This window comes from Roseospira visakhapatnamensis, from assembly GCF_014197915.1.
GTDB lineage: Bacteria > Pseudomonadota > Alphaproteobacteria > Rhodospirillales > Rhodospirillaceae > Rhodospira > Rhodospira visakhapatnamensis.
The window spans coordinates 112,777-153,740 of sequence record NZ_JACIGK010000010.1; the positions used below are offsets into that span (position 1 = coordinate 112,777).

Consider the following 40,964-nt stretch of genomic DNA (forward strand, 5'->3'; position numbering starts at 1 on the left):
TTACTCCGCCAAACGGGCGAAGCAAAGCCCCAGCGCGCCGTGACGCGAAGACGACCGTCGGTGACAGACGTCACATTCCTTTGATTGATCGTCGTGGTCGGGCATGCAATTCTCCGCCAGCGATCATATCCATACCGATATCGATACGATCTCGATCACACGGATCGGCGTGATCCAACGATACGGCTCGACCAAACGGAACAGAAAAGGACACCATCGAATGACTCAGGGCGTGCAGACCCCTCAGACCCCGCACCGGGACGGAACCGGTGACGGACTGGCCTTCGCCAGCGACGTCAACCGCGCCATGCGCGGCACCCTGGCGCTGGTGCTGGCCGGCGGACGCGGCTCGCGCCTCATGGACCTGACGGAGAAGGAAAGCAAACCGGCGGTGCCCTTCGGCGGCAAGTACCGCATCGTCGACTTTCCGCTGTCCAACTGCATCAACTCCGGCTTGCGCCGCATCTGCGTCCTGACCCAGTACAAGGCCCATACGCTGATCCATCACGTCCAGCGCGGCTGGGGCTTCCTGCGCGCCGAGATCGGCGAGTTCGTGGAGCTGTGGCCGGCCCAGCAGCAGACCGCCGCCGGCTCCTGGTACCAGGGCACGGCCGACGCGGTGTACCAGAACATCGAGCAGATCCAAACCCATGGCGCCGACTACATCCTGGTGCTGGCCGGCGACCACGTCTACCGCCAGGACTATTCGCGGATGATGGCCTCGCACCTGCGCGCGAAGGCGGACTGCACCATCGCCTGCATCGAGGTGCCGCGCGAGCAGGCCACGGCCTTCGGCGTGGTGCACGTGGACGAGGACGACAACATCATCAGCTTCCTGGAGAAGCCCGCCGACCCGCCCTGTATCCCCGGCAAGCCGGACCGCGCCTTCGTCAGCATGGGGAACTACCTGTTCAGCGCCGACTTCCTGCTGGGCGCGCTGGAAGACGACGCCCGCAACCCGCAGTCGGCCCGCGATTTCGGCAAGAACATCATTCCCGAGCAGATCGGCAAGGCCCGCATCGTCGCCCATCGCTTCGAGGAAAGCTGCGTGCATGCCTCGCACACGCCGGAAGCCTACTGGCGCGACGTCGGCACCCTGGACGCCTACTGGGCCGCCAACATGGATCTGGTGGGCGTGACGCCGGACCTGGACCTCTACGACCCGGCCTGGCCCATCTGGACCTACACGGTGCAGCGCCCCGGCGCCAAGTTCGTGTTCGACGAGGACGAGCGGCGCGGCATGGCCGTGGACTCCGTGCTGTCGGCCGGGTGCATCGTCTCCGGCGGCTCGGTGAGCCGCTCGCTGCTGTTCCACGACGTGCGGGTGAACTCGTTTTCCGAGGTGGAGGACAGCGTCCTGCTGCCGGGCGTGGACGTCGGCCGGCATGCCCGCATCCGCAAGGCGATCGTGGCCGCCGGCGCCCACATCCCGCCCAACATGGTTATCGGCGAGGACGCCGAGGCGGACGCCAAGCGGTTCCTGCGCACCGAGGGCGGCGTGACCCTGGTCACTCCGGAGATGCTGGACAAGCTGGACGCGTAACCGCCGCGTCGGAGCACGGGGCCCTCGGTCCCACCGCCCGCTCTTGCCCCCTCTCGTCCCCTCCCGACCCGGATCTAGAAACGGCGCCTGACCCGCACGGGACAGGCGCCGCCCTTTCCGTCGGACCGGACGGCGCCGCCGTCCCTACAGCGCCCCGACCATCACCGCGCTCATGCGCCGGGCGAAAGCGACCGGATCGGCCGGCGGCTCGCCTTCCATGATGCGCGCCTGGTCCAGCAGCAACTGGCCCATGTCGGCCACCGCCTCGGCGCCGCCCTCGCCCGCCGCCGCCTTGCCGGCCATGCCCTTGATGAGCGGATGGCCCGGGTTGATCTCCATGACACGGCCGGCGCCCGGCCCGGCGCCCTGCCCCGCCTGCTTGAGCATGCGCTCCAGGTGCAGGCTCATGTCGCCTTCCTCGGCCACCAGGCAGACCGGGCTTTCCGTCAGGCGGGTGGAGGCGCGCACCGCCTTGACCGCGTCGCCCAGGGTGTCCTTGAGGGCCTTCGCCAGGGCCTCGATCTGATCCTCCGGCGCCTTGTCCGCGTCGGCCTCGTCCCTGGTCTCCGGATCGGCCACCTGATCCAGGCCGGCGGCGCTGCTGGCGGCCGACTTCAGGGGCTTGTCCTGGTAGGTGGGCACGGAGTTGATCCAGAATTCGTCCACCGGATCGGTCAGCAACAGCACCTCCACGCCCTTGGCGCGGAAGCCTTCCAGTTGCGGCGAGCGCTTCAGGTACTCGGGATCGTCGCCGGTGATGTAGTAGATGGCCTCCTGACCGGTCTTCATGCGCGCGACCACGTCGGCGAGCGACACCCAGCCGTCGGTGGTCGAGGAGCGGAACCGGGCCAGCTCCAGCACGTCGGTCCGGCGCTCGAAATCCTCGTAGATGCCTTCCTTGAGGACGGACCCGAACACCTCCCAGAACGCCGCGTACTCGTCGGCCGCCTCGGCGCGCTTCTTCAGGTCGCCCAGCAGGCGCTTGACCAGGCCGCCCTGGATTTTCTTCAATACCGGGTTGTGCTGCAGCATCTCGCGACTGACGTTCAGCGGCAGGTCGGCGGAATCGACGATGCCACGCACGAAACGCAGGTAGGCCGGCAGCAGGTCCGGCGCATCATCGGTGATGAACACCCGGTTCACGTACAGCTTGACGTGGGTCTTGCGGTCCGGCTGGAACAGGTCGAACGGCTTGGTGGAGGGAATGAACAGCAGGCCGGTGTACTCGATCGCGCCCTCGGCCTTGAAGTGCAGGGTATGCCAGGGCTCGTCGAAGGCATGGCCGACGTGGTGGTAGAACTCGGTGTACTGCTCCTCGGTGATCTCCGACCGGGGCCGGGTCCACAGCGCCGACGCCTCGTTGATGGTCTCTTCCTGCGGGTTGCCGTCCTTGTCCGTGTCCAGCAGGACGACGGGAATGGCGATGTGGTCGGAGTAGGTCTTGACGATGGACCGCAGGCGATAGGTCTCCAGGAACTCCTTGGCGTCCTCGCGCAGGTGCAGGACGATGCGGGTGCCGGTGCTCGGCACCTCGGCCTCGGCCACGGTGAAGTCCCCGCCGCCGTCACTCTGCCAGTGCCAGCCCTGGGCGTCGCCGGCGCGGCGGCTGAACACATCGACACGCTCCGACACCATGAAGGACGAGTAGAAACCGACGCCGAACTGACCGATCAGGGTGGCGTCGCCCTTCTTGTCACTGGCCGCCAGGGCGCGCACGAATTCCTGGGTTCCGGAGTGGGCGATGGTGCCCAGGTTGTGGACCAGGTCATCCCGGGTCATGCCGATGCCGTTGTCCGCCACCTCCAGGGTACGGGCCTCGGCATCGATACGCAGCGTGATGCGGAACTCCCCCAGGCCGTCGCGCAGGGCCGGCTGGGTCAGCGCCTCGTAGCGCAGCTTGTCGCAGGCATCGGACGCGTTGGAGATCAACTCGCGCAGGAAGATCTGCCGGTCCGAGTACAAGGAGTGGACCACGATATCCAGCAGCTTGGTGACCTCGGCCTGAAACGACAGCCGTTCTTCCGTCTTCTGTTCCGTCATGAGGCAGCGACCCTGTGTCTTGGTGTCCGGTCCGGCGCGCGCTTGGGCCATGGCGGGGGGCGGGAGCACGCGCGTGGCCGGGCCCGGGTGTTGGGTGAGGGGTGGATGCACCCGGCGTCACGCGCGTCCCCCACGCGAACCGCGGGGCATCCTTCGGCGCGTTCATATGTGCCACCCGGCGTCCGGACGCAACCCCGCCATCGGCCCACACGCGCCGCTACCGGACCCGTCAAAAATCGGTCATGATGAGAGTGGACTCCGTGGTGCCGCCCCCGGAGGGTGATCGGTTCGACGGCGTCCCCCTGGTGGGGCGGTCCCGTTGCTCGGACCATCCCGCGCGACCCGTTCATTACCCTGAGTGGGAGACACAGATGCAAATTCCGCTGCAGATCGCGTTCCATGGACTGGACCACTCCGAGGCCGTGGAGCAACGGATCCGGGAGAAGGTCGACAAGCTGGAGCAGTTCTGCGATCGCATCACCAGTTGCCGCGTGGTGGTGGAGGTGCACCACCGCAACGTCTCCTCCCTGCATCGAAAGGGTGAACCGTACCACATCTCGATCACCTGCAAAGTCCCGGGCGACGACCTGGTGGTCAAGCGCGATCCCAAGGACCCCAAGGCCCACGAGGACATCAACGTCGCCCTGCGGGACGCGTTCGCCGCCATGGAACGGCAGGTCAAGGACTACGCGACACGCGCCAAGGTCTGACCGTTCGTCACGACATGCGATGGCAGGGATCGGCGGGGCACGTCCGCCCGCATGCCCGAAACCGGGCACGGGACGTGGTCCGCCATCCCTTGGCCGCGCCCCCGGGTCAAGGTCCTGCCGCCGCCGGGGCGCCACACTCAGGCGATTTCCCGTTGACGTCCATCACCGAATGGTGTGCACTTCTCGTATTCCGAGGGGGGCCCCGATAGGGGGCTGAGAGTCCATCGGCGGATCCGCCGCCCCGGCCGCATCCCGGCTGGCGCATCGCGCGGTCCGCAACATGGTGACCCTTTGAACCTGAACCGGATCATGCCGGCGGAGGGAACGGAAGCCATGAGAACAGCGCCGCCATCTCCAGCCCAGCCGCCCCTGACGGACCGTCGTTTTCGCCGGAGCCGTGATCCGATGTGCCATCTCGTCGGAGGGGTCCCGCGTGAACAAGATCGACCACCCGCCCGTCACCGTCACCACCGGTCCGCTGCCGGCCTCCCAGAAGGTCCATGTCACCGGAAGCCGTGACGACATCCGCGTGCCCATGCGCGCCATTACCCTGCATGCCTCGGCGAACGAGCCGCCGCTCAGGGTCTATGACACGACCGGCCCCTACACCGATCCCGAGGCGACCCCGAACATCCGCGTCGGCCTGCCCCGCCATCGCACCGCCTGGATCGTCGGCCGGGGCGACGTGGCGCCGGTCGACGGCGGCGCGGAGCGCCCCCAGGGCACGGCGCCGGACGACCACGAGAACCCGGAGCCGGCCTTTCCCCGGCGACACCGACCGCTCCGCGCCTGGGGCGACGGGTCCGTCACCCAACGCGCCTATGCGCGGCGCGGCATCGTCACCCCGGAGATGGAATTCGCCGCCATTCGCGAGACCATGGGCCGCGCCGCGGCCAAGGACGCCGACCACGAGAACGGCGGTGGGACGCGCGACGGCCAGACGTTCGGCGCCGCCATCCCGGACGTGATCACGCCCGCGTTCGTCCGCGACGAGATCGCCGCCGGCCGCGCCATCCTTCCGGCCAACATCAACCACCCGGAACTGGAGCCGATGGTCATCGGCCGGAATTTCCTGGTGAAGATCAACGCCAACATCGGCACGGCGATGACCCAGTCGTCGATCGCCGAGGAGGTGGACAAGATGGTCTGGGCGATCCGCTGGGGCGCGGACACGGTCATGGACCTGTCCACCGGGCGCGACATCCACGCCACCCGCGAGTGGATCTTGCGCAACAGCCCGGTCCCCGTCGGCACGGTGCCGTTGTACCAGGCCCTGGAGACGGTGGGCGGGGTGGCCGAGGACCTGTCCTGGGAGGTCTACCGCGACACCCTGATCGAACAGGCCGAGCAGGGCGTCGACTACGTCACCATCCACGCCGGCCTGCGGCTGCCCTTCCTGCCGCTGACGACCGAGCGGGTCACCGGTATCGTCAGCCGGGGCGGCTCGATCATGGCCAAGTGGTGCCTGGCCCATCATCGCGAGAGTTTCCTATATGAGCACTTCGCCGACATCTGCGACATCCTGCGCGCCTACGACATCGGCGTGTCGCTGGGCGACGGCCTGCGCCCCGGCTCCATCGCCGACGCCAACGACCGCGCCCAGTTCGCGGAGCTGGAAACCCTGGGCGCGCTGACCCGGATCGCCTGGGAGCGCGACGTGCAGGTGATGATCGAGGGGCCCGGCCACGTGCCCCTGCACAAGATCAAGATCAACATGGACAAGCAGCTTCAGACGTGTGGCGAGGCCCCCTTCTACACCCTCGGCCCGCTGACCACCGACATCGCCCCCGGCTACGATCACATCACCAGCGCCATCGGCGCCGCCCTGATCGGCTGGTTCGGCTGCGCCATGCTCTGCTACGTGACGCCCAAGGAGCACCTGGGGCTGCCCGACCGCGACGACGTCAAGACCGGCGTGATCGCCTACAAGATCGCCGCCCATGCCGCCGACCTAGCCAAGGGCCATCCGGCCGCGCGGGCCCGGGACGACGCGATCAGCCGGGCGCGCTTCGAGTTCCGCTGGCGGGACCAGTTCGCCCTGGCCCTGGACCCGGAGACGGCGGCCCGGTTCCACGACCAGACCCTGCCCGAGGAGGGCCGCAAGTCGGCCCACTTCTGCTCCATGTGCGGCCCGAAGTACTGCGCCATGCGCATCAGCGGCGAGGCGCACAAGGCCGCCGCCGAGGGCCTGGCGCGGATGGCGGCCACCTTCCAGGACGCGGGCGGACAGCTCTACCCACCCCGGGAGACGGCCGCGGATCTGGCTCGCGCCAACGCCGCGCTGGAGCCCAAGGGGTCCTCGTAACGACCCGCGCGCCGGTGGCGCGGACGGGGCGGGTGGTTCTATTCCGCCGCGCGGCCGGCGCGGCGCCGCGCGCGGTCGGCCTCGCGCACCACCGGGGCCCGGCGCCGGCTTTCCAGCGCCTGGCGGGTGATGGCCTTCATCAGGTCCATCTTGATCTGCCGCAGCTTGGTGGGGTGGGTGACCTGCAACCCGAACACGTCCTTGACGTAGAAGACGTCAACGACACGTTCGCCATACGTGTTCACCCGCGCGCTGGCGATCTGCAGGTTCAGGTCCGTCAGCGCGTCGGTGACCGAGTACAGGAAACCGGACCGGTCCCGGCCGTTCACCTCGATCACGGTATGGGTCGTCGAGGCGTCCAGGTGGAACAGCACCCGGGGCGGCACCTGGAACCCCTCGGTCCGGGCCGGCAGGCGCGGCGCCTTGCGGGCCAGTTCGGCCCGCAGGTCCACCGACCCGAGCATCACCCGCTCGACGGTGGCCTTCAGCCGCGCCAGCCGCGCCGGCTGGTCGAGCACCTTGCCCTCGGCCGACTGCACGGTGAAGGTATCGAGGGCCATGCCGTTGTTCAGGGTATAGATCTTGGCGTCCACGATGGACGCCCCGGCCAGCGCCATGGCCCCCGCGATATCGCGAAACAGGCCGGCGTGATCGGTGGCGTACACCAGCACCTCGGTCACGCCGCGCGCCGTGTCCACGCGGGTTTCCAGGGCCAGCGCCTCCGCCCCGGGACGCGCGGCGTCCTCGGCGGCGACCACCACGCGGGCGTGCCGGGCGTGGGTCTCGGTATCGAAGGTCAGCCAGTACCCCGGGTACCCCAGCCCCAGGAACGCCTCCACGCGCGCCGCCGGCAGGTCGGTCAGGACCTCGCGCAGCGCGTCCTTGCGCCGCGCCACGCGCAGGTCCTGGGCCTCGGCGGCATGGCCGCCGGTCAGGTGTTCGTCGGTCCGGTAGTACAGCTCGCGCAGCAGCGCCGCCTTCCAGTTGTTCCAGATGCCGGGCCCCACGGCCATGATGTCGGCGCAGGTCAGCACCAGCAGCAGCTTCAGGCGCTCGGGCGACTGCACCAGGTCGGCGAAGTTGGCGATGGTGCGCGGATCGTCCACGTCGCGGCGGAAGGCCACCCGGCTCATGTCCAGGTGATGGCGCACCAGCCAGGAGACGGTCTCCGTCTCCTCCTCGTCCAGGCCCAGGCGCGGACAGAGCGTCACGGCGATCTCGGCGCCCAGCACGGAATGGTCCCCGTCGCGCCCCTTGGCGATGTCGTGCAGCAGTACGGCGACATACAACGCCCGGCGCGACTGCACCGTCTGCACGGCGTCCGAGGCCACCGGCAGGCGATCGCGCAGGGCGCCGGACTCGATGCGGCTCAGCAGGCCGATGGCCCGCACGGTATGCTCGTCCGTGGTGTAGACATGGTACATGTCGTACTGCATCTGCGCCGTCACCCGCCCGAAGTCGGGGATGAAGCGGCCGAACACGCCCGCCTCGCTGAGGCCCCGCAGCAGCACGTCCGGGTCCTTGCGGTGGGTCAGCATGTCCAGGAACATCGCGTTGGCGGCGGGATCGTCGCGCAGGGTCTTCACCCGCGCCAGGGCCTCGGTCACCTGGCGCAAGGTGTCCGGATGAATCGACAGGCCCTGGTCATGCGCCACCAGGAACAGCCGCAACATGGCGCGCGGATCGGTGGCGAAGGTCTCCGCCCCGGGCACCGCGAGGCGACCGTTGTCCAGCACGAAGCCCTTCAGGTGGCGCCGGCGCGCGCCGAGCCCCGCCAGGGTCATCAACGGCCGGCGTTTCTGCTGCTCCTCCAGCACCGCCAGGAAGATGCGCGTCAGCGTGCCGACGTCGCGGGCCACCAGGAAGTAGTGCTTCATGAACCGCTCGACGCCGCGCGCGCCGGGCCGGTCGCGATAGCCCATGCGCTCGGCGATCGGGGTCTGAACGTCGAAGGTGATGCGCTCCTCCGCCCGGTCGCCGAGGTAGTGCAGGTGACAGCGCACGGTCCACAGGAAGGCGCGGGCCCGGGTGAAGGTGCGCGCCGCCGTCTCGGTCAGCACCCCCAGCCCCACCAGGTCGTCCACGTCGGACACCTGGTACAGGTAGCGGGCGATCCAGAACAGGGTGTGCAGGTCGCGCAGGCCGCCCTTGCCTTCCTTGACGTTGGGTTCCAGCACGTAGCGCGAATCCCCCAGCCGCTCGTGCCGCTGGTTGCGCTCGGCCAGCTTGGCCTCCAGGAACTCGGTGCCCGTGCCGGCGATCACCTTGGTGTACAGGCGGCCCTTGAGGGCCTCGAACAGGTCCGGCTCGCCCCAGATGTAGCGCGCCTCCAGCAGCGAGGTGCGAATGGTCATGTCCGCGCGGGCCTGGCGCAGGCATTCGTCCACCGAGCGGGTCGCGTGCCCGACCTTGAGCCCCAGGTCCCACAGCACGTACAGCATCGACTCGACCACCTGCTCGCTGTAGGGCGTGGCCCGATAGGGCAACACGAACAACAGGTCGATGTCGGAATACGGCATCATCTCGCCGCGCCCGTAGCCGCCCAGCGCCAGCACGGCGACCTTCTCGCCGGTGGTGCGGGTCTGCTTCGGAACCTGGTGGGTGACGACGACGTCGTGCAGCGTCCGCAAAAGCTGATCGAACAGGTAGGTGTTGCCGGCGCACACGGCCGCCCCGGAGCCCTCCTGGTCCAGGAAGCGGCGGCGCACCTCGGCCCGTCCCTCGGCCAGGGCCTCCTTGAGCACCTCCAGCACCGGGGCGCGCACCGGACGCCCGGCCTCGCGCGCCGCGATCGCCACCTGGTTCAGACGCGTGGTCAGCGCCTTGCGATGAATGATGGCCCGAGGAGAGGCCGGACGAGGCAGCGACATGACCCAGGTCCCGATGGGGGAAACGATGGCGCGAGGCACCGGACGTCAGCTTGGGAACCCGAACGGCCCGCGTCAACCGCGCACTGAACGGGCAGCCCCGAAAAGCCCTGCATAATTCGCGGGCACCGGACATACGCCCCTGACTCATGCCCCGGACTCACGCCCCGTCGTTGCGGCCGGACCCGGGTCGTGCGAGTCTGCCGGGATCGGGCCGGGACGCCGGGACGTCGACCGGACTCCCGGACAGCGCCATGGCGGGGTCGAGACGAGGAACGGGCCATGACCCAGTTGATCCAGACCCTGATCGCGGAGATCGACCGCCTGCCCGGCGAACGCCTGTTCGGCCGCGTTGTCGGCGTGCGCGGCCTGGTGGTGGAGATCGGCGGCGTCCAAGGCAACCTGTCCGTGGGGGACCGGGTGCGGATCCTGACCCGCGACCACCGGGCGATTCCCTGCGAGGTGGTGGGGTTCCGCGCCGGTCAGGCCCTGCTGCTGCCCTTCCGGGGCGTGGACGGCGTCGGCCTGGGGTGCCGGGCCGAACTGACCGAAAGCGCCCCCATGCTGCATCCGGCCGACGGCTGGCTGGGCCGGGTCATCAACGCCTTCGGCGAGGCGGTGGACGGCAAGGAACCGATGCCGCTGGGCGAGCGCGCCTACCCGGTGCGCGCCCAGCCGCCCCCGGCTCACCGGCGCCAGCGGGTGGGCGGCAAGCTGGACCTGGGGGTGCGGGCGCTCAACACCTTCCTGACCTGTTGCCGGGGTCAGCGCATGGGCATCTTCGCCGGCTCGGGCGTCGGCAAGTCCACCATCCTGTCCATGCTGATCCGCCATTCGGCGGCCGAGGTGGTGGTCATCGGCCTGGTGGGCGAGCGCGGCCGCGAGGCGCGCGAGTTCATCGAGGACGACCTGGGCGAGGCCGGCCTGGCGCGCAGCGTGGTGGTGCTGGCCACCTCGGACGAGAGCCCGCTGATGCGCCGCCAGGCGGCGCATGCCACGCTGACCGTGGCCGAGTACTTCCGCGACCAGGGCAAGCATGTGCTCTGCCTGATGGATTCGGTGACCCGCTTCGCCATGGCCCAGCGCGAGATCAGCCTGTCCGCCGGGGAGCCGCCGGCGAGCAAGGGCTATACCCCCTCGGTGTTCGCCGAACTGCCGCGCCTCCTGGAGCGGGCCGGACCGGGGGTGCCGGGCACCGGCTCCATCACCGGGCTGTTCACCGTGCTGGTGGAGGGCGACGACCACAACGAGCCGGTCTCCGACGCCGTGCGCGGCATCCTGGACGGCCATATCGTGCTGGACCGGGCCATCGCCGAGCGCGGCCGCTATCCGGCCATCAACATCCTGCGCTCCGTCTCGCGCACCATGCCGGCCTGCAACACGCCGGACCAGAACCAGTTGGTCAACGCCGCGCGGCGCATCATCACCACCTACGAGGACATGGCCGAGTTGATCCGCCTGGGGGCGTACCGCGCCGGCTCCAATGCCGAGGTGGATGCCGCCATCCATTATTATCCGATGATCGATACCTTCCTTGCCCAGACACGGGAAGAGGCCACCGATCTGGCCACCGGCTACGACCGGCTGCGCGCGATCCTGGAGTCGCGGCCGGAGGCCGGCCCCGCCGACCCGGGCGCGGCGCCCACCCCGGGGGCGGGCTGATACCGGCGGGATGGCGCGCCCCTGATCGCTCCCTCCCCCCGCGCGCGAGGACTGTCCCATCATGGCCAAGGGCGACCTGCACGCCGTCATCCGCCTGACCAAGCGAGAGGTCGACGACCTGCGCCGTCACCTGGGAGAGCGCCTGCGCGAGGAGCAGGCGCTGATGGAGCAGGACCAGCGACTGGACGAGGCCCTGGCGCGTGAGGCCGGCGTCGCCGACGCGGAGCCGGCGGCGGCCTATACCTTCGCCAACTACCTGGAGGTGCATCGGCGCCACAAGCAGGCGGTCGCCGAGGGCCTGGCGGCCGTGCGCGCCCGCATCGACGCCGTGCGCGAGGCCCTGGCCGAGGTGTATCGGCGCCTCAAGACCTACGAACTGGCCCAGGAAGCCCGCGACGCCCGCGCCGCCGAGGAGCAGGCGCGCAAGGATCAGGCGGTTCTGGACGAGGTGGCCCTCACCATGCACCGCCAGCGTCAGGACGAAGAGGACGAGGAGGACGGCACGCGGACAGGATGACCGAAGGACCGTTTTATATACTAAAAAGTGTACGACCCCATCTCGCACAGGTTCAGGCCGTAGTCCTCGTACACATCGCCGTCGGCGAACTCGGTGCGGATGTCATAGTCACAGGTGGTCAGGCCATCGGTGATGATCACGCCGACCTCGTGCCCGTCGGGCAGGATCGCGCCGTCGAGAAGGTCGTCCTCCCAGGACTCGGAGCCGGCGTCGGAAACATGAAAGGCGGTGATGTCCACACCGCTGGTGTTGATCAGCATGAACTCCAGGTCTTCCGCCATGGCCGGCGCCACCGCGGCCAGGGACAGCGACAGGGTGGTCGCCAGTGCAAGGACCGTCGTCTTCATAAGGCTCTCCTGCGCACAAAGGGGGCTCCCCAAGAACCGGTCGCGCCGGTGCCCGTTCACAGTTCCCCGAAAGACACGGGGTGGGCAACCCAATCGTCCCGGGGACATGACCGGTATTGGTGATCATCGCCGCGCCACATGACGCGGGGATACGCCGGCCGGCGGCGACCGGGATCAGATCCGGGCGCCGTCGTCCTCGCCGCGCAGCCAGTCCAGCCGCCAGTAGCCACCCCGCGCCCGGGCCAGCCGCCGCGCGAGCCAGGGCAGGACATCGCCCAAGGTCGCGTCCAGCCGCCAGGGCGGATTGACCAGGATCAGCCCGGCGCCCGCCAGGCCGGTCACGGTGGTCACCGGCTTGACGGTCATCTCGACGCACACCATGCGGGGAATGCCGGTGTCCACCAGGGTCTGGTGAAAGGACTCGACCAGCCCCGGATCCTTGATGGGATACCACAGCATGTATTGGCCGGTGGGAAAGCGGCGATGGGCGCCGCGCAGGGCCTCGGCCATGTCGGAGAATTCGGTGCGCGCCTCGAACGGTGGATCGATCAGCACCAGCCCACGCCGCTCCGGTGGCGGCAGCAGCCCGGCCAGCACCCGGTAGCCGTCACCGCACCGGCAGACCACGCCCCTGGCCCGTCCCAGGACCCGCGCCAGGGTCGCCTGGGTCTCCGCATGGGCCTCGATGGCGACCAGCCGGTCGCCGGCGCGCAGGGCCGCGCGCGCCAGCAGGGGCGAGCCGGGGTACCACAGGCCATCCACCCCGCCGCCGTCGGGGCGCCAGGCCCGAACCCTGTCCAGATACGGACGCAGGGCCGCCGGCGGATCGGGATCGTCCAGCAGGCGGCCGATGCCGTCGCGCCACTCTCCGGTGCGGCCGGCCTCGGCGCCGTCCAGGCGGTAGGCGCCCGCGCCGGCGTGCGTGTCCACCACCACGAACGGCTTGGCCTTAGCCCGCAGATGCTCCAGGACCAGCATCATCACCGCGTGCTTGAGCACATCCCCGGCGTTCCCGGCGTGGTACCCATGGCGGTAGTTCATGGTCGGGCGACCGCGCGAGGCGACCGGCCGGCGCGGCCCGGCGACCGGATCACGACGAGGACCCGCCGGACCGAGGTCCCGGCGCGCGGACGGTCATCGGAGTCCCTTGACGGCTCCGGGGAACCAAAGTAGAACAATTTCGTGTGTACCGCGTTTGTTCGCGCTTGACGGCGGGCATGTCGCCGGTCCACGGACCGGCCCGGCGGCGCCCGACTCCAGAGGCTCGGCCCATGTCCCGGGGTCAGCGCATGGTCCGCGTCGGCCTCTAGCACGCCTCGGGTGCGGTGGAAAGGGGCAGACGCAACGGGCCGAGAGATGGCAGGGCCGGGGAAAAAAAGAACCAGACTCAGGCAGGGCCGGGCAACAAAGGGCGCCGGCAAGGCCGCGCGGAGGACGACGCCCAGGACATGACGCCCGAGGAGCAGGCCCGGAAACGATGGTCGGGCGGTCCCATGGGGACCTCCGCCCCAGGATCGATCCCCGAACCGCATCCGGGGCAGACAAAGTCCGGGACAGACAAGTTCCGGGACAGATAACGACAACCGCGACAGCGGCCCAAGGGCGCCGCCACGGCGGCAGGCGGGGACGACATCGACATGCTCACGCGTAAGCAACACGAACTGCTGTTCTTCATCGATCGACATCTCCGCGAGACCGGGGTTTCGCCCAGTTTCGACGAGATGAAGGATGCCCTCGGGCTCAAGTCCAAGTCCGGGATCCATCGCCTGATCTCCGGCCTGGAGGAACGGGGCTTCATCCGCCGCCTGGCCCATCGCGCCCGCGCCCTGGAGGTGCTGCGCCTGCCCGGCGACCAGACGCCCCAGGGCGCGCTGGCCGGTCCCGAGGCGGCCGCCGGCCGCGCCGAACCCGCCGGGTTCGATCCCAAGGTGATTCGGGGCGATTTCGGGGGCGACGCCCGGGGCGAGACGCGGGGGGGCCTGTCCGGCGCCACCGTGGCCGGCGCCGTGGGCGCGGTCGAACTGCCGCTGCTGGGCAAGATCGCCGCCGGCACGCCGATCGCCGCGTTGTCCGACACCTCCAGCAGCGTCGAGGTCCCGGCCGGGCTGCTGGGCATGGGCGATCATTATGCGCTCACCGTCGAGGGCGACTCGATGATCGACGCCGGCATCCTGGACGGCGATACGGTGCTCATCCGCCGCTGTGACGGGGCCGACTCGGGAACCATCGTCGTTGCCCTGGTGGACGACGAGGAAGCCACCCTCAAGCGCCTGCGTCGCAAGGGCAACTCCATCGCCCTGGAGCCCGCCAACACCACCTATCAGACCCAGGTGCTGCCCCCCGACCGGGTCAAGGTCCAGGGCCGGCTGGTGGGGCTGCTGCGACGCTACTGACCCCCCGATACAGCCCCCGATACAACCCCCGACACGCCCCCCTCCCGCACGGGCCCCCCGAGATCACATCATGGACCGTCGGGCGTCCGGGGCGACCAGAGCCGGTCACCCAGGGCGTCGGAGGCCGTGCGCACGCTCGGGCGCCCCCGGGTCCCGCCGCCGGATCCGTCGTCCAGCCACAGCGCGTGCGACCCGTCGCGGGCCAGCGCCCGCCGGTCGATCACCGTGGACGGCCCGACGCAGGCCCCGCCCGTCGGCAAGGGCGTCACCACCACGTCGGCGCGCGGGCAGTCCTCGGCCAGGGCGGCGCGGGTCCAGGCCAGGGCCAGCACCCGCCCATCCCGGCGCAGCACGCAGCCCAGCGGATCGCAGCGCAGGGCACCGTCGGCGGCCGCCTGCCCGGGCCCGGGCCAGGGCTCCGGGCTCGCCCCGCCCCACCGGTCTCGCCACAGCCGCCGGGCGAAGCCATCGGCGCGCCCCGGCGACAGGATCAGGCCACCGCCGCCGCCCGCGCGCACGGCCATCGTCCGGCCCGTGTCGGTGACCAGCAGGTCCGGCGGCGGCCGGCTCCAGGGGCTCAGCAGGCCCAGCACCAGACCGGCGATCCCCAGCAACCGCCAGGACCGCCGCCACAGGCACAGCCACAGGCCGCCCAGGGCCACCGCCGCCAGGCCCCAGGTGGGCGCGGCCGGCACCGAGGCGCTGGCCCCGGGCCAGCCGGCCACCGTCTCGGCCACCCAGCGGATCGCGCCCAGGCCCCAGCCCAGCGGCACCAGCGCCGGCCCCTCCAGGCCCAGGGGCAGCAGGGCGAGGACGGCCAGCAACCAGGGCATCACCCACAGCCCCATGATCGGCACCGCCAGCATGTTGGCGGCCAGGCCCCAGACCGGCACGCGGTTGAAATGGAAGGCGGCGAACGGCAGGGTGGCCAGCCCGGCGACCACGCTGGTGAGCAGGATTCCGCCCAGATACAGCGCCACCCCCCGGGCCAGCCAGCGGTCGGCGCCGCCCGGTCCGGCGCGGCGCCAGGCGGCCAGGCGCGGCGCGGCCAGATCCCAGGCGGCCACCAGCGCCAGCACGGCGGCGAAGGACATCTGGAAACTGGGCCCCGCCAGCGCCTGCGGCTGGATCAGCAGCACCGCCGCCGCCGCCCAGGCCACGACGCGCGGCGAGATCGCCGTGCGCTCCAGCAGCACCGCCGCCAGCACCAGGCCGGTCATCAGGAAGGCCCGCTGCGCCGGCACGTTGGCGCCCGACAGCATCAGGTAGGCCGCCGTGCCCGCCAGGGCCACCAGGGCGGCGGGCTTCTTCAGGTCGAGCCGCAACGCCGCCGCCGGCCAGAGCGCCAGCAGGCTCCGGGCGCCGACGAACAGCAGGCCGGCGATCATCGACATGTGCAGCCCGGAAATGGCCAGCAGGTGCGCCAGCCCGGCGTCGCGAAACGCCTGCACGACGGGCACCGGCACGGCGCCCCGGTCGCCGGTGCTGAGGGCCGTGGCCAGGGCGCCCTCGGCCCCCGACAGGCCCTCGCCCAGGCGCCCCGCGACGGTCACGCGGGCGGTCTCGCGCACCGCCACCAGCCGCGCCCAGACGGTCGGCGCCGGCGCCGGGTCGGGCCGTGTCCACGGACCGACCGCGAACCCCACCGCCCCCAGCCGCTCGAACCAGGCGCGGCGCGGGAACGGGAAGGCGTCGGGGGCGGCCGGACGGGGCGGCGGCGACAGGATGGCGCGGGTGGTGATCCACGTCCCCGGCGGCGGCGGCGCGCCCCGGGTCAGGGTCACACGCACCCGCGCCGGGGTGTCCGCCGGTGCCAGGCGAGCCATGGCCACGTCGGCCAGGGTCACGCGGACGCGGCCGGGGCGCGGCTCCACCAGCACCACGCGGCCGGACACGGAGACGGGACCGAGTCGCTCGGCCAGCACCGGCGCGGCGACGGCACGCGCGCGCTCCTGCACCACCACGAAGCCGACGGCGGCGGCGGTCAGGGCGACCAGGAGGGCGGTGATCCAGGCGGCGCGCCGCGCCAGCAGGAGCAGCACCGCCAGCCCGGCCATCAACGCCGCGCCGGTCCAGCGGGGCGGCTCCACCGGCAGCGCCAGATAGCCGGCGATGCCCAGACCCAGCGCCACCGGCAGCCACAGCGGCCAGCGCGCCCGCTCCGCCGCCAGGGTGGCCGCCAGGGCCCGCCCCAGCACGCGCGGTCCCATGGCGACGGCACCGACCACCGCCCCGGCGGGGGCGCGGTATCGCGGGACGGCGCGCGCCGCCGGGTCCGTGCCTGATCGCCCCGCCATGGTGCTCGGCATCCCTCCCCCGTCGGTGGGCCTCCCGGCCGCCGCGCGCCGGTCGTCCGGGGGCTGCACAGGGGGCACGGGGTATGGTACAGAGGCGCGCGGGCCGGCCGCAACGCGCGCGCCCGTTCGTGGCGCCCATCCCCCGGACGCCGCCCGCCCCCCGGCCGCCACCCGCGCCATGCCGGGCTTCATCGATCCCGACTTCAGAGGACCCATGACCGTCGTCACCCGGTTCGCGCCGTCTCCCACGGGCTACCTGCACATCGGCGGCGCCCGCACGGCGCTGTTCAACTGGCTGTTCGCCCGCCATCACGGAGGGCGCTTCCTGCTGCGCATCGAGGATACCGACCGCCAGCGTTCCACCCCCGACGCCGTGCGCGCGATCTTCGCCGGCCTGGAGTGGCTGGGCCTGGACTGGGACGACGCGCCGGTGATGCAGTTTTCCCGCGCCGAGCGGCACGTTCAGGTGGCCCACGACCTGCTGGCGGCGGGCAAGGCGTACCGCTGCTATGCCTCTCCAGAGGAACTGACGGCCATGCGCGAGGCCCAGAAGGCCGCCGGCCGCCCGATGCGCTACGACGGCCGCTGGCGCGACCGCGACCCGGCGGAGGCGCCCGAGGGCGTCCGGCCCGTGGTGCGCCTGAAGGCCCCGCGCGACGGCGAGACGGTCATCGAGGACGGGGTTCAGGGCCGCGTCACGGTCGCCAACGATCAGCTTGACGACATGATCCTGTTACGCTCCGATGGCACACCAACGTACATGCTCTCCGTGGTGGTCGACGATCACGACATGGGGGTGACGGACGTGATACGGGGCGACGACCACCTCACCAACGCGTTCCGCCAGACACAGGTGTACGGCGCGGCGGGCTGGACGCCCCCGCGCTTCGCGCATATTCCGCTGATCCACGGGCCGGATGGCGCCAAGCTGTCCAAGCGCCATGGGGCGCTGGGCACCGAGGCCTACCGGGACATGGGCATTCTGCCCGAGGCCATGCGCAACTATCTGTTGCGCCTGGGGTGGGGCCATGGCGATGATGACATCATCACCGACGCGCAGGCGCGGGCGTGGTTTGATCTGGGCGGCGTGGGGCGGGCGCCGGCGCGCTTCGACAGCGCCAAGCTGACCAGCCTGAACGGTCACTATCTGCGCCACGCCGACGACGCGCGACTGGTGGATCTGATCGCCGCGCGCCTGGAGACCGAGGCCGGGCCTGTGGACGACGAGGGCTTGCGCCGCCTGCTGACCGGCATGCCGGGCCTCAAGGACCGCGCCAAGACGCTGGTGGATCTGGCCGCGTCCGCCGCGTTCTACGTGCGACCAAGGCCGCTGACGCTGGACGACAAGGCGCGCAAGCAGGTGAGGGGCGAGGGCGCCGCCGTGCTGGGCCTGCTGCGGGACCGGTTGGGGACGGTCGAGCCGTGGACCCGCGCGGCCCTGGAAGAGGATGCCCGCGCGCTGGCCGAGGCCGAGGGCCTGAAGCTGGGCAAGGTGGCGCAGCCCATACGGGCGGCGGTCACCGGATCCACCGTATCGCCCCCGATTTTCGAGGTGATGGAAATCCTCGGGCGCGCCGAGACCCTGGCACGTCTGGCCGACGCGGTGGCGTGAGGCATCCCTCGCCGGGGCGTGTCCCAGGGGCGGACCCGCTCGCGAGGGCAGGATCACAAGACCCGGACCGTAAGAAAAAGAGGGTATTGCGCGGGCTGGAAATGCTCTAAAACCCGCGCGAACGAGGGGGGCGACCCGCTCTTTTGGGCAGGGCGCTCCGGTAGCGCGGGATGGGGCGCCGTGCCATGGGCGCGGGTCCCCCCGGTGGACTCTCTCCATGCCAGGGAAGGAAGAACCGACATGACGCGGAAGAACACGGTCACCGTGACTGACAACCGTGACGGGGCGTCCTACGAATTTCCCATCCTTGACGGGGCCATCGGCCCCAGCGTGGTGGACATCCGCAAGTTCTATGCCGAGACCGGCATGTTCACCTACGATCCGGGGTTCACGTCCACCGGAAGCTGCGAATCCGCCATTACCTACATCGACGGCGACGCCGGGGTGCTCACCCATCGCGGCTACAACATCACCGACCTGGCGGAGAACTGCTCCTTCCTGGAGGTCGCCTATCTGCTGCTCAACGGCGATCTGCCGAACCGGACCGAGTTCGAGGGCTTCGAACGCGCCATCACCCTGCACACCATGGTGCACGAGCAGATCCATAAGTTCTTCGAGGGCTTCCGCCGCGATGCCCACCCCATGGCGGTCATGTGCGGCGTGGTCGGGGGCCTGGCGGCCTTCTATCACGACAGCACCGACATCGACGACGCGCACCACCGCATGATCGCCTCCCACCGGCTGATCGCCAAGATGCCGACCATCGCCGCCTGGGCCCACAAGTACGCCATGGGCCAGCCGTTGATGTACCCGCGCAACGACCTGCGCTACGCCAGCGACTTCCTGCACATGATGTTCGCGGTACCGTGCGAGCCGTACCACGTCAGCCCGGTGCTCTCCAAGGCCATGGATCGCATCCTTATCCTGCATGCCGACCATGAGCAGAACGCCTCCACCTCCACGGTGCGGCTCACAGGGTCCTCCGGCGCCAATCCGTTCGCCTGCGTGGCGGCCGGGATCGCGTCGTTGTGGGGACCGGCGCACGGCGGCGCCAACGAGGCGGTGCTGACCATGCTCACCCAGATCGGCACGCTGGACCGGGTGCCCGAGTACGTGAAGCGGGCCAAGGACAAGGACGACCCGTTCCGGCTGATGGGCTTCGGTCACCGGGTCTACAAGAACTATGACCCACGCGCCAAGATCATGGCCCGGACGTGCCATGAGGTCCTGGAAGAACTGGGGGTCAAGGACCCGCTGCTCGACGTGGCGATGGAGCTGGAACGCATCGCCCTGGAAGATGAATACTTCATCGAAAAGAAGCTGTACCCGAACGTCGACTTCTATTCGGGGATCATCTTCAAGGCGATGGGGATTCCCGTCTCCATGTTCACGGCCATCTTTGCCCTCGCCCGCACCACCGGGTGGGTGGCCCAGTGGAACGAGATGATCACCGACCCGGTCCAGAAGATCGGCCGCCCGCGCCAGTTGTTCCGGGGCAAGGACCATCGCGACTTCGTGCCGATGGACAAGCGGTAGAGCCCGGATCCAGACGGGGGATGCCGCCCGCATCCCCCACCGTCCGTCCTCGCGGGGACCGGCACGCCCCGCCGGGTGCGACGGGCGCGGCATGTCGTCCGGCGCTGGCGGTCCCGAGGGCGACGCGGCCCCGACGCCTGATTTCGCGGGTCGATCCGGGCAAGGAGGGTGCCATGACCGGAACCCAGTACGCGTTCCTGGACCTGGGCCTGTTCTTCGGCGGGCTGATCGGCTTCATCCTGTGGGACAAGGCCAAGCTGGACCGGATCCGGGCCGAGGACCAGGCGCGCAAGGTCGCCGAGGCGGCGGCCGCGGACGAAACCGGATCAGACCATCGGCGGATGAGCGTGACTCATCCGCCGAGCGGCACGGGGCATGGTCAACGACCGTTGGTCTCACACGTTGAGAATGCCGAGCCCCAGCAGGCCCGCGATGATCAGGTAAATGGCGACGATGTAATTCAGGAGCCGGGGCACGACCAGAATGGCGATGCCGGCGACGATGGCCAGGATGGGCTCAAGGCTGGTCAGCGTAATGGTCATTGAAGCGATCTCCTGAGCGAAGGAACACCGGGCGCGCGGACCCCCGCTCGTCTGTCGGCGGGCGTCTGTCCGGAGGACCGGATGGGATCCGACCGACCGTTGTCCTGGTCGGATCCCGGCACAGTATGCCGCGTTTTTCCGGCGATCCGCACCATTTCTCTGGTGACTCAGCAGGTCTCATACCGGCACCGGCCCGCGCCCCGCACCCGTCCGGCGACAGGTCAGGCCCGGCTACAGCAGCCGCTGGCCGCCGTCCACGAACACCTCGGTCCCGGTCACGTAGCTGAAGTCATCGTCGCACAGGCGGAACACCACGCCGGCCACGTCGCCCACCGAGCCCATGCGATCGAGCGGAATGCGCGGGATCAGGGCCTCGTATTCCTCACTGATCATCTCGGTGGCGATCTCGCCGGGGGCGACGGCGTTGACGCGCACGCCGAGCTGAGCGAACTCCGCCGCCATCTCGCGGGTCAACCCCGACAGCGCCGCCTTGGAGATGGAGTAGGCCGACCCCGCGAAGGGATGCACGTAGTGCCCGGCGATGGAGGTGATGTTGATCACCGTGCCCTTGCCGCGCGACAGCTTGCGGCTGAACGCCCGGGCCAGGCGCAGGGGCGCGAAAAAGTTCAGTTCGAACACGTCGTGCCAGGCATCGATGGACCCGTTGAGGATGCCCAGCCGCTCCTTGTAGGGCGTCTTGGGCGAGACCCCGGCGTTGTTGATGAGGGCATGCAGCGGCTCATCGCCCAGCGCCTCCACCGCCTCGGCGGCGAACGCGTCCAGGCTGTCGGCGACCCCCAGGTCGGCCACGAAATGGTGCGTCCACAGCGGATCACGCCGGCAGTGCGCCGGCACGTCGCGGCGCGCGCAGGTGACGACCCGCCAGCCCTCGGACATGAAGCGCGCGGCGATGGCGTGGCCGATGCCCTGGCTGGCGCCGGTGATGACCACCGTGCGGCTGGCGCGCTTGGACTCGGAGTCGGTGTCGGCCGCACCGGCCTTGGGTTCGGCCAGGGGGTCGTGGGGGTCGGTCATGGACGTGGATCCTCTGAACGGAACGCGACGGGACGCCGGGGCGGCATCCTGGGACCGGATGCCTTGCGGGGTCCCGGCGGGGCGCTCATTCTAGTCGCCATGTGCGCGCGTTTCGAACTGAATGTGTCGACCGAACCGATGCTGGCGCGCTTCGGCCTCGGTCCCTCGCCGGCCTCCTGTCCGGACTGGACCGGGCTCGCGCGTCTGCCCCTCGACGAGGTGCGGCCCACCGACCGGGTGCCGGTGATCGGGCCGCGCCGGGTGCCGGTCGCCTTGGCCTGGGGCTTGGTGGCGGCGTGGAGCAACCGGCCGCTGATCAACGCCCGCGCCGAGACACTGGCCGAGACGCCCACCTTCCAGGGCCTGGTGGGCAACCGATGCCTGGTGCCGGCGACCGCCTTCTTCGAGTGGTCGGACGATCCCGCCGGCCCGGCGACCGGAGGGACGGCCCGGCGGATCCGGCGGCGTCATCGCATCGCCCGGGCGGACGGCGCCCTGCTGGCGATGGCCGGTCTGGTGGATCCGGCGACCGACCGCTTCGTCATCATCACGCGCCCCGCCCACAAGCAGATGGCCGCCGTGCATCCTCGCATGCCGGTGCTGCTGGACCCGGAAACCGAAGCGGACTGGCTGGACCCGGCACGGCCCTTCGCGGCGGTTCGTCCGGTGCTGGCGGGGTGGGGAGGCGCCCTGTCCATCACGCCGCCCCCGGCGCCCGGCCCTCCCCCCGCCAAGGGCGCCTGACGGGGGCATGGATCAACGCGGGGGTGCCGGCGGTCTCATACCAGCGGCGGATGAGTATGACTCATCCGCCGAGCGGCACCGGCCCACTCCCCCACCCGGCCACCCCAAGTATACTGCTGTGGGTGGCCGGGTGGGGGAGTGGGCCGGCCACGGACTGCAACGGTCATTCTCAATGACCGTTGGTATCAGCGCTCCCGGGCGACATCGGCCGAGGCCGGGGCGGGCGCGCCCAGCCGGTCGCTCAACGGCTCCAGGGGGGTGGCCGTGCCATCGGCGTGACGGCATTCGGTGCGCATCAGGGCCGCGGTGAGGCGATCGTAGACGGCGGTCACCTGGCCGCCCTCGTCGCCGCAGACCGAGATCAGCGCCGCGAGCGGCTCCGGCGGGGACCAGGACGACAGCAGCACCGCCGGCACCGGCACGCCGACCTCGGCGGCCGACCGCCCACCCAGGGGGGGCAGGCGCTGGAAGGCGGCCGGCAGGGACGCCGCGTCCTCGTCGTCCTCAACCTCCTGCTCCACGATCACGGTCGGCGGGGGCCCCGCGTCCGGCGGTCCCTCGCGCCGTGGCGGCGGCGCGGTGCTGGACGCGGCCAGCACCTCCATCACCACCGCGCGGTTGGCCGGGTTGAGGAAGGTCATGCCGGCGATGGCCTTGACCGAGGTCACGCACCAGGGCCGGAACGGCGCGCTCGGGCCGGCCTCGCGGGGCGCCCACACCTGCAACACGCCGTCGCCGACGCGCTGAAGATACATGGACTCGGTCGGCTCCTGGTAGGTGGCGACCATGGGCTCCAGCTTGGCGGCGCAGGCGAGCGCCTCGACCTCGCTGACGGTGATGACCTCGGCCGGGGTGTCGTCGGGGACCGCCCCGTCGTCATCGGCCATGACCGACGTCATCGGGGTCGACTGGGCCGCCGCCGGCGGCGCGGGGAGAACCGCCCCCACCCCCATCGCCAGCACCAGGCCCCACGCCGGGGTCATGGCCCGCGTCCAGCCCGGCCCGATCCGGCGCGGCCGGGGCTTTGACGGCGTCGGCCCTGCGATCATGGCGTCCTCCCGGGAGACCGACCTCAGGCGGGGTCGGGCCTCAGGTCGTCTCGAGTCTCAGGTCGTGTTCGGGCGTGGCCGTGACGGCGCGTGGGGCGCGGCCCCCACGGCCGCGGTACTCGCATCCCCGTCCGGACACCGCCCTCCGTACAGGAACTCGGCCCGGCGCTCGAACGCGGCCACCATGCGGCGCACGGCTTCATTGAACAGCGCGCCCATGATGCGCTGAAGCAGCGGCGATTTGAACTCGAAATCCACGAAGAAGTCGATGACGGTATTGCCGTCGTCGGCCGGTTCGAAAATCCAGTGATTGTTGAGATAGCGAAATGGACCGTCGGTGTAGGAGACGTCGATGCGCTTGCCGCTGGTCAACTGGACGCGCGACGTAAAGCGCTCCCGCACCATCTTGAAGCCGATGACCAGGTCCGCGAAGAACACGTTGCCCTCGCGTTTCTTGATGCGCGACGCCAGGCACCACGGCAGGAACTGAGGATACTTCTCCACATCCGCGACCAGATCGAAGAGCTGGTCGGGACGATACGGCAGATAACGCTTCTCGGCATGGGTGGGCATTGTCTCGGATGGTCCTTTGCGCGGAGGGCGGCCGCGTGATGGGGCGGGCGGGCGAATCAGGGAGACGGGATCGGCGGCACGCCGGCCTGGGCCAGGCGCGCCGCGCGAAGCGCCGCGAAGTCCCGGTCGGCATGGTGCGACGATCGGGTCAGCGGCGACGCCGACACCAGCAGGAATCCCTTGGCGCGGGCAATGCGCGCCATGTCCTCGAACGCCTCGGGCGGAACGAATCGGTCCACGGCGGCATGCTTGCGCGTCGGTTGCAGGTACTGTCCGATGGTCAGGAAGTCAACGTCGGCGGCGCGCAGGTCGTCCATGACCTGGAGAATCTCCTCCCGGGTCTCCCCCAGGCCGACCATCAGGCCCGACTTGGTGAACACTTCGGGGCGCAACTCCTTGGACCGCTGCAACAGGCGCAGGCTGGTGAAGTAGCGCGCGCCGGGACGGATCGACGGGTACAGCCGGGGCACGGTCTCCAGGTTGTGGTTGAACACGTCCGGGGGCGTGTCCAAGACCGTCTCCAGCGCGGCCGGCTTGTCGCGGAAGTCGGGGGTCAGCACCTCCACCGTGGTGCCGGTGCCGCCCGCGCGGATGGCGGCGATGCAGCGCGCGAACTGACCCGCGCCGCCATCGGGCAGATCGTCCCGGTCCACCGAGGTGATGACGACGTGACGCAGGCCCATGGCGGCGACCGACTCCGCCAGACGCTCGGGTTCGCCCGTGTCCACGCCGTCGGGCTTGCCGGTGCGCACATTGCAGAAGGCACAGGCCCGGGTACAGATCTCGCCCAGGATCATGAACGAGGCATGGCGGCGGTGCCAACATTCGCCGATGTTCGGGCAGGCCGCTTCCTCGCACACCGTGGCCAGCTTTTTGTCGCGCATCAGCCGGCGCACGTCGGCGGCCTCCCGCGAGGTGGGCGCCTTGACGCGAATCCAGTGCGGCTTGCGCGGCGACGGCTGATCGGGCCGGCGCGCCTTCTCGGGGTGACGGGGACGCGGGGTGTCGGTCGCGGGTCCCTCCGGCGTCAGCCCTTCGGCCGGCGTCTCGGTCGTTGTCTCGGAGTCCGGGGGCGCCGCACCCGCTGGGGCTGTCATGCCGATGTCATCCATCCCTTAGAAATGGATGGCGCGACCGAAGGCGTCAAGAACGGACTCGTGCATCATCTCCGACAGCGTGGGATGCGGGAACACGGTGTGCATCAGGTCGGCCTCGGTGGTCTCCAGGGTCATGGCGGTGGCGTAGCCCTGAATCAATTCGGTGACCTCGGCGCCGATCATGTGGGCGCCCAGCAGTTCCCCGGTCTTGTCGTCGAACACGGTCTTGACCAGGCCCTCGGGCTCGCCCAGGGCGATGGCCTTGCCGTTGCCCAGAAACGGGAAGCGGCCCACGCGGACGCTGTAGCCCCGCGCCTTGGCCTTGTCCTCGCTCAGGCCGACGCTGGCGATCTGCGGGTGGCAGTAGGTGCAGCCGGGAATGCGGCGCGGGTCCAGGGGGTGCAGGCCCTCCACCCCGGCGATTTTCTCGACGCACAGCACGCCCTCGTGGCTGGCCTTGTGCGCCAGCCAGGGCGGCCCGGCCAGATCGCCGATGGCGTGGATCCCGGGCTCGGCGGTCTCGCACCAGTCGTTGATCACCACGTGGCCCCGGTCCACCTGGGCCTTGGTGGTCTCCAGGCCGATGTCCTCCACGTTGCCGGTGATGCCCACGGCCAGGATGACGCGGTCCACGGTGATCTCCCTGGTCTTGCCGTCCGGTCCCTTGAGGGTGCAGGTCACGCCGTCGTCCCGGCTGTCCATGGCCGTCACCGTGGTGCCGGTGTGGATGCGCAGACCCTGCTTCTCGAACTGCTTGCGGGCCAGGGCGGAGATCTCGGCGTCCTCCACGGGCAGCACGCGATCCAGGACTTCCACCACCGTGGTTTCCGTGCCCAGGGTGTGGAAGAAGCTCGCGAACTCGATGCCGATGGCGCCGGACCCCACCACCAGCAGGGACTTGGGCAGGGTCTCGGGAACCATGGCCTCCTTGTAGGTCCACACGCGCCGGCCGTCCGGTTCCAGGCCCGGCAAGACGCGGGCGCGGGCGCCGGTGGCCAGGATGATATGAGGCGCCGTCAGAAGCACCCCGTGGGCGCCGTCCTTCTCGACGATCAGGCGGCCGGGGCCGTCCAGGCGACCGTGGCCGTCGATCACCGCGACCTTGTTCTTCTTCAGCAGGTGCGCCACGCCGCCGGACAACTGTTTGGCCACGGCGCGCGAACGAGCCACCACCTTGGGCAGGTCGATCCCCACGTTGGACGCGGTCAGGCCGTAGGCGTCGGCGTGGGTCATCTGGCGATAGACCTCGGCCGAGCGCAACAGCGCCTTGGTGGGGATACAGCCCCAGTTGAGGCAGATGCCGCCCAGGTGCGCGCGTTCCACCACGGCGGCGCGCAGGCCCAGTTGCGCGGCGCGGATGGCCGCCACGTAGCCGCCGGGGCCGCCGCCCACGACGATCAGGTCAAAGGACGTCTCGCTCACGGCAGGTCTCCCGTTGGGGGCGTGCGAGCCGACCGGAGCCTGCGGCGCCGGTCCTTGCGGCTCCTGGGTTGAGAGGCAGACCCCGGCCGCCGGACGCTGTTGTCGAACGGCCGATGGCCGACGCGACCGCGTCGGCGGCGCGCGGCGCCGGAGCCCCGGCCCCAAAGGGGCCCGGGGCGAAGTCACTCACAAAAGCAGCGTCAGCGGATCTTCCACGATGGCCTTGAAGGCCGCCAGGAACTCGGCGCCGACGGCGCCATCCACCGAGCGATGATCCACCGACAGGGTGCAGGTCATCATGGTGGCGATGGTCAGCGTACCGTCCTTGACCACGGGGCGCTGTTCGCCCTGGCCGACCGCCAGGATGCAGCTTTGCGGCGGGTTGATGATGGCCGCGAACTCGCGGATGCCGTACATGCCCAGGTTGGAGATGGAGAAACCGCCGCCCTGGAACTCCTCGGGCTTCAGCTTGCCGTCGCGGGCGCGGGTGGCGAGGTCCTTCACATCCGTGGCGATGGTGGCCAGGCCCTTGGTGTCCGCGTCGCGGACGATGGGGGTGATCAGGCCCCGGTCGGTGGCCACGGCGACCGAGATGTCCACCGTGTCCAGCAGCAAAATGGCCTCGTCGGTCCACACCGCGTTGGCCGCCGGCACCTTGCGGAGCGCGGCGGCCGCGGCCTTGATGAGCATGTCGTTGACCGAGAGCTTGAACGTTCCCTCCGCGGCCTTTGCATTCAGTTGCTTGCGCAGGTCCAGCAGCGCGTCCAGGTCGCAGTCGATGGTCAGGTAGAAGTGCGGCACGGTCTGCTTGGCCTCGGTCAGGCGGCGACCGATGATCTTGCGCATCTGGCTGTTGGGCTGCTCGGTGAAGGTCTGCCAGGGTTGCAGCCCGGTCTTGCCGGCGGCGGCCGGCGATGGCGCCGGGGCGGGCGCGGCGGCGTCCGGGGACGGCGCGGCGGACGCGGGCGCGGGCACGCCCTCGGCCCGGGCGCGCTCCACGTCGGCCTTGACGACGCGGCCGCGCGGTCCGGACCCGGTCAGGGCCGCGAGATCGATCCCGGCGTCCCGGGCCAGCCGGCGGGCCAGGGGACTCGCGAAGATCCGGCCGGCGGCGGTGGGTGTGGTGTCCATGGTGATGGCCTCCCGTTACGCCTGGGACCGGTAGCAGACCGCGCGCGCCGCCTCGGCCACCCTGTCGGCGGTGGGCAGGGCCAGGGCCTCCAGGTTCGCGGCATAGGGCATGGGCACGTCGGCGCCGGTGACACGGGTCACCGGGGCATCCAGCCAGTCGAACGCCTGTTCCATGACGACCTGGCCGATCTCGGCGCCGATACCGGCGACGGGCCAGCCTTCCTCGACGGTGACGAGGCGGTTGGTCTTGCGCACCGAGCGCAGGATGGTGGCGGTGTCGAGCGGCCGCAGGCTGCGCAGGTTGATGACCTCGGCCTCGATGCCCTCGGCGCTCAGGGTCTTGGCGGCCTCCAGGGCGACGCCGACCATGCGCGAGAAGGCGACGATGGTGACTCCGTCGCCCTTGCGTTCCACCTTGGCCTTGCCGATGGGCAGCACGAAGTCCTCCGCCTCCGGCACGTCGAAGGTCTGGCCGTAGAGGATCTCGTTTTCCAGCACCACCACCGGGTTGGGGTCGCGGATGGCGGCCTTGAGCAGGCCCTTGGCGTCGGCCGCCGACCAGGGCGCGACCACCTTCAGGCCGGGCACATGGGCATACCACGAGGCGTAGCACTGGCTGTGCTGGGCGCCCACCCGGGCGGCGGCCCCGTTGGGACCCCGGAAGACGATGGGACAACCCATCTTGCCCCCGGCCATGTACAGGGTCTTGGCGGCGGAGTTGATGACGTGGTCGATGGCCTGCATGGAGAAGTTGAAGGTCATGAACTCGACGATCGGCCGCAGGCCGCCGAAGGCGGCACCCACGCCCAGGCCGGCGAAGCCCATCTCGGTGATCGGCGTGTCCACCACCCGCTTGTCGCCGAACTCGGCCAGCAAGCCTTGCGAGACCTTGTAGGCCCCCTCGTACTGGGCGACCTCCTCACCCATCAGGAACACGGCCTCGTCGCGGCGCATCTCCTCGGCCATGGCGTCGCGCAGGGCCTCGCGCACCGACTGGCGCCTGGTCTTGTCGTAGACGGGCTCGTCATCCTCGGGCGCGTCCGGCTCCGGCGCGGCGGCGGCCGGCGGCGGGGTGGCCGCCTGAGGGGGCGGGGACTGTCCCGTGGGCGCGTCGCCGGGTGCGGGGATGACGCCCGACGCGCCAGCGGACTCGCCCGACTGGGCGGCCTGAACCGCCGCGTCCAGGGCGCTATCGTCCTCGCCCTCGGTCAGCAGGATGGCGATGGCCTGGTTGACCTTGACCCCCTCGGTGCCGTCCGAGACCAGGATCTTCCCCAGCCGGCCCTCGTCCACGGCCTCATATTCCATGGTGGCCTTGTCGGTCTCGATCTCGGCCAGGACATCGCCGGCCTCCACCGCGTCGCCCTCTTTTTTCAGCCACCGGGCGAGGGTGCCCTCCTCCATGGTGGGCGAAAGGGCGGGCATCAAAATCGGTGTGGGCATGGTGCGCTGTCTCCCGGCCTCAAGCCTCTACCAGAACATCGGTCCACAGCTCGGCCGGATCGGGCTCGGGGCTGTGCTGGGCGAACTCGGCGGCCTCGCCGACCACCGCCTTGACGTCGCGGTCGATGTCCTTCAGCCGCGCTTCGTCGAACACCCCGTCGGTCAGCAGCCGCTGCTTCAACTGGTCGATGGGGTCGCTTTCGGCGCGCATGCGCGCCACCTCTTCCTTGGTGCGATACTTGGCGGGATCCGACATGGAGTGCCCGCGATAGCGGTAGGTCTTCACGTCCAGCAGGTAGGGCCCCTTGCCGGCGCGCACGTGCTCCACGGCCTCGGCGCAGCCCTCGATGACGTCCAGGACGTTCATGCCGTTGATGGCCTTGCCGGGGATGCCGTAGGCGGCGCCCCGCTGGCTCAGGTCACCGGGGGCCGAGGCGCGCTCCACCGAGGTGCCCATGCCGTACTTATTGTTCTCGATCACATAGAGCACCGGCAGCCCCCACAGGGCGGCCATGTTGAAGCTCTCATAGACCTGGCCCTGGTTGACCGCGCCGTCCCCCAGGTAGGTGAAGCACAGGCCGCCGTCCTCGTGGTACTTGTGGGCGAAGGCCAAGCCGGTGCCCAGCGGCACCTGGGCGCCGACGATGCCGTGACCGCCGTAGAACCCGACCTCGCGGCTGAACATGTGCATGGAGCCGCCCTTGCCCCGCGAGTACCCGCCGATGCGACCCGTCAGTTCGGCCATCACCCCCTTGGGGTCCATGCCGGTGGCCAGCATGTGGCCGTGATCGCGGTAGCTGGTGATGATCGAGTCGCCGGGCCGAGCCAGGGCATGCAGGCCGACGACCACCGCTTCCTGGCCGATGTACAGGTGACAGAAGCCACCGATCAGACCCATGCCGTAGAGTTGCCCGGCCTTCTCCTCGAAGCGGCGGATCAGCAGCATGTCGCGGTAGAGCTGCTCCAGCTGGTCGGCGTCCAGGGACGGCGCCCCCTTCGACCCGGATGACGCGGCGCGCGCGCGACGGGTGGCGGCCATGATCGATCCTCCCCGTGTGTGTGTGATGGCCTGGACCCCCCAGGAGGCGCGGGCGTGACCGCCGCGCCGGGCGGGTGGCTCGGCGGCGTGTCCTCCCCGGCAGGGACGACGACGTTTCGATCCAGACTTAGCCGATACATCAAGCGTTTCAAGGGGAATATACCCCTAAGTCCTTGTCCTGCAATGCACAAAAGCAAATTAACCGAAAAGTGGTTAAGGTGCTGATCGGACCTGCGAATTCACCGGCGAACACGATCTATGGTCGCGCTCGCCAGGAGACGGGTGCGTGGGGCGATCCGAATGGCGTAAAAAAAGCCCGCGACCGGGGGGTCGCGGGCATCGGGCCTCGGCGGACGTCGGCGGGCGTCACGCGGGATCGGGCGGCGGCTGCATCACCCGGCCGGCGACGGCGTCCAACTGACTGGCCAGGGTGCGGTCGCGGGCATCGGGGTGAGTGATCAGCGCGAAGTCCAGCGCCGTCTGGCAGCCCTTCTCGCAGGGCCCGGCCCGATCGGCCAGCCGGGGCACCGTTGCCTTGACCAGGGACCGCCCCTTGTCGGCGTTCTCCAGCAGCACCTTGACGACGGCCTCCACGGTCACGTTGTCGTGATCGGGATGCCAGCAGTCGTAATCGGTGACCATGGCCACGGACGCGTAGCACATCTCCGCCTCGCGGGCCAAACCGGCCTCCGGCATGTTGGTCATGCCGATCACGTCGCAGCCCCACGTGCGGTACAGATTGCTCTCGGCCAGCGTCGAGAACTGCGGCCCTTCCATCACCAGGTAGGTCCCCCCCACCTGGTGGGGAATGTCCAGTTCGGCGCAGGCCTCGGCCACCGCCGCCCGCAGGCGTCCGCAGGTGGGATGGGCCAGCGAGACATGCGCCACCAGGCCGGTCCCGAAGAAGCTCTTGGCGCGGGCGACGGAGCGGTCGATGAACTGATCGACGAGCACGAAGGTGCCCGGCGGCAGATCCTCCCTCAGCGAGCCCACGGCGGAGACCGACAGGATCTCGGTCACCCCGGCGCGCTTCAGGGCATCGATGTTGGCGCGGAAATTCAGTTCGGACGGCGGGATGCGGTGGCCGCGCCCATGGCGCGGCAGGAACACCATGGCCTGGCCGCCCAGTTCGCCGAACATCAGCTTGTCCGACGGCTCGCCGAAGGGCGAATGGACCGTCTCCCATCGGGTGTTGGTCAGGCCGGGAATGTCGTAGATGCCCGAGCCGCCGATCACGCCGATCACCGGCGAACCGTGCTGATGCGCCATGGTCTGGATGCTCCCCGCAAGGTTTGGTGGGTCCTGCCCGTCTCAACGAAGGGGGCATCCTAAGAGATGAGACACCACACACAAGGAGATTTCGGGGCTCGGGGGGCGGGTGGAACCGGGTCCCGCCCGTCCCCTCCGATCATGCCGGCGAGCCGGCCGGCGCGGCGTCGGCGGCTCCGGAGCCGGCATCGGAGTCGGCCCCGGGTTCGGCCCCGGGTTCGGCCCCGGGTTCGGCCTCGGAGTCCACCAGCCCCAGGGCCTGGGTCTCGAACAACCGCCGGTACACGCCATCCGGCCGCGCCACCAGATCCACATGGCGGCCCTGCTCGACGATCCGGCCGCGATCGAACACCAGGATACGGTCGGCCTGCCGGACGGTGGACAACCGGTGCGCGACGATGATGCTGGTCCGCCCCCGGGTCACCGTCTCCAACGCCGCCTGGATCTCGCGCTCCGACACGGAATCCAGGGCCGCCGTGGCCTCGTCCAGCACCAGGATGGGCGCATCGGCCAGCACCGCCCGGGCGATGGCCACGCGCTGGCGCTCGCCGCCCGACAGCTTGACGCCGCGCTCGCCCACCACGGTGTCGAGGCCGTTCGGCAGCCGGGCGATGAAGTCCGTCGCGTGCGCCCGCTCCGCCGCCATCGCCACATCCGCGCGGGACGCCCCGGGACGCGCATAGCGGATGTTCTCCAGGATGGAGCGGTGGAACAGCACCGGGTCCTGAGGCACCAGGGCGATGGCCGCGCGCAGGCTGCCCTGCGTGACGGTCGCGATGTCCCGGCCGTCGACGCGGATGCGGCCCCGATCCAGGTCGTGCAGCCGCTGCAACAGCTTGACGAAGGTGCTCTTGCCGGCGCCGGAGGGACCGACCAGCGCCACCCGCTCGCCGGCGCGGATGGTCACCGACAGGCCCTCGAACACCGGCAACCGGTCCTCGGCGCCGCCATGGGCGAAGGTGACCCCCTCGAACAGCACCGTCCCGGAGGACACCGCCAGGGCGGGCGCGCCGGGCCGGTCGCGCACGGCGGGCACCTGCGCGGCCAGGTCGACGACCTCCTCCATGTCGTTGAGCGCCTGTTGCAGGGTGCGGACCTGCCTGCCCATCTCGCGGATGTAGGCGGAGATGATGGCGAAGGCGTTCAGCACCAGGACCACGTCGCCGACGGACGCCCGGCCCTGCCACCACTGGGTCACCACCAGGACCAGCGCGCCCCCCTCCATCAGGATCATCAGGCCGATCTGAACCGTCCCGGTATCGATCATGCGGTTCCAGCAGCGGATCGTGCAGCCGCGCCAGATCCGCGACAGACCGACCAGCCGGCGGGCCTCGCGCCGCTCGGCCCCGAACGCCTTGACCACGCTGTTGCAGGTGACGGCGTCCACGAGGTGGCCGCTGAGGCGGCTGTCCTCGACGGCCGCGCGGGTGTTCACGGGCGCGTTGTAGAGAGTCACCAGCAGCAGGCTCGCGGTCAGGTGGATGGTGGTGGCCGCCGCCGTGTACACGCCCATCACCGGCCAGTGCAGGCCCAGCATGAGCGACATCCCGACCAGCACCAGCACGGCCGGCGCCAGACCGACGACCAGGGCGTCGGTGACATGGTCGAAGGCATCCTTGCCCCGGGTCACCTTGCGCACCGTGGCCCCGGCATGGGTGTTGGCGTGCCAGGCCGCGTCCATCGCCTGGATGTGGTCGAAACCCCGCAGCACCAGGTCCCGCATGGAGGCGCTGGTGAAGGCCACCAGGATGCGTCCCATGCCCCAATGCGACAGCGTGAAGACAAGGTCGGTGCCGACCAGAAGAGCGATCGCCACCGCGGCGGCGGCCAGTTGGGCCGCGCGGTCACCGTCGGCGATGCCGACCCCGGCGATGGCATCGACCAGGCGGCCGCTCCAGATCGGCAGGATCACGTCGGCGCCGGTGGCAATCAGGGTAAAGGCGGCCAGGCCCGCCAGCAGAGCGGGCCTTCGTCTCGCCAGGTGCCACCAGTAGGTCAGCACCCGACGGTTTTGAGTCTGAGCGGTCATCACTCCAACGCGCCCGTCCGAGCGACGGGCGTCCCTGTCGAAAGGTCATGGAGACGCGGCCCGGCGCCGGGGCGCGGGCATCGTCCTCGATCAATCCAGGGACTCGGAGCGCCTTGGGGCGCCGTGGAGAGGAGACGCGCGGGTCAGTCCAACCGAGACGACGTCCGATCCCTGGGAGAAGGGCCGGGGCGCCGCCAATGGCGGTTACGCCCTGGCCATCGGAAATACGATGGCGATCTGGCGCGGCATGGACTGGATTCCTCTGCGGTCAACGGATGGGATGAAGAGCGGCGCGGGTGAGCGCGATCCCATCGACGAGGACACTTTGGCCATGGGGCGGGTGCGAGGCAACCCCCCACCCGATCGACGGAGCCCTTTGCCCCGACAGCGTTGCGCATCGGCCACGTCCCCGCGCAGACGCCCACGAGAACAGGTTCCCCGGCGCCGGCCGCCCCCCGTTCCGCGCCCAACCTTTGAGAGTCTTCGTCGAAATCGGCACCTTCATCCTTGAAATACGGTCCGCCCGAAAAAACATGTCATCCGAGGCCGGCGTAACGCCGTACACGGGCCGTGTCGAAGAACCCAAGGGCCGCCCCGCGCGGCGCCAGGGGTCCGGCCTCCCGGACATCATCGGTCACGTCAGGATCGCCCGACAGGAGCCGCGTCGCCGGCCCCGTGCGGAGCCGTGTCGCCCCGTCCGGCGGTGCCGGCGCGTTCGGCCGACATGTCCGCTCCGGCCGCCCACCTGCGTCTTGAACGCTGGGGCGGCGCGACTCGACATTGACCATTCATGACGGTCATGATAGATTTTAACGAAGGTTAAGAAATCGTTAAAACGTGAGGGATATTGGACCGACCAATCCTCACCGTGAAGCCGCCGTCCCCGCACCCCGCCCCCGCGCTCGTCACGATTGAGCACGCGGCGGCCGAGGGACACCCATCGAGCCCACCACTGGGACACATGCCATGCGGGTTCTTGTGATCGAGGACGACGCCGCCACCGCCGAGGGATTGGCCTACCTGCTGCGCCGCGAGGGCTGGGTGGCCGACACCACCGACCTTGGCGAGGACGGTCTGGAAATGGCCAAGCTGTACGATTACGACCTCGTGCTGCTGGATCTGATGCTGCCGGACATGGACGGCCTGGACGTGATTCGCGGCCTGCGGGCGGCGCGGATCGTGACACCGGTGCTGATCCTGTCCGGAATCGACGAATCGTCGCGCAAGGTCAAGGGCCTGGGCATCGGCGCCGACGATTATCTGACCAAACCCTTCGACCGCGACGAGCTGGTGGCCCGTATCCAGGCCATCGTGCGCCGCGCCAAGGGCCACGCCCAGCCCGTGGTCTCCGTCGGCCGCCTGGCGGTCAACCTGGAAAGCCGGACCGCCCTGGTGGACGACCAGCCGCTGCGCCTGACCGGCAAGGAGTACGGGATCCTGGAGTTGCTGGCCATGCGGCGCGGCAGCACCTTGACCAAGGAACAGTTCCTCAACCACCTGTACGGCGGCCTGGACGAACCCGAACTGAAGATCATCGACGTCTTCATCTGCAAACTGCGCAAGAAGATCGCCCGGGCCACCGGCGACGAGACCTATGTGGAAACGGTCTGGGGGCGAGGCTATCGCCTGTGCGATCCCAGCGAGCACGAGGCCGCCGCCAAGGACGACGCCGTCCGCGAGAAGACGGCCGTGGCCTGAACCCCGGTCGCCCATCGTCGGCGCGGCCCGTCCGGTATGGCCGTCAGCGCGGTCGCGCGGCCGCCGCCACGGCGTCGAAACTGGGCCGCAGAGCCCCCTGGACCCGGCGCGCGGCGGCCACGTCGTCGACCAGCAGCGCCGTCTCGATCTCCCCGACCAGCGCCGCCAGACGCATCGCCCCGGCCGACCGCGCCGCCCCGGCGATGCCGTGGGCGAGCTTGCGGGCGTCCTCGGCCCGGCCCTCGTCCAGCAGGGTGTTCAGACCCACGAGGTCGGCATCCGTGGTCTCCAGGAACTGCTCCAGCAGACCGTGCAACAGGGCCGCGTCGTCGCCCACCAGCTCCCGCATGTAGGTGGTGTCCAGCACCGGCGGGATGGTGGCCCCGCCGTCATCGTGGCCGCCCGCCGGGGTGACCGACGCGTCGTCCTCGACAGGTCCCTTCGGCGCCGCCCACGGGACCGGCCCGAGAACGGCCCCGGACACCGCCGACACCGGAGGCTCGGGATCGACGGCCGGCACCGGGGCGTCCCCGCTCGGCGTGACCGGCCCCGACCCGACGATCGCCCCCGGCGGCCGGACCCGCCGCGCCGTCATCGCCTGGGGCAGCCAGCGGGCCACGGCCGCCTCCAGATCGGCGATGGCCACGGGCTTGGTCAGGTAGTCGTCCATGCCCCGGTCCAGGCACAGGCGCGCGGTGCCGGCGATGGCGTCGGCGGTCAGGGCGACGATCGGCACGCGCGTGCCGCCGCCGGCCTCCAGCGCCCGAATCCGCTCGGTCAGGCCGTAGCCGTCCATGTCCGGCATGTGGCAGTCGGTCAGCACCAGGCCGTAGCGCCGCCGGTGGTACAGGTCGAGCGCCTCGACCCCGTCCCCGGCCAGATCCGCCACCAGCCCCAGGCGGTCCAGCAGCATGCGAATCACGGTCTGGTTGGTGGCGTTGTCCTCGGCGACCAGCACCACGCAGCCCGCCTGTTCGGCCTCGGCCCGATCCGGGGCCAGGTAGTGGCCGACCACCGACCGGCGCCGGTCCGACTGCCGGCGCGCCCAGGGCGAGAACGCGTCCGGCGGCGTCCGCCCCAACGCGACCGAGACGGCCAGGGCGGTTTCCCAGCGATGCACCGGCCAGCCGATGACGGCGGCGACCTCGGCCCGCTCGGCGGCGCGGCTGGTCTCGGCATTGCCGCGCGGCACCAGGACCAGGACGCGCGGCGGACGCGACCCGCCGATGCGGCGGACATCGTCCACCAGCCGCATCCCCGGACCGTGGTCGATATGGCGGCCGAGGATCACCGCGTCCAGGGGCGTTTCCGCCACCAGCGCATGCATCATGGCCGCCTTGACCGCGTCCCCGTCCGCCGCCGGGATCACCGTGGCCCCGGCCCAGGTGAGAATCTCGGTCAGATGCGCGCGCGCCACCGCGCCGTCACCGGCCACCAGGATGCGCGCGCCGGTCAGCGGCGGCGGCGTCCGGTCGCGCCGCTCGGGACGCCGGGCCAGCGGCACCTCGAACCAGAAGACCGATCCCTCGCCGGGGGTGCTGTCGACGCCGATGCGCCCCCCCATCATCTCCACCAGGGAGCGGCAGATGGACAACCCCAGGCCGGTCCCCCCGAACCGCCGCTGGGTGGTGCCGTCGGCCTGCGAGAACGGGGTGAACAGGTGGCCGATCTGCGCGTCCGACAGGCCGATACCGGTATCCGTCACCGCGCACCGAACCCACACCGGATCCTCGGCGCCGGGCGGGCCGGCGGGGTCGGTCTCCGGCTCCGGCTCCGGGTCCGTGCGCGACAGGGCCAAGATGACATGCCCGGACTCGGTGAACTTGATGGCATTGCCCAGAAGATTGACCAGCACCTGACGCAAGCGGCTGACGTCCCCCGCCACATGGTCGGGAAGGTCCGGCGCCCCCTGGTACAGCACATCCAGCCCCTTCTTTTCGGCGCGCGGGGCCAACAGGTCCGAGACGCCCTCGATCACCTGCGACAGCGACAGGTCGACGGTCTCCAGGGTCACGCGCCCGGCCTCGATCTTCGAGAAGTCGAGCACCTCGTCGATGATGGTCAGCAGCGCGTGGGCGGAGTCCGTGGCCACGTCCAGCATGTGGCGCTGACCCGGGTCCAGGGCGGTCTGGCCCAGCAGGTCGACCATGGTGATGACGCCGTTCATCGGCGTGCGGATTTCGTGGCTCATGGCCGCCAGGAAGGCCGACTTGGCCCGCGCGCTCTGCTCGGCGGCCTGGCGGGCCTCGTCCAGGGCCTCGGCCTGCTGCTTCATGTCGGTGACGTCGTAGACCCACGTCAGCAGGGCGGCCTGCCCCTCGAAGGTCAGCCGGCGCATGGACAGCATCACCCAGTGCGGGTCACCGGCGCCCACCAGCAAGGGCGCCTCGACATTCTCCACCGGCTCGCCGGCCACCAGGCGCGCGCGCAGGGCCGGCAGCAGGTCGGGGTCCTTGAACTCCAGGCCGAAGCTGATCTTGCCGCCGGCCTCCTGCTGCTGGCGCCCGAGACGGTAGAACAGCGGATTCCAGAACAGGAAGCGGCCCTCCATGTCGGCGATGCCGACGGCCATGGGCGCCCCCTCGATGATCTCCAGAAGCTCCATTTCCGTCCGCTCGCGCGCCGCCTCGGCGCGCCGGCGCTGCTCGACCTCGCGGCGCAGGCCCTTGGTGCGCTCCTCCACCTTCTGTTCCAGGAACTGGTTGGCCTCCTTGAGCGCCGCCTCGGCATAGCGCCGCTCGGTGATCTCCACCCCCAGGTCGCGGGTGCGCTCCTCGATGCGGAACTGCAACTCGGCGTGCAGGTCATCCATCTCCGCGCTGGCCTGATGGCGGTGATGGATGTCCTGGTACCATCCGACGACGGCCGGGCGCTCCTCCACCTTCGTCGCCTGCCAGGACACCAGGAACCAGCGGTTGGTCTCGCCCTCGCGCGCATCGCGCACCCGCAAGCGCACCTCGCGCTCGCGCACCGCGCCGCGCACGGCGAACAGTTCCCGCAGCCGCGTGAGGTCCTCGGGATCGGTGTACAGCGTGGCGAAGTCCAGGGTGCCCAGGTCGGCGTGGTCGCGGCCCAGCAAGGCCGCCAGCCGGCGGTTGACCAGCACCGGGCGCCCGTCCGGCCCGATCACCGCCACGCCGAAGGGGCTGTGCTCGATCACCGCGCGCAAGCGCTCCTCGCCCTCGCGCCGCACCGCCTCGGCCCGGTGCCGGTCGCTGACGTCGCGGGCCACGGTGACGAACAGGTCCTCGCCGTCGCGCGCCATGTGGGTGGTGCGCATGTCGACGGGCACCAGGCTCCCGTCGCGATGGCGGTAGACGCCGACATGGGCGAGGGGCCGCGTCGCGCCGCGCGCGCGGTCGCACAGGGCGGCGACCTCGGCGGCGGCGGCGGTGGTCTCGATGTCCCCAACGCCCAGGCGCAACAGGCTTGCCCGGTCATGGCCCAGGGTTTCGCAGGCGGCCTCGTTGACGGCGACCAGACGCCCCTGGCGATCGTGCACGAGCACCGCGTCACCCAGGTGGTCGAGCAACTGCACCGCCACGCCCGGATCCAGGACGTCCCCGACCGCGGCCTCGCCCGCAGGCCCGGCCGGGCCGACGCCCGCCGAGTCCGTCGCCGCCCGCCCGCCCGTCGCCCCCGTCATCGGCCAGCTCCTCGCCGCGCCTCGTTCCGGGATCGATCATAAATCAAGCCGCCCCGCCGCGCATCCTTTCAGCGCGGCGACGCGGACGGGCCGGTCATCGCGCGAGTGGCTTGTACTTGATGCGGTGCGGTTCGGCGGCATCGGCGCCCAGGCGACGCTTCTTGTCCTCAAGGTAGCTCTCGAAATTGCCCTCGAACCACTCGACGTGGCTGTCGCCCTCGAAGGCCAGGATGTGGGTGGCCAGGCGGTCCAGGAAATAGCGATCATGCGAGATGATCACGGCGCAGCCGGGAAATTCCAGCAACGCCTCCTCCAGCGCCCGCAGGGTTTCCACGTCCAGGTCGTTGGTGGGCTCGTCGAGCAGCAGCACGTTGGCGTGACTCTTGAGCATCTTCGCCAGGTGCACGCGGTTGCGCTCGCCGCCGGACAGTTGCCCCACCTTCTTCTGCTGGTCCGGCCCCTTGAAGTTGAACTGGCCCACATAGGCGCGGGACGGTATCTTGCGCTTGCCCAGGTCCACCTCGTCCAGGCCGTCGGAGATCTCCTGCCAGACGGTCTTGGACGCGTCCAGGCTGTCGCGGCTCTGGTCCACGTAGCCCAGGCTGACGGTCTCGCCGACGGTCAGCGTGCCGGAGTCGGGTGTGTCCTGCCCGGTGATCATGCGGAACAGGGTGGTCTTGCCGGCGCCGTTGGGGCCGATGACGCCGACGATGCCGCCCGGCGGCAGGCGGAAGTTCAGATCCTCCACCAGCAAGCGGTCGCCGAAGCCCTTGGTCAGGCCCTCGGCCTCGATCACCTTGCCGCCCAGGCGATCGCCCGGCGGGATGGTGATCGACAACTGGTCCGGCCCGCGATCGGCGGCGCGGCTGACCAACTCGTCGAAGGCGGTGATACGGGCCTTGCTCTTGGACTGGCGGGCCTTGGGGGAGGAGCGGATCCACTCCAGCTCCTGGTTGATGGCCCGCTGGCGGGACTTCTCCTCGCGGGCCTCCTGCGCGAGGCGTTTGGCCTTCTGCTCCAGGTAGGTGGAGTAGTTGCCCTCGTAGGGGATGCCGCGCCCCCGGTCCACCTCCAGGATCCAGCCGGTCACGTTGTCCAGGAAGTAGCGGTCGTGGGTGACGGCCACCACGGTGCCCGGGAACTCCTCCAGGTGGCGTTGCAGCCAGGCCACCGATTCGGCGTCTAGGTGGTTGGTGGGCTCGTCCAGCAGCAGCATGTCGGGCTTGGACAGCAACAGGCGGCACAGGGCCACCCGGCGCTTCTCCCCGCCGGACAGATTGGAGACATCGGCCTCGCCCGGCGGACAGCGCAGGGCGTCCATGGCGATCTCCACGTGGCGCTCCAGGTCCCAGCCATCGGCGGCGTCGATCTTTTCCTGAAGCTCGGCCTGCTCGGCGATCAGGGCGTTCATCTCGTCGTCGTCGGTGACCTCGCCGAACTTGGCCGAGACCGCCTCGAAGCGGTCCATCAGCGCCTTCACCTCGGCCACCCCCTCCATGACGTTGCCCATCACGTCCTTGGACTCGTCCAGGTGCGGCTCCTGGGCCAGGAATCCCACGCGCACGCCGTCGGCGGCGAACGCCTCGCCGCCGATGTCATGGTCCTCGCCGGCCATGATGCGCAGCACCGTGGACTTGCCGGCGCCGTTCGGGCCGAGCACGCCGATCTTGGCGCCGGGCAGGAACGACAGCGTCAGGCCTTTCAGGATCTCGCGCCCCCCGGGGTAGACCTTGGAGACGTTCTTCATGACATAGATGTACTGATAGGCGGCCATGGGATCCTCCGAGGGGGGACAGACGGGGCACGGTGCCCCGACGGCGGGGGGCCAGGACATCCCCCTGGTGTATATGGGCGCACCTTGTAGCCCAGGCCCCCGAGCCGGAGCAATGGGCGGAGCCGGACGCCGGGCGATCGCCCGAACCGCCGTGCCCGCCCGGCCGGTGCGCGCGCACGGCCCTGAGAGGGTGACCAGAGGACGCCATGCACCGGAATACACTCGTTTTTCGCGCGCTCCTGGCGCAAGAATAGTGCGGTCGTACCACCACAGGCGCTGCCCGGGCGCGAGAAAATCTGTTAGTCTATGGCATTCAATAGATGATCCTGGAGTTCGTGACGACCCCGAAGTCAAGCGCCCCCCTCCGTGCGCGCCCCTGTGCCGGCATGTCGCGGCGCCGTGCGCTCGTGCTCGGGCACACAGGGCCCCGTAGGACGGTGATGACGGGTTCGTAACCGCTCCGCCCTCCTCTCCCCGCCCCTAGCAGTCTGTCGGATTTGGGCGGTCTCGGATAGAATCGGAGCGGGTTTCAGGTCATCGGGAACGGGTGATGGCGAACTTCATCTCGGACGATCGCACACAAGCGCTTTTGTTGCCGCCGGACCTTCGGGAGTGGGTGCCGGACGATGACATGGCGCACTTCA

The 40,964-nt window shown here is 70.3% G+C and carries 28 protein-coding genes and 1 riboswitch; of the genes, 10 read left to right on the forward strand and 18 right to left on the reverse strand.

Annotated features, from left to right (window positions below; genetic code table 11):
• Positions 1 to 307 precede the first annotated feature (307 nt).
• Positions 308 to 1,543 carry a glucose-1-phosphate adenylyltransferase gene (gene glgC, locus GGD89_RS08400; RefSeq protein ID WP_246422964.1) on the forward strand — a complete coding sequence of 412 codons (1,236 nt, stop codon included), beginning with the start codon at positions 308 to 310 and terminating at the stop codon, positions 1,541 to 1,543.
• 144 nt (positions 1,544 to 1,687) lie between these two features.
• Here glgC and htpG read toward each other — a convergent pair whose 3' ends face one another.
• A complete protein-coding gene (gene htpG / locus GGD89_RS08405) occupies positions 1,688 to 3,583 on the reverse strand; it encodes a molecular chaperone HtpG (protein WP_184044084.1) in 1,896 nt (631 codons plus the stop codon).
• 371 nt (positions 3,584 to 3,954) lie between these two features.
• Between htpG and GGD89_RS08410 the strand changes: the two genes are divergently transcribed.
• Together GGD89_RS08410 and thiC are read left to right on the forward strand one after the other, a co-directional pair.
• The gene (locus GGD89_RS08410) at positions 3,955 to 4,293 is read left to right on the forward strand and encodes an HPF/RaiA family ribosome-associated protein (protein WP_184044086.1); all 339 of its coding nucleotides are present in this window, start codon (positions 3,955 to 3,957) and stop codon (positions 4,291 to 4,293) included.
• 183 nt (positions 4,294 to 4,476) lie between these two features.
• A riboswitch (TPP riboswitch) is annotated at positions 4,477 to 4,635 on the forward strand.
• 91 nt (positions 4,636 to 4,726) lie between these two features.
• Positions 4,727 to 6,598, forward strand: a complete 1,872-nt coding sequence (gene thiC, locus GGD89_RS08415) for a phosphomethylpyrimidine synthase ThiC (protein WP_184044088.1) — start codon at positions 4,727 to 4,729, stop codon at positions 6,596 to 6,598.
• A gap of 38 nt (positions 6,599 to 6,636) precedes the next feature.
• On the opposite strand, the gene GGD89_RS08420 is transcribed toward thiC, so the two are convergent.
• A complete protein-coding gene (locus GGD89_RS08420) occupies positions 6,637 to 9,468 on the reverse strand; it encodes a [protein-PII] uridylyltransferase (protein WP_184044090.1) in 2,832 nt (943 codons plus the stop codon).
• Between the two features lie 279 nt (positions 9,469 to 9,747).
• Here GGD89_RS08420 and fliI point away from each other — a divergent pair, with 279 nt between their 5' ends.
• Complete coding sequence (fliI, locus tag GGD89_RS08425; RefSeq protein WP_184044091.1) at positions 9,748 to 11,127, forward strand: flagellar protein export ATPase FliI; 1,380 nt, start codon at positions 9,748 to 9,750, stop codon at positions 11,125 to 11,127.
• A gap of 61 nt (positions 11,128 to 11,188) precedes the next feature.
• The gene (locus GGD89_RS08430) at positions 11,189 to 11,644 is read left to right on the forward strand and encodes a flagellar export protein FliJ (protein ID WP_184044093.1); all 456 of its coding nucleotides are present in this window, start codon (positions 11,189 to 11,191) and stop codon (positions 11,642 to 11,644) included.
• 20 nt (positions 11,645 to 11,664) lie between these two features.
• Here GGD89_RS08430 and GGD89_RS08435 read toward each other — a convergent pair whose 3' ends face one another.
• Together GGD89_RS08435 and GGD89_RS08440 are read right to left on the reverse strand one after the other, a co-directional pair.
• Positions 11,665 to 11,991, reverse strand: a complete 327-nt coding sequence (locus tag GGD89_RS08435; RefSeq protein ID WP_184044096.1) for a hypothetical protein — start codon at positions 11,989 to 11,991, stop codon at positions 11,665 to 11,667.
• Between the two features lie 174 nt (positions 11,992 to 12,165).
• Positions 12,166 to 13,032 (reverse strand): 23S rRNA (adenine(2030)-N(6))-methyltransferase RlmJ, encoded by an 867-nt coding sequence (locus GGD89_RS08440; protein ID WP_184044098.1) that lies wholly within the window; start codon positions 13,030 to 13,032, stop codon positions 12,166 to 12,168.
• A 596-nt stretch (positions 13,033 to 13,628) separates the two neighbouring features.
• Here GGD89_RS08440 and lexA point away from each other — a divergent pair.
• Positions 13,629 to 14,384, forward strand: coding sequence for a transcriptional repressor LexA (gene lexA, locus GGD89_RS08445; protein ID WP_184044100.1), 756 nt, complete (start codon positions 13,629 to 13,631; stop codon positions 14,382 to 14,384).
• A gap of 68 nt (positions 14,385 to 14,452) precedes the next feature.
• Here lexA and GGD89_RS08450 read toward each other — a convergent pair whose 3' ends face one another.
• The gene (locus GGD89_RS08450) at positions 14,453 to 16,681 is read right to left on the reverse strand and encodes a ComEC/Rec2 family competence protein (protein ID WP_184044102.1); all 2,229 of its coding nucleotides are present in this window, start codon (positions 16,679 to 16,681) and stop codon (positions 14,453 to 14,455) included.
• A 214-nt stretch (positions 16,682 to 16,895) separates the two neighbouring features.
• On the opposite strand from GGD89_RS08450, the gene gltX reads away from it, so the two are divergent.
• Positions 16,896 to 18,293 (forward strand): glutamate--tRNA ligase, encoded by a 1,398-nt coding sequence (gltX, locus tag GGD89_RS08455; RefSeq protein WP_184044104.1) that lies wholly within the window; start codon positions 16,896 to 16,898, stop codon positions 18,291 to 18,293.
• Between the two features lie 240 nt (positions 18,294 to 18,533).
• Positions 18,534 to 19,829 carry a citrate synthase gene (locus tag GGD89_RS08460; RefSeq protein WP_184044106.1) on the forward strand — a complete coding sequence of 432 codons (1,296 nt, stop codon included), beginning with the start codon at positions 18,534 to 18,536 and terminating at the stop codon, positions 19,827 to 19,829.
• 395 nt (positions 19,830 to 20,224) lie between these two features.
• On the opposite strand, the gene GGD89_RS08465 is transcribed toward GGD89_RS08460, so the two are convergent.
• Positions 20,225 to 20,371 (reverse strand): DUF3096 domain-containing protein, encoded by a 147-nt coding sequence (locus tag GGD89_RS08465; protein ID WP_184044108.1) that lies wholly within the window; start codon positions 20,369 to 20,371, stop codon positions 20,225 to 20,227.
• Positions 20,372 to 20,602: 231 nt separating this feature from the next.
• Complete coding sequence (locus GGD89_RS08470) at positions 20,603 to 21,406, reverse strand: SDR family NAD(P)-dependent oxidoreductase (protein WP_184044110.1); 804 nt, start codon at positions 21,404 to 21,406, stop codon at positions 20,603 to 20,605.
• Between the two features lie 99 nt (positions 21,407 to 21,505).
• On the opposite strand from GGD89_RS08470, the gene GGD89_RS08475 reads away from it, so the two are divergent.
• Complete coding sequence (locus GGD89_RS08475) at positions 21,506 to 22,150, forward strand: SOS response-associated peptidase (RefSeq protein WP_281396691.1); 645 nt, start codon at positions 21,506 to 21,508, stop codon at positions 22,148 to 22,150.
• Positions 22,151 to 22,335: 185 nt separating this feature from the next.
• Here GGD89_RS08475 and GGD89_RS08480 read toward each other — a convergent pair whose 3' ends face one another.
• The 9 genes from GGD89_RS08480 to GGD89_RS08520 all read right to left on the reverse strand — a co-directional run bounded on the left by GGD89_RS08480 (position 22,336) and on the right by GGD89_RS08520 (position 33,202).
• Positions 22,336 to 23,133, reverse strand: a complete 798-nt coding sequence (locus tag GGD89_RS08480; protein WP_184044114.1) for a hypothetical protein — start codon at positions 23,131 to 23,133, stop codon at positions 22,336 to 22,338.
• A 123-nt stretch (positions 23,134 to 23,256) separates the two neighbouring features.
• Positions 23,257 to 23,772, reverse strand: a complete 516-nt coding sequence (locus GGD89_RS08485) for a type II toxin-antitoxin system RatA family toxin (RefSeq protein WP_184044116.1) — start codon at positions 23,770 to 23,772, stop codon at positions 23,257 to 23,259.
• A gap of 56 nt (positions 23,773 to 23,828) precedes the next feature.
• The gene (gene lipA, locus GGD89_RS08490; RefSeq protein ID WP_184044118.1) at positions 23,829 to 24,869 is read right to left on the reverse strand and encodes a lipoyl synthase; all 1,041 of its coding nucleotides are present in this window, start codon (positions 24,867 to 24,869) and stop codon (positions 23,829 to 23,831) included.
• Positions 24,870 to 24,887: 18 nt separating this feature from the next.
• Positions 24,888 to 26,291 carry a dihydrolipoyl dehydrogenase gene (gene lpdA / locus GGD89_RS08495; protein WP_184044120.1) on the reverse strand — a complete coding sequence of 468 codons (1,404 nt, stop codon included), beginning with the start codon at positions 26,289 to 26,291 and terminating at the stop codon, positions 24,888 to 24,890.
• Positions 26,292 to 26,477: 186 nt separating this feature from the next.
• Positions 26,478 to 27,422 (reverse strand): 2-oxo acid dehydrogenase subunit E2, encoded by a 945-nt coding sequence (locus GGD89_RS08500; RefSeq protein WP_184044122.1) that lies wholly within the window; start codon positions 27,420 to 27,422, stop codon positions 26,478 to 26,480.
• A gap of 15 nt (positions 27,423 to 27,437) precedes the next feature.
• Complete coding sequence (locus GGD89_RS08505; RefSeq protein WP_184044124.1) at positions 27,438 to 28,865, reverse strand: pyruvate dehydrogenase complex E1 component subunit beta; 1,428 nt, start codon at positions 28,863 to 28,865, stop codon at positions 27,438 to 27,440.
• Positions 28,866 to 28,884: 19 nt separating this feature from the next.
• Entirely contained in the window at positions 28,885 to 29,904 is a 1,020-nt protein-coding gene (pdhA, locus tag GGD89_RS08510) for a pyruvate dehydrogenase (acetyl-transferring) E1 component subunit alpha (protein WP_184044126.1), read from the reverse strand.
• 366 nt (positions 29,905 to 30,270) lie between these two features.
• Positions 30,271 to 31,173, reverse strand: a complete 903-nt coding sequence (locus GGD89_RS08515) for an S-methyl-5'-thioadenosine phosphorylase (protein WP_184044128.1) — start codon at positions 31,171 to 31,173, stop codon at positions 30,271 to 30,273.
• A 139-nt stretch (positions 31,174 to 31,312) separates the two neighbouring features.
• Entirely contained in the window at positions 31,313 to 33,202 is a 1,890-nt protein-coding gene (locus GGD89_RS08520) for an ABC transporter ATP-binding protein (protein WP_184044130.1), read from the reverse strand.
• Between the two features lie 966 nt (positions 33,203 to 34,168).
• Between GGD89_RS08520 and ctrA the strand changes: the two genes are divergently transcribed.
• Positions 34,169 to 34,900: a response regulator transcription factor CtrA gene (gene ctrA / locus GGD89_RS08525; RefSeq protein WP_184044132.1), complete on the forward strand. Its 732-nt coding sequence runs from the start codon at positions 34,169 to 34,171 to the stop codon at positions 34,898 to 34,900.
• A 43-nt stretch (positions 34,901 to 34,943) separates the two neighbouring features.
• On the opposite strand, the gene GGD89_RS08530 is transcribed toward ctrA, so the two are convergent.
• Both GGD89_RS08530 and ettA read right to left on the reverse strand, forming a co-directional pair.
• Positions 34,944 to 38,546 (reverse strand): PAS domain S-box protein, encoded by a 3,603-nt coding sequence (locus tag GGD89_RS08530; protein ID WP_184044134.1) that lies wholly within the window; start codon positions 38,544 to 38,546, stop codon positions 34,944 to 34,946.
• A 94-nt stretch (positions 38,547 to 38,640) separates the two neighbouring features.
• The gene (ettA, locus tag GGD89_RS08535) at positions 38,641 to 40,320 is read right to left on the reverse strand and encodes an energy-dependent translational throttle protein EttA (RefSeq protein ID WP_184044136.1); all 1,680 of its coding nucleotides are present in this window, start codon (positions 40,318 to 40,320) and stop codon (positions 38,641 to 38,643) included.
• Positions 40,321 to 40,964 lie beyond the last annotated feature (644 nt).

What these genes read in the sequence shown, in the direction of transcription:
- GGD89_RS08440 (WP_184044098.1), bottom strand. Translation starts at nt 13,032, where the DNA reads ATGAACTACCGCCATGGGTACCACGCCGGGAACGCCGGGGATGTGCTC.
- GGD89_RS08410 (WP_184044086.1), top strand. Translation starts at nt 3,955, where the DNA reads ATGCAAATTCCGCTGCAGATCGCGTTCCATGGACTGGACCACTCCGAG.
- ettA (WP_184044136.1), bottom strand. Translation starts at nt 40,320, where the DNA reads ATGGCCGCCTATCAGTACATCTATGTCATGAAGAACGTCTCCAAGGTC.
- lexA (WP_184044100.1), top strand. Translation starts at nt 13,629, where the DNA reads ATGCTCACGCGTAAGCAACACGAACTGCTGTTCTTCATCGATCGACAT.
- GGD89_RS08435 (WP_184044096.1), bottom strand. Translation starts at nt 11,991, where the DNA reads ATGAAGACGACGGTCCTTGCACTGGCGACCACCCTGTCGCTGTCCCTG.
- gltX (WP_184044104.1), top strand. Translation starts at nt 16,896, where the DNA reads ATGACCGTCGTCACCCGGTTCGCGCCGTCTCCCACGGGCTACCTGCAC.
- GGD89_RS08530 (WP_184044134.1), bottom strand. Translation starts at nt 38,546, where the DNA reads ATGACGGGGGCGACGGGCGGGCGGGCGGCGACGGACTCGGCGGGCGTC.
- GGD89_RS08460 (WP_184044106.1), top strand. Translation starts at nt 18,534, where the DNA reads ATGACGCGGAAGAACACGGTCACCGTGACTGACAACCGTGACGGGGCG.
- pdhA (WP_184044126.1), bottom strand. Translation starts at nt 29,904, where the DNA reads ATGGCCGCCACCCGTCGCGCGCGCGCCGCGTCATCCGGGTCGAAGGGG.
- GGD89_RS08470 (WP_184044110.1), bottom strand. Translation starts at nt 21,406, where the DNA reads ATGACCGACCCCCACGACCCCCTGGCCGAACCCAAGGCCGGTGCGGCC.
- GGD89_RS08520 (WP_184044130.1), bottom strand. Translation starts at nt 33,202, where the DNA reads ATGACCGCTCAGACTCAAAACCGTCGGGTGCTGACCTACTGGTGGCAC.
- ctrA (WP_184044132.1), top strand. Translation starts at nt 34,169, where the DNA reads ATGCGGGTTCTTGTGATCGAGGACGACGCCGCCACCGCCGAGGGATTG.
- GGD89_RS08450 (WP_184044102.1), bottom strand. Translation starts at nt 16,681, where the DNA reads ATGGCGGGGCGATCAGGCACGGACCCGGCGGCGCGCGCCGTCCCGCGA.
- htpG (WP_184044084.1), bottom strand. Translation starts at nt 3,583, where the DNA reads ATGACGGAACAGAAGACGGAAGAACGGCTGTCGTTTCAGGCCGAGGTC.
- GGD89_RS08475 (WP_281396691.1), top strand. Translation starts at nt 21,506, where the DNA reads ATGTGCGCGCGTTTCGAACTGAATGTGTCGACCGAACCGATGCTGGCG.
- glgC (WP_246422964.1), top strand. Translation starts at nt 308, where the DNA reads ATGCGCGGCACCCTGGCGCTGGTGCTGGCCGGCGGACGCGGCTCGCGC.
- GGD89_RS08480 (WP_184044114.1), bottom strand. Translation starts at nt 23,133, where the DNA reads ATGACCCCGGCGTGGGGCCTGGTGCTGGCGATGGGGGTGGGGGCGGTT.
- GGD89_RS08430 (WP_184044093.1), top strand. Translation starts at nt 11,189, where the DNA reads ATGGCCAAGGGCGACCTGCACGCCGTCATCCGCCTGACCAAGCGAGAG.
- GGD89_RS08505 (WP_184044124.1), bottom strand. Translation starts at nt 28,865, where the DNA reads ATGCCCACACCGATTTTGATGCCCGCCCTTTCGCCCACCATGGAGGAG.
- lipA (WP_184044118.1), bottom strand. Translation starts at nt 24,869, where the DNA reads ATGACAGCCCCAGCGGGTGCGGCGCCCCCGGACTCCGAGACAACGACC.
- fliI (WP_184044091.1), top strand. Translation starts at nt 9,748, where the DNA reads ATGACCCAGTTGATCCAGACCCTGATCGCGGAGATCGACCGCCTGCCC.
- GGD89_RS08420 (WP_184044090.1), bottom strand. Translation starts at nt 9,468, where the DNA reads ATGTCGCTGCCTCGTCCGGCCTCTCCTCGGGCCATCATTCATCGCAAG.
- GGD89_RS08485 (WP_184044116.1), bottom strand. Translation starts at nt 23,772, where the DNA reads ATGCCCACCCATGCCGAGAAGCGTTATCTGCCGTATCGTCCCGACCAG.
- GGD89_RS08515 (WP_184044128.1), bottom strand. Translation starts at nt 31,173, where the DNA reads ATGGCGCATCAGCACGGTTCGCCGGTGATCGGCGTGATCGGCGGCTCG.
- GGD89_RS08500 (WP_184044122.1), bottom strand. Translation starts at nt 27,422, where the DNA reads ATGGACACCACACCCACCGCCGCCGGCCGGATCTTCGCGAGTCCCCTG.
- GGD89_RS08465 (WP_184044108.1), bottom strand. Translation starts at nt 20,371, where the DNA reads ATGACCATTACGCTGACCAGCCTTGAGCCCATCCTGGCCATCGTCGCC.